Here is a 56,669-nt window from a genome sequence, read left to right as displayed (position 1 = left end):
CGTCGCGGTGGGTGGCGAGCGGGACCCAGCCTCCGCCCGGGCCGAGCGAGAAGACCTCCAGGGTCCGCTGGATGGGATCGACCAGCCACGCGTGCAGCACGCCCTCGCGCGCGTAGAGGGGCATCTTGTCCTCGCGGTCGTGCTGCTCTGTCGAGGGGCTCAGGACCTCGCAGATCCAGTCCGGAGCGAGCGAGAAATAGGGTGTGATGGGGAGCTCGGGCATGCGCTCCCGGCGCCAGCCGGCGATGTCCGGCACGACCGCGTCCACGTCGCCCGGCGATTCCGGATCGGGGAAGTGCAGCTCGGGCTCATCGAGGATCCACCATCCGCCTGGGCCGTTCCTGCCGTGGTCGAAGGGACCGCCGATCTCGATGCCCAGGCTCGACGCGGCGCGCGCATGCCGCGGCGCCGGCCGCGGGAAGACGTGCAGCACGCCGCGGATCAGCTCTGCCACCTTGTTCGGCGGCGCGGCCTCGAGATCGGCGTACGTGGCGCGGCGGGGCTTCTCGGCGGGCTGGCCCATGGGCTCAGCCTGCCCGCGGGGTCGCGGCCAGGCAAGCTGCGCCCGCTGCGACTCGGCGGCTCACGCCTCGCCGACCTCGTTCGCGAACCCCTTCGCGGGGTCGGCTTGCCGCGCCGGGTCCGCCGGGGCGGCGGGGTGGACGACGACCCGCTTCCAGCGCCCCGAGGCGTAGTAGGCCAGGCTCGCGGCGAGCGACACGACGAAGCTCGCCGCGATGGCGTACCAGACCCCCTTCACGCTGCGCATCTCGCGGGAGAGGAAGTACGCGAGCGGGGCGCGGACCACCCAGAGGCCGAGCAGCGAGATCGCGGTCGTGACCAGGGTGGCGCCGGCGCCGTTGATGATGCCGTTGCTCACGAAGGAGAGGCCGAAGAGCACGTACGACGCGCCCACGATGTGCAGGTACGAGACGCCGAGATCGATGACGACCGGATCGGCGATGAACACGCGGAGGAGCGCCTCGGGGAAGACGATGGCCGCCGCCGAGCACGCGAGCGTGATCGCGGCGCTGAAGGCGCAGCCCCACAGGAAGATCTCGCGCACGCGCCCGTGGTGCCCCGCGCCGAGGTTCTGCCCGGCGAGCGTCGATATCGCCATTCCCATGTTGATCGCGGGCAGGAACGCGATCTGGTCGATGCGCGAGGCCGCGCCGAACGCCGCGGTCGCGACCTCCCCGAACCCGTTCACGATCCCCGTCACCACCACCATGCCGAGCGAGACCACCGACTGCTGCACGGCCGCCGGCACGCCGATGCGGAGCGTCCGCCGGATCGTCGGGCCGAGCTGGCCGAAGCGGGGCCACCTCGGCGAGATCGGGGACCTCTTCACGTGGAGATATGCGTTGAGCGCGACGAGCGCGAGGACCTGAGAGACGATCGTGGCCCAGGCCGTCCCGTTCAGGCCGAGCGCCGGCAGCCCCAGCTTCCCGAAGATGAGGAGAGGATCGAGCACCGTCGTGAGCAGGACGGAGCCGAGCTGAAAATAGAGGGGAGTCTTCGAGTCCCCCGTCCCCTGCAGCATGCTCCGCAGCGCGAACATGCCGAAGCTGAACGGCAGCGAGAGCAGGTAGACGCGGAGGTAGTGCGCGGCCGGCTCGAGCACCTCGGCCGGCGTGTCCATCGCGCGGAGGATCGCGGGGGTGAAGATCTCGCCGATGACGGTCAAGAGGACGCCGAGGCCGTAGATGAGCACGGTGGAGCCGTCCACCACGCGCTTCAGCTCGTCGAACCGCCTGGCGCCGAAGCTCTGGGAGACGAGGATGTTCGTGGCCAGGGTCATCCCCATCCCGACGCCGAAGATCGTGAACACGACGGGGAAGCTCACGGTGACGGCCGCGAGGGCGACGGTGCCCAGGTACTGGCCGACCCAGATGGCGTTGATGAAGCTGTAGGTCGTCTGGAGGAAGCCCCCGAGGAGCATCGGGAGCGAGAACGTCACGATGTGTCTGGGGATGCTGCCGGTCGTCAGATCGGTGCCGAACGTCGGTTTCATCGGGCTCCTCGCCCGCGGGCGGGCGGAAAGAGGGATCGTGGGAGGGTCGGGCGCGGCGTAACTTAGCGGACGCGCGGCGACAGTCCACGCCCGCTGGCGCGCGGCTTGCAGTCCGCGCCGGCCGCTGAGCGCTTCGGTCCTTCCCCGGTTGCGCCAGCGAGAGGAGAACGACATGCCGAAAGCGAAGTCCGCCAGCGCCCCCAAGCAGCCGGGGGCGCGGGGCGCGGCCTCGGAGCCGTCCGAGGCGTCCTTGCCGCTGGTGCTCACCGCGGCCGAGCAAGATCTCCTGGGCCGCGCTCTCAGGCTCCTGGTCAACGTGCAGGCCGCGCCGTTCGTGGAGCGGGCCCGTCGCGAGGGCTACACGGCCGAGGAGCACCGCGAGGGGTGGCGGCTGCTCAAGCTCGCCTCGGGCGAGCAGCGCCCGCTGGAGCACCTGTTCGTGGAGGCCTCGAGCGGCGGGGTGGTGGAGGGGGCGGAGCGGATGCGGCTGCTCCAGGAGGTCGATACCTTCGAGAACACGTGGTTCCCGCGCGCGCGGGCGATCATCCGCCGCGCGGTGCCGCGCGAGCGGCGCGCCGGGTTCGAGGCCGCGTTCTTCAAGAACCTGGAGCAGCAGCCGCTCGGGCCGGCGGTGATCATGTCGGTCGGGACGTTCCTGCGCCGGGTGGAGGGGCTCGCCAGGAACAGCGACGGCGACGCGAAGAAGGTCCACAAGACGCTCACGGCGCGCGGGCTGACGGAGGCGAGGATGCAGCAGGTGCGCGACCAGCTCGCGCGGCTGGAGGCCGGCGCCGGCGCGCAGGGGCAGCCGCCCCGGGTGCCGGCGGCGGAGCTGGAGCGGGCCCGGAAGGAGCAGCGGGAGGCGCTCGAGGGCCTGCGCGACTGGTTCAACGACTGGGCGACGACGCTCCGGCAGGTCTTCTCGGTCAAGGCGCAGATCCAGCTCGGCCTCACGGTGATGAAGCGCGCGGCGGCCGCCGCCGGGGAGGTGATCGAGGAGGAGCCGCCGCTCGACGGGGACGACGACGGCGCGGAGGGCGAGGTCGCGGGCGCGGAGCCGCGGCTCGGCTGACGCGGCGCCGGGCGCCGCCGTGCCCGCCAGGCGCCGGGGAGGGCGGCGGGAAGGCGCGGTGCCAAGCGGAAAGCCGGTCCGGGGAGCCGGAGGAGGGGGTCTCGAGAACGGCCGAGGGGGTCTCGAGAATGGCCGAGGGGGTCTCGAGGGCGGCCGAGGGGGGCTCGAGAACGGCCGAGGGGGGTCTCGAGAACGGCCGAGGGGGGTCTCGAGAACGGCCGAGGGGGTCTCGAGAACGGCCGAGGGGGTCTCGAGATGTGCGCAGACCCGCTCCGCGCTCTCCGGACCGGCTGCGGCGGTGTACAGACCCCGTCGCCCCGGTTTCCAGACCGGCACCGACGCTCTTCAAGCCCATCCTGGAGGCGCTCGCTGTCCAGGGTGCGATCGCTCGCCTCCTCCGGGCGCGACCGAGCCGTCCGCTCTACCCGAGGCGGTCGGTCCATGTGGACACGAGCCCTTGCGAGGTGGCTCGGGATATCGCTCCGGCAGCGCAGGATCCCCTGATCGGGTGCACAGATACTCTGCGGACCATGGAACCCCTCGCGGCGTCAGTTGCAGAGGGGCTCCGCAACCGGTTGCTCCCTTCCGCAATGGTTTGCGTGATTGAACAAGGGTTCGCGGTCCCGGGATCCCGGCCGCACGTCCCGACGGCACGGGCGCAGCGCCGCGCAATGGGTCGCATCGCGAGAAGGATCCACCTCGGCCTCGCCAGCACGGGGCCCCGCGCCCGAGCGGAAGATGCGGTGTGACGGGGGACCACGAGGAGAGTTTAAAGTCCCAAGGCGCCGAGGACACCAAGAACACCAAGAGACAGAAGACGCACGTCTCTCTCTTCTATGAACGTCCTTGGTGTCTTATTTTATTCGTCTGAGTCGTTGTGTCCGACAGGGCTGGGCTCCGCCTCGGACTATACACATTGCGACGGCCATCGCCTGATGCGGGGATACTTGTTGCAGTTCTTCCATGTCGACCGGCGATCCCCGCCAGCACACCCGGACGGCCTCATGCGCGCTCAGAAATAACTCTCGAACGCGTCAGGGCGCCCAGAGCTCGACGTGGCGATGACGGGCGCACCCGTTCGGTTGCGAGGGATGACGCTTGCGCCGAGCGCGCTGGCCTAGCGACGCTTGCCTCCCGATGTGGCACGGCGTAGGGTAAACCATGGCCGTTCAAGCAGTGACCGTGAACCTGCCGGAGCCTCTTTACGAGCGGCTGGCGCGACGCGCGAGCAGGATGCATCGGACCGTCGAGGCTGAGCTCGTCGAGGCGGTGGCGGCGTTGCTCCCGGACGAGCCCGAAGAGCTGCCGGCCGACATGGCCGAGTCGATCGCCGCGCTGCACCTCCTGGACGACGAGGCATTATGGCGAGCCGCGAGGACCTCCCTGGCCGCTCAGAAGGCTGCCGACCTCGAGGCCCTCCACGTCAAGCGCCAGGGAGAAGGGCTCTCTGCATCGGAGTCCGATGCGCTGGCGATGCTCGTGAAGGAGTATACGCGGATCATGCTGGTTCGCTCCCGAGCGGCTGCGCTGCTCACGCAGCGTGGGCACGATGTCTCCGTGCTGCTCCAGAAGCATGAGCCGTAGTTACATCTCCAAGGCGCTGCGGGAGCAAGTCGCCCGAGAGGCGCGCCATCGGTGCGGTTTCTGCCTCACGTCGTCGAGCATCATCGGCTCGCCGATGGAGATCGATCACATCATCCCGGCGTCGCTGGGAGGCCTCACGGAGAGAGAGAACCTCTGGCTCGCGTGTTCCCTCTGTAACGAGCACAAGGGCAACCGGATCGCGGCCTCCGACCCTCACACCGGAGAGACCGTGCGCATCTTCGATCCACGCCGACAGGCATGGCCGGATCATTTATCTTGGAGCGCGGCGGGAGACCAGATCATCGGCAAGACCCCCACTGGCAGGGCCACCGTCGTTGCCGTTCGCTTGAACCGCGCCGAGCTCGTGGAAGCCCGGCGGGGCTGGGTGATCGCCGGCTGGCATCCACCCAAGGATTGACCCAGAAGCATCGATGTTCCCGCGCTCGCCGCGCAAGCCGGCGGCCAGGCGCCCTCAGGCGCACCGGGCTGCGCGCCCCGGACCTTTTCCCGACCTTGCTCAAACAACGCGGCTCGCCGCGGGGCGCGCCCGCGCACAGAGGCCCTCTCAGGCCGCCCGCAGCCGCCACACCGCGGGCCGCAGCAGCAGCAGCGGCGCGGCGAGGCCCGCGACGACGCCGCACCACACCGCCGACTCGACGCCGATCCGACCCGCGAGCCAGCCGGCCGCGAGCGTGCCCGCCGGCAAGAGCGCGCCGGTGAGCACGTGGAGCGTGGCGTTGACCCGGCCGAGCACGTGGAGCGGCAGCATCGATTGCCGGGCGCTCACCGCGTGGATCATGAACGCCACGAGGAAAGCGTCCCCGAGGAGCTGGTGCAGCACGAGGGCAGGGACCGCGAGCCGCCCGAGGTGCGCGGCGAGCGGGATGAGCACGGCGCCGGCCTGACCCACCGCGAGGCTGAGGATCATCGCCGGCCCACGGCCGAGGCGGCGGCCCAGCCACCCCGCGACGACGCTGCCGCCCAGCGCGCCGACGCCGCCCGCGCTGATGATCAGCCCGACCGCGGCGGGATCCAGCCGCAGGCCCTCCAGGAGATAGAGCATGTACAGCGCGGAGAAGACCCCGCCGCTGAAGAGCGCCTGCGCGCCCATGGCCAGGAACGTCGCGCCGACCACAGGGTGGCCGAGGCCGTGGCGCAGCCCCACCCGGAGATCCTCGAGCAGCGAGGCGCCCCCCTCGGCCGCGTCGCCCGCAGGGATGACCGGCGCCTCGACCGCCCGGATGCGCCCGAGAAGCGCCGCCGACCCGAGATACGAGAGCGCGTCCGCCACCATCGTCACCGGCGCGGTGAGCACCTGGATCAGGATGCCCGCGGCGCCAGGGCCGGCGATCTCCGCGGCGGCCTCGGTCCCCTCCAGCCGGGCGTTCGCCTCGACCAGGCGATCCTGCCCGACCAGCGCCGGCAAGTACGCGTTGTCGGCGATCTGGAACAGGGAGGTGGCCACGCCGACCAGCGCGGCCACCGCGGAGAGATGGACGAGGGTCAGCGCGCCGGCCCAGGCCGCGATCGGCACCGAGAGGATCAGCGCGGCGCGCGCGAGATCCGCGCCGATGAGCAGCGGCCGCTTGCGCGAGCGGTCGACGAGCCCGCCCGCGAAGAGCCCCACGAGCACGCCCGGGGCGGTCGACATCGCCGAGAGCGCCGCGACGCCGGCCGCGTCGGCGCCGAGGCTCACGATCGCGATCACCGGCAGCGCCGTCCGGCTGACGCGGCTGCCCAGCGCGCTCACCGCCTGCGCGGCCCAGAGGCGCAGGAAATCGGGGTGGCGAGAGAGGCCGGCGGGGGGAGCGGACATGGCGCGGGGGCGCGAGTAGAGCAGAAAAGAAGGAAGGACGGAGCGCCGCGGAATGAGGGTCGCCTCTGCGGGCAGGCGCGACTACGAAAGCAGCCCTGGAGCCACCCGCGCCCATGCCCCCGCTGCTGCGTTCACCAGCCACCAGGCTCGCCGCAGCGCTCGTCGCGATCGCGATGGCGCTCGTCGGCCTCCTGCCCCTCTTCGACGGCCCCGGCTACGAGAGCGCGCTCGCCGCAGGCGTGCTCGTGCCGAGCGCCGCCGCGATCACGACCGCCCTCGACGTCGCCGCCCACCGGCCCCTGCCGCTCGACGCCTTCCGCCGCGGCGTCGCGAACGGCGCCCTGCTCGCGGTCGTCGCGTACGCCACCACCCTGGCGCACGGCCTCCGCGCAGGCTTCTGCGACGTGCTCGGCGGCTCCGCGCACTTCGCCCTCGGGCCCGGCCTCGGCGCGGCCCTCGGCGGCGCCTGGGGCGCGGTCGCGGGCGAGCTCGCCGCCGGCATCCGGCGCGACGACGCCGCGCCCCTGCCGCCCGCGCCCCCCGCGTGGCGGCGCCGGCTCGTCGCCGTCCTCGCCGCGCTCGCCGCCCCGCTCGCCTCGATCGGCGTGAGCGCCGTCCGCTTCTACACGAGCCCGATCGTCTTCGCCTACGACCCCTTCGTCGGCTTCTTCAGCGGCACCCTCTACGACACCGTCGTCGACGCCTCCGGGCTGCTCACCTACCGCGCCGGGACGCTCGCCACCCTGGTCGCCGCGTCCGCGCTCGCCCACCACCTCGTCCACGACGCGGGCGGCCGGCTGTCGTTCCAGCTGCAAGGCCGCCCCGGGCTGCTCCTGCTCGGCGCGGCGTGCGCCGCCCTCAGCGCCGCGAACCTCCTCGAAGGCGCGCGCCTCGGCCACTTCCAGACCTCCGAGACCATCGCGGCCGAGCTCGGCGCGCTCTCGCAGGGCGAGCGCTGCGAGGTCGTCTACCCGCGCGGCATGCGCGAGGCCGACGTCCAGCGCTTCGTGCGCGAGTGCGACGCCCACATCGCGGCCGGCGAGCGCTGGCTCGGCGCGCCCGCCGAGCACGGCGGCGCGCCGCTCCGCGTCCGCGCCTACCTGTTCGAGAGCGCGGCGCAGAAGGGCGCGCTCATGGGCGCGTCGCGCACCTACGTGGCGAAGCCGTGGCGCCGCGAGGTGTACCTGCAGGCCGCCGGCTACCCGCACCCGACCCTCGGGCACGAGATCATGCACGTGCTCGCCGGCGCCTTCGCCCGCGGCCCGTTCGAGATCGCCGGGCGGCTCGGCGGGTGGCTCCCCGACCCGGGCCTCATCGAGGGGATCGCCGTCGCCGGCTCGCCCAGGGAGGGCGAGGACCTGAGCCCGCGCGAGTGGGCCAAGGCCATGAAAGATCTCGGGATCCTGCCGCCGCTGGCGCGCCTCTTCGCGCTCGGGTTCCTCGCCGAGAACTCGTCGACCGCCTACACCGTGAGCGGCGCCTTCGTCGGCCACGTGCGCGCGACGTACGGGCCCGCCGCGGTCCGCGCCTGGTACGGCGGCAAGCCGCTGCCCGAGCTCACCGGCGCCTCGTGGGCCGAGATGGAGCGCGCGTGGCACGCCGAGCTCGACGCGCTGTCGCTCCCGGACGCGGCCAGGGCGCAGGCGAAGGCCCGCTTCGATCGGCCCGCCGTGTTCGAGCGGCGCTGCCCGCACGTGGTCGACGCGTGCGCGCAGAAGGCGGAGCAGCTGCGCGCGCGCGGCGACAACGAGGGCGCCATCGCCGAGTACCGGCGCGTCCTCGCGCTCGACCAGAGCCCCGCGACGCGCGTCGCCGTCGCCGAGACGCGGCTCGCGAGCGACGCGCCCGGCAGCCGGGCCGAGGGGGTGCGCGAGCTGGAGATCATCGCCGGGGACGCGTCGGTGCCGCGCCACCTGCGCGACCGCGCGGCGGAGCGGCTCGGCGACGTGGCGCTCTCGGCCGGCGACCGCGAGCGCGCGGTCGCGTGGTACCAGGAGGTCGCCGGCCGCCTCGTCGACGAGGACCGGCTGCGGACGCTCGACGTCAAGATCGCCGCCGCCCACGACGAGCGGGCCCGCGCGGCCGTGGTCGAGCTCCTGGTCGGGACCCGCGGCGGCGCGCCGGACCGGTTCCGGGCGGCCGAGCTGCTCGGCGCCTGGGCCGCGCAGGCGCCCGGCGACGGCCTGCCGAGCTACCTCCTCGGCCGCCAGTACCTGAACGACGGCCGCTTCGACGAGGCGGCCGATCGGCTGGACCGGGCGCTCGGGGCCCACCTGCCCCTCCAGCGGGTCTGGATCGAGGCCGAGCGGCTGCGCCTCGTGGCGGCGTGCGGCGTCGGCGACGCCGAGACCGCGCGCCGGATGTTCGCCCAGTACGCCGCCCACGAGGGGGCGGCCGGCGCCGGGCCCGCCGTGAGCCAGGAGCGCCGGGACGCCGCCCTCCGGCTGCTCGAGCGGTGCGACCGCGCGGCGCCCCGGCCCGCGGCCCCGGCGACCCCATCCGACAGGCCGGACGGACAAAAGTGAAGAATGCCTCTCGTCCCCGCGCGCCGACGTGGTGAGATGTCGTGGCGATGCACGATGCGCCTGCGAGCGAGAGGTACCGCCGCCTCGTCGCGCTGAACGCTGTCCTCACCGTCGTGGCCCGCCACTCGAACCTCCTCCTGCCGAGGCCGTTCGAGGAGCTCGCCGACGCCGTCGGCCGGTTCGCCGCGTTCCAGCTCTTCGCGGTGCTGTTCCCGGAGCCCGAGGGCGCGCTCCGCGCGCACGCGGTCATCCGGGCCGACACGCTCGCCGCCGCGCCGTTCGGCGCGCTGCTCCCCGCGCCGGCGGCGCTCTTCCGGCGGGTGTTCGGCGAGGGCAAGGCGTTCTCCTGCGACGACACCCGCGCGGGGGACGCGCTCGACGGGCTGGGGCCGACCGAGGGGTGCCTCGCGTACGTCGCCTTCCCGGTGCGGGCCGCGCCGCCCGGCGCCGAGGGCGCGCCGCGCGCCAGCAGCTCCGGCGGCGGCGGCCCCGTGGTGGCGGCGCTCGTGCTCGGCTACGCGGACGCCGCGGCGGCGGCTGCCGCGCCGGCAGAGCTCCTGGAAGAGCTCGCCGGCGCGCTCGGCGCCGGCCTGGATCGCTCGCTGCGCGTCGTCGCCGGCGAGCGCGAGGCCGCCGAGCGGCTGCTCAGGATCCGCGAGCTCGAGGAGCAGCACCGGAACCTCCTCGACAACGCGCCGCTCATCATCTTCCGGCTCGATCCCGAGACCGGCGAGCTCTCGTTCCTGAACCGCCACGCCGAGCGGCTCCTCGGGGTGCCGGTGGCCGAGGCGCTGAGGACGCCGGGCTTCCTCGGCGAGGCCCACGCCGACCCGGAGGGCGTGATGTGCTTCGAGGACGCGGTGGCGCGGGCCAAGCTCGGCGCCCCCTCGTCGTCCTACGAGGCGCGCCTCAGGCGGCGGGGCGGCGACGCGATCACCGCGCGCGGCACGGTGTACCCGCTGGTCTCGGATCGCGGCCGCGTGGTGGCGATCGAGGGCGTGCTCGCGGACGTGAGCACCGAGCACGCGGCGCGCACCCGGCTCATCCAGGTCGATCGCCTGTCGACGCTCGGCACGCTGGCGGCCGGCGTGGCGCACGAGATCAACAACCCCGCGGCGTTCATCCTGCTCGGCCTGGACATGCTCGACCGCCTGCTGCGCGGCCCGAACGTGCGCATGGAGGGCGCGGCCGCCTCGAGCGCGTCGGAGCTCTTGCGGGAGCTGCGCGACTCGATCAAGCGCATCGTCGACATCGTCCGCGACCTCAAGCTGTTCGCGAGCCCGCCGCAGCCCGAGGGGTCGCGGCGCACGCTGACGGACGCGAACCGGACCGTGGAGTCGGCGCTGAGCCTGACGCGCGGCCAGATCATCGAGCGGGCGCAGATCGTGAAGAACCTGTCGGAGGTGCCGCCGATCCTGATGGAGGACGGCCGGCTCGGGCAGGTCATCGTGAACCTGCTCGTCAACGCGGCCCAGGCGATCCCGAAGCCGAGCTCGAAGACCGAGGCGCGCGATCAGACGGTGACGGTCGAGACGCGGAGCGACGGGGACACGGTCGAGATCGTGGTGACCGACACCGGCGGCGGCATCGCGGAGGAGAACCTGCCGCGCATCTGGACGCCGTTCTTCACGACCAAGGGGCCCGAGGTCGGCACGGGGCTCGGCCTGTCGATCAGCCGCGAGATCATCGAGCGCGCCGGCGGGCAGATCACGGCGGAGAGCCCGGTGCCGGGGAGCGATCCGCCGGGCGGGGCGCGCTTCATCATCTCGCTGCCGGCGGCGGGGCGCGCGGAGGAGGCGACGCCGAGCGTCGCGCCGGTGCCGCGGCTCGTGTCGAAGCGGGCGCGGGTGCTGGTGGTCGAGGACGAGGCGTCGCTGGCGCGCGCGCTGTCCGAGCAGCTCGGCCGGGTGCACCAGGTGGCGCTCGCGCCGAGCGCGGACGCGGCGATGGGGATGCTCGCCGGCGGCCAGCGGTTCGACGTGGTGCTCTGCGATCTGCGGATGCCCGGCATGTCGGGCGACGTCTTCTACACGCGGATCCGCGAGAGCGATCCGGCGCTCGCGCAGGGGTTCATCTTCATGACCGGCGTGGGCTTCGGCGCCGACGTGGAGCGGTTCCTCGCCTCGTCGGGCCGGCCGCTCCTGGAGAAGCCGTTCTCCGCCGAGGACGCGCTGAGCGCGATCGCCGAGGTCGTCACGGCGAACCGGGCCGAGGAGCGGGAGAGCACGAGGTCGCGGTCGAATCCATGAAGCTCGCCGACGTCATGCGGGACCTCGCCGCACTGGGCAACGAGAAGATGCGCGAGGTCAACGCCCGCGCCGGAGACGCCCACGGCGTGAACCTCACCCACCTCCGCGCGCTCGCGAAGCGGCTGAAGGCGGACAACGCCCTGGCCGGCGAGCTGTGGCGCACCGGGGATCCCGACGCCCGCCTGCTGGCGACGCTCGTGTTCAAGCCGAAGGCCCTCTCGGCGGACGAGCTGGACGCGATGGTCCGGGAGATCGGCTACCCCAAGCTGCTCGACTGGTTCATCGTCAACGTGGTGAAGGCGTCGCGCCACGTCGAGGCGCTGCGTGTCCGCTGGAAGGACTCCGCGAGCGCGCTGGTCGGGCGCGCCGGCTGGAGCCTGACGACGGACCGCGTCGTGAAGAGCCCTGCCGGGCTCGATCTCCCCGCGCTGCTCGACCAGATCGAGGCGGAGATGAAGACGGCGCCGGGCCCGAAGCAGTGGTCGATGAACCACTGCCTCGCCGAGATCGGCATCCGCAACCCCGGGCTGCGCGCCCGCGCGGTGGCCATCGGCGAGCGGCTCGAGGTGCTCAAGGACTACCCGGCGTCGCCGGGCTGCACGCCGCCGTTCGCGCCGGTCTGGATCGCGGAGATGGTGCGGCGGGAGAAGGCCGAGAAGACGCGGGGCGGGTGAGGGGGGCGGCGCGCCGACCGCGTGGGCGCTCCCAACAGCGATCTGCGCGCCGGCGGCGTTCTACAGGGGGGCCACGCACAGGCCGTCCGGGGCCACGAAGTAGACGTGGCTGTCGGACACCGAGACGATGCGCCCCGCCTCGATGAGCGCCGGGAGGGCGTCGCCGTCGCCCACACGAAGCGCGAAGATGCCCTCCTCTCCGCCGCGCCGGCCCGCGATCGCGAGCGTCGCGCTGCTCTCGCTGCGCAGCAGGGAACCGCTCTCGTCGACGAGGGGTTCGCCCTCCCCGCCGGCGCCGAGGTGGTATCGCATCGACGGCGTCCCTGGCACGATCACGATCCCTCTCTCGGGCTCCAGCACGAACGAATCGGCCGCTGGCCGGCCGAGCTTCAACGCGGCGAGCGTGTGGTCGGTGAGGTTCCAGGCGTAGACGCCGAGCAGATCGTCGAAGTCGACCGGGGTGAACACCAGGAACTTCCCGTCGCTCGTGAACTCCGCGGTCGTGCTCGAGGGGATGTCCTCCTGCGCGGCCACGAGGCTGCCGCCGTGCTCGGGCGACCACGCCTTGAGCCCTGCCGGCCAGTTCTCATAGGCGATCTCTCCGCGCGGTCCGAAGCGGAAGATCTCGTCGACCTCATCATCGAGGTCGAGCTCGCGAGCGGTCGCGAGCTCGCGCCAGCGGACGCCGGTCAGCTGCGGCCGCTCCGTGCACGTCGTGATGCTGCGCGGTACGAACAGCACTGCGGAGCCGTCGCTGGAGAAGCGCAGCGCGCGCACCGCCGACGGGGCGCCGGGTAGCTCGTGACGGAAACACCCCACGCCCGCCGCCAGCGTCTCGGCCTCTCCGCGCTCGAGATCGTGCAGGCGGAGCGCGCCCTCGCCGTCGACGAACCCGAGCTTCGTCCCGTCGCCGCTGAACGTGATTCCGGCGCGATCGGCGTCGAGCGCAGGGTCGTTGTAGGCGGTGTCGAGCTCCTCGTCGGTCCCGGCGGCGAGGTCGACGAGGACGACGCGGTCGTCGGCGTTGATGAACGCGGCGTGACGCCCGTCCGCAGACGCCCTGAGCTCGCGGCCCTCGCCGAGCACCCTGACCTCGCCCGTGGCCGCGTCGAACAGGGCGACCGGCTTGAGCTCGACGGGATCGTTCGTTGGTCCGAGGAGGATCTCGCTCGTCCTCAGCGAATGGAGGAGATACCGCCCGTCGGGGCCCCAGAAGACGCGCATGTCCAGCGAGTCCAGGGCGAGGTCCTCGCCGAGCGCGGCCGCGCTGCCCTCGGCGAAGCTGAAGACGTGCAGCTGGCGCAGCTCGCCGCCCGCGTCCGCGAAGTATGCCGCGCGGCCCCCGTCCGGCGAGAAGCGCACGAAGGCGGCGTGGCACGGCACCCTGGACGCGATCGCCTCCGCCTCCCCCGTCTGCACGTCGACCGCGACGAGCTCCGTGGACACGCACCCGTCCTGCCCGCGCAGGAACGCGGCCCGCCGCCCGTCCGCCGAGAACACGACCCCCGTGCGGTGCGGGGCCTGCATCTCCGCGGCCGCCATGCCCGGCCCGAGATCGAGCAGGCGCCCCGCCTCGCTGTCCCAGAGGTGGATCCCGCCCTCCGCGGCATACGCGAAGCGGCGCCCCGTCAGGTCGAAGCCGAGCGGATCGACGTGATCGATGTCGGCGTGGACGCGGCGCGCCCTGGAGCGGCGCAACACGCCGAGGGAGCCGTCCTGGCGCGTGGGGCACGTCCCGCCGTCGCGCACGTCGAACGCATCGCCGGTCCGGACGAGGTGCAGCCACAGCCGACACCCGTCGACCATGCCTTGCCCGAGGAGCAGCCATCCGTCCTCCGACCGCTCGATCTCCACGTCGTGCCGCGCGAGGTCCCACCACAGCGTGGCGTCGAACCGCTGCGCGGAGCCGTCGAGGCTCCCCTCGGCCGCCAACACGAACCAGCCGTCGGATCTGTCGTCGAGCGCGAGCTTCCCCCACCACCGCTCCGTGGGTCCGCTCTCGACCCCTCCGCCGCTGGAAGCGCCGCTCCCGGCACCATCGCCGCCACCGCCGCCCGTCGCCGCGCTGGACGGATCGCCCGGCGGCGAGCCGTTATCCGCACAGGCGACGAGGAGGGCCAGAAGCCCTATCGCGGATCGAAGACGCATGCGCCGGGATCTCACGCTCTGCGTCGGAGGTCAAGCGACGGGACTGTGCTCTATCCGCGCGCGAGCCTCGCTGTTATCATTGGCTCTCTCTCGCCTCGGGTGTCGCTCGTCAGCCCGACATCCCGCAGTAGATTGGGTTCACCACAATGAACCGCGAAGAGCGCCAAGAAGAGAACAAACCCCTAGGGTCCTCGGCGCCTCGGCGGCTCGAATTTCTGCTCTTTCGAGCGGTTTCAGCCCGTTTGTCGCTCTAGGAGCGGGGGAGCGCGAGATCGCGGCGGCGCGCGCGGCGTCCGGCGGCGCGCGCGGTCAGCCGAGGATCTGCGCGCAGATCTGCTGGAGCTCCCGCAGCAGGTCGGGGGTGGCCTGCAGGGTGATCCGGGAGCGCTGGTCGCCCTCCTGGTAGCTCAGCGTGAGCAGGACGACGGGCGCCGCGATCCTCGCCCCGCGGCTCGCGGCCGCGATCGAGTCGATGCGCCAGTCGACGCCGGTGAGCAGCTTGCCGTGGTCGAGCAGCGCGCCGCGCACGATCTCCCGCCGCACGACCGCCCGGGCCTGGTCGTAGCCGGCGAGCAGGATCGCCTGGATCTCCTCGGCGCCCTCGCCGGGCGCGAGCGCCGCGAGGTCGGCCGCGAGCGCGGCGCGGTCGAGGTCGCGCTTGCTCGCCTCGCGCACGAGGAAGCGGCACGCCTTGAGCACGCGCGCGAGCGCCTCGGAGCCGACCTCGTGCCGGCGGCAGAACCCGTCGAGGAGCCGCTCGACGGCGGCGGGCACCGGCTCGCCGAGGCTCGGCCCGAGCGCCTCCCAGAGGCGCTGCCGCGCGCCCTCGGGCAGGTCCAGGAGCCGGCGCAGGTCGGCGGCGAGCTCCGGGGGCGGCGGCGCGCCGCCGAGGCTCGCGAGCTCGGGGCGGGGGGAGGGCGCTTCGCGGGCGGGGGTGCTCATCGCGACCTCGCCAACGATTGCCGACCTCCGCGGCGATGTCCACCGCCGCGCGGCCGCCGCCGCGCGGGCGGGTTGAGACCGCGCGGGCGGGCCGAGACCGCCAGGACCGCGGCGCTCGGCCGGATCACTCGCTCAGCTGGATCGGGACGTAGAGCGCCCGCATCTTCGACATCGTGCCCTCGCGCGTGTACCCGGCGAGCCCGTACAGCAGGTTCCACCAGTGCCCGCCCGGCGTCTCGCCGTACGAGAACACGGGGAAGAAATGGAACTCCCACTCCATGCCCGTCCGCACCCGCCGCTCCCGGTAGAAGGTGTTGAGCGCGACCTGCGTCACCGAGTTCTGGTCCGCGAACCGGAAATAGACCGGCAGGGCGATCGTGGTGCGCGACGTCGGCGACGCGAAGTCCCAGAGGAACGGCGCGACCACGAGGTGCGTGGAGCTGCGGTTTCGACCCGAATAGAAGAACGGGTAGATGTCCGTCTCCCAGCCCGTGAGATCCCGCGTGTGGCGGACCAGCGGCGTGAGCCACGTGGTGTCGCTCAACCCGTGGCGCTTGAAGCGGCCATAGAACGGGAAGAGGACGAGATCGTCGCTGCGCGGCGAGGTGTTCCGGTAATAGAACGGGAGCAGGAACGTCCGCTCCAGATCGATGTCCGGATCCCGGTACTGCCAGAAGAGCGGCGTGATCATGTCGAGCTCCGTCCGCCCTCGATAGCGGGCGTAGCCCCAGGTCGCGAAGGTGCTCTCTCCCTCCTCGCCGCGCGCCTTCACGAAGAGCGGTGTGACGAGCAGGTTCGAGTTGCCCTCGTACCCGTAATGGAAGAACGGGAACAGCGTGGTGCGATCGTAGTTCTTGCCCCAGCTGTGCCAGTAGAAGGGCATGACGTTGAACACGTCGCCCTTGCGCGAGTGCTGCCACATCAGAGGACCCCAGACGTTCGTCGAGCGGTCTCCGATGTCGCTGTAATGGTAGTAGTGCAAGAGCGGCGGGATGACCTCGTATTCGCTGCTCTCGTCGCGACCGTAGAAGTAGAGCGGGGCCAGGCCGAGATCGATCTTGTCGGCCGAGCGCGCGTCGCACGCGGGGCCGCCCTTCCAGCTGCAGAAGAGGGGGCCGACCAGGTTGAAGCCGCTCCGCGCCGTGTGGTGCGTGAAGGTGAGCAGGGGAGGGATGTGGAAGTAGCCGCTCCCGTCGTCGCTCTTGCCCTCGAAGAAGAGGGGCGCGAGCCAGTTGTCGTGCCGGCCCGGCTCCGCCTTGCGCCCGGGGCCCGCGGGGCGCCCCTCGCGCTCGCGGTGCATGAACGGGCCGACGATGGTCGTGTACGTGTTCTGGTCCCGCAGCTTCCAGAAGAACGGGAAGAGCACGTCGGCGTCGACGTCCTTGCTCCGGCGGTTGTAGTAGAGCGGCGTCACCATCGTGGCGCGGTCGCCGGGCATCTTGCGCTCCGCCCACAGGGGGAAGAGCGTCCGGAACTGGTAGCTGCCGCTCTTCTCGCCGTAGTAGAGCCCGTACCAGTCCCGCTGGATCTCCGCGGCGCGCCCGACCTCCCACTCGCCGGGGTCGTTCGTGCCGATCTGCTTCTTGACCTGCGGCGGGATCGCCAGCGGGTCCTCCGGCAGGGTCGGCTCCTGGGTCTGGATCGGGCTCTCCTCCGAGGTCGGCGCCGCGTGCGTCTCCGGCGTGCCGGGCGGCGGCTTCTGCGGCGCGCTCGAGGGGGGCGGCCCCATGCCGGGCTGGCCGAAGCTGACCTGCGCCGCCGCGACCGACGGCGCCGCCAGCGCCGCCAGCGCCGCGGCGAGCGAGAACGCCGCGCCCGCGCGCCGCGCCCGGCCCCGCATCTCGTCCGCCGGAGCGCCGCGCGCCCCCCGCGAGCAGCCCTGCGCTCCCATCGCCTCGGAGGTCAACGCGCTCCCCGCTGGCCGCCGGGCGACGCCTCGAGGGCCCGATCCGCGAGCACGCGCGCCGCGCCCTCCAGCGGGATCTCCTCCTGCAGGTGCGCGACGAGATCCTTGATCTGGATGACGCCGCGCTCGACCTCCGAGTCGCCGAGGATCACGCAGAGCCGCGCGCCGAGCGCGTCCGCGCGCCGGAGCATCGATTTGAGCCGGCCGCCGCGCCCGTCGAGCTCGACCGAGGCGCCGAGCGCGCGCAGCTCCTTCGCGAGGAGGAGCGCGCGGTCCGCGCCGCTCTGGCCGAGCGGGGCGAGGAAGCAGCCGGGCCCCCGGCGCGCGGGGGCGTCGGGCATCATCGTGAGCAGCCGCTCCATCCCCATCGCGAAGCCGATCGCCGGCACGCTCGGCCCGCCGAGCCCCGCGACCATGTTGTCGTAGCGACCGCCGCCCGCGAGCGTGCTCTGGGCGCCGAGATCGCTCGAGGTCGCCTTCACCTCGAAGAGCGTGCGCGTGTAGTAGTCGAGCCCGCGCACGAGCGACCGGTCGACGACGTAGCTCACGCCGAGCACGTCGAGGCAGCGCAGCACGCCCTGCCAGTGGGCCCGGTCGGCGTCGTCGAGCAGGTCGAGCGTCGACGGCGCGTCGCGCGACACCTCGTGGTCGCGCGGGTCCTTCGAGTCGAGGATGCGCAGCGGGTTCTTCTCGAGGCGGCGCTGCGAGTCCTCGCTGAGCTCGCCCTTGCGCGGCGTGAAGTGGGCGAGCAGCGCCTCGCGGTAGCGCTCGCGCGTGCCCGCGCTGCCGAGCGAGTTCACGTGGACGACGAAGTCGCCGATGCCGATGCGCTGCAAGAACGTCGCGACGAGGTCGATCGTCTCGGCGTCGCAGAGCGGCCCGGGATCGCCGAAGAGCTCGCAGCCGGCCTGGTAGAACTGGCGGTAGCGCCCCTTCGCCGGCCGCTCGCCGCGGAACATCGGCCCGAGGTAGTACCAGCGGGTGACCGGCTCCTTGGCGTGGACCGCGTGCTCGACGTACGCGCGCGCGGCGCCGGCCGTGCCCTCCGGGCGCACCGTGAGCCGATCGCCGTGGCGCTCGAAGGAGTACATCTCCTTCTCGACCACGTCCGTCGTCTCGCCCATCTGGTGCTGGAAGAGCTCCGTCGGCTCGAGCAGCGGCGTGCGCACCTCGGCATAGCCGTGGAGCTCCGCGTGGAGGCGGAAGGCCCCCTCGAGCTTGTGCCAGCGCTCCACCTCTTCGGGGAGGATGTCGTTCATCCCCCGTACCGCGCGCAGTTCCATCGCGCGGCGCTTATGGTCGGAGCTGGCGAGCGGGTCAAGCCAGTCGGAGGCCTCCCGGTGCGCTCGGGTCTCGCCGGCTCACCGTCTTGGGGCTATGTGCTGTCTCCGAGAGGCATGGCGAAGGCAAAGACCCGCGCTGCGGCGATCGATCTTGGGAAGGCCCGCGTGGGCGTGGCGGTGACCGACGAGCTCGGGCTCTACGCGCACCCGCGGCCGCTGCTCGACGGGCGGAACCGGAAGGCGCTCCTCGAGGCCCTCGCGGCGCTCGCCCGGGACGAAGGGATCACGCGGTTTCTGGTGGGGCTGCCGCTGGAGATGAACGGGGACGAGGGGCCCGCCGCGCGGCGGGCCGCGGCCTTCGCGCAGGCGCTGGCCGACGCCGCCGGGGTCGAGGTGGAGCTCATCGACGAGCGGCTGACGACGGTCGAGGCGGCACGGCGGCTGCGCGACGGGGGCGTCTCGGGGCGGAAGAGCAAGGAGCGGGTCGACGGGGCGGCGGCGGCGCTGCTCCTCCAGGCCTGGCTGGACGGCCGGCGCGGCTAGGCGCGGGCCGCTCGCCGGCCGGGCTACCGGCTCTCGCTGCGGAGCAAGAGGTACGCCCCGGCGGCCCCGACCGCGCCGATCGCGAACAGCACGACGTCCCACATGGGCCAGGCGACGCCGGCCGCGCGCCGGAGGACGACGGCCTCGACGACCCGCACGAGCAGCGACGCGAAGCCGTAGGCGCACAGCCCGACGACGATCGGCCGGCGGATGTTGTCGGCCAGGTCGACCGACTTCATGCTGTTGTTCCACACGTTGCGGCGCACGTGGCGCGCGCCGATCAGCGCGGGGGTGATCAGCGCGAAGCCGATCCCGGACGCGAGCAGGACCGCCTCGAGGCCGGTCAGGTTGTCGGTCACGGTGCCGCCGCGCGAGAGGCGGATGATCGCGGTGACCAGCGTGATCAGGCCGCCGGCGACCCAGAAGAGGCCGAGCACCGAGAGCAGCAGGATGAGCGGCCTCGCCATGCTCACCTGCTGCGCCTGGCGGAGCTGCATCGTCGCGGCGCGCGGCGCCGACGGCAGCGACGTGCGCGGCCCGGGCTGCACGACGGGGGAGCTCAGCTCCCGCGGCTCGGGCTCGCTCGTGTCGTAGAGCGCGAGCTCCGCGTCGAGCTCTTCCATCGTCTGGTAGCGGTGGCTGGGCTCCTTCGCCATCGCCCGCTGGATGATCATCTCCAGCGGCTCGGGGATGCTCGGCTCGAGCGAGCGCGGGCGCGGCGGGTCCTCGGTGAGCACCGCGGTCAGGGTCGCGGTCGGGTCGTTGCGGTCGAACGGGCGGCTGCCGGTGAGGGCGCAGTAGAGGATGGCGCCGACGGCGTAGATGTCCGCCCGGTGATCGACCCGCTCGCCGCGGGCCTGCTCCGGGGCCATGTAGGACGGCGTGCCCATGATCATGCCGGTCTGCGTGAGCGCGGCGCCGGGCGCGTCGTCGACCTTGGAGATGCCGAAGTCGATCACCTTGGCCGTGGGCATGGTGAGGTCGCCGGTGAGGAACACGTTCTCCGGCTTCATGTCGCGGTGCACCACGCCCTTCGCGTGCGCGGCGGCGAGCGCCTTGCAAATCTGCCGGACGATGCGCACGGCGGGGCCGATCTTCATCTTGCCGACCTCCGTGAGGTAGTCGGCGAGCTCCTTGCCTTCGAGGAACTCGTTGACGAGGAACGGCCGCCCCTCGGCGGTGCGGTGGACGTCGAAGACGGTGACGACGTACGGGCTCTGCACCGCGGCCGCGGCCTCGGCCTCGCGCTGGAAGCGCGAGATCACCTGCGGCTGCCGGGCGTACTCCGGGTGCAGCATCTTGATGGCGAAGCGCTTGCTCGAGATCCGGGTGTGGCGCGCCTCGTAGACGCGCCCCATGCCGCCCTCGCCGACGACGCGCATGACCGTGTACGTCTCGTTGAGCGTCTTGCCGACGAGATCGTCGCGGAGCGCGTCGTCCACGGAGTCGTCGAGCGTCGCGGCGTCGCGCGGGCACACCCTGAACTCGGCCGGGTACCGCACCCCGCAGGTGGGGCAAACCTTGGGCGTCGCGTTGTCGCTCCCGGAGCTCGGGGGCGCGTTGGCGGAGGTCGAGAGGCTCGTCATCGCGTGCGCGATATGCAGGTCCGACTGCGAGCCGCGCGGGTCCGACTGCGGTCGGGAGCCGCGCGGGTCCGACTGCGGTCGGGAAGGGTCCGACTGCAGTCGGGGAGCGTCTTCGGGGGGCCGGAGGGTGCCGGGCATCGCTGACCGAGGGTAGCCAATCGGCCGTTCTGGGGGTGACAAATCGCGCGGGCCACGTCGACCGCGTTGACGGGCGCGTTGACGGACCGGCGCGCCTGCGTATACTCGCGCGCTCCTCTGCTCACTGGCCTGAATTTCGCGGGCTCCCGCCGCTCCGGGCGCGGGGCTCGCCTTCAGGCGTCGCTTGGCCAGTCGCCGGCGTCGTAAAGACGCGCCGGCCCGGGCGCTCGGCAGCGCACCGGAGAGGCCATGGAGAGCCAGCCATGCTGCACTCGATTCAGAAGACGGACATCATCCAGAAGTACGCGATCCACGAGGGCGACACCGGGTCGCCCGAGGTCCAGATCGCGCTCCTCAGCGAGCGGATCAACCAGCTGCAGGAGCACTTCCGCACCCACCAGAAGGACCACCACTCCCGCCGGGGCCTCCTGAAGCTGGTGAGCCAGCGCCGCCGTCAGCTCGACTACCTGAAGCGCATCGACATCGAGCGCTACCGCAGCCTCATCAACCGCCTCAACCTCCGCAAGTAGCGGATTTCAGGGCAGATTGCGCCGGCTTCGCCGGCGCGCTCCCGAGGCGCCGCGCGCCCGCGCGGCGTCCGTCTGCCCTCTGCCCGCGGTGTCGGGGCAGGTGCGAGCGCCGGCCTCGGCCGGTCCGGCCTGCCCGCTTGCCGCCGGCCTCGACCGGTCGGGCCTGCCCGCTTGCCGGCCGCAGCTCGTTGCCGTCCCATCCTCCACCCGCGCGTTCCACCCGGCACCGGCCGGCGTTCCGGCCCTTCCGTTCGGGAGGTTTTGCGGCACGCACCCCTGAACGCATGCGTTTTGCGCTGGCGAGGGCGGAGCGAACGCTTTAAGGAGCACATTCATTGACCACGGGACGGCGGGCCGCTCGGCCTCGCCGTTCCCGAGCGCGGGCTCCGCGCGTCTTCGTCTTCGCTTCGTGCGCAGCAGCGCGGCTCCTGCGCAGGAATCGAGGAAGAAGAGCAGCCCCTCGCGCTCGGCGTAGCGCCGCACGCAGCGGCCCTCGCGATCGCGCGAGAGAGAGCTGAAATCCTGATGTTCGTTCGTGAATCCGTCATGGTGGGCGGCCGCGCCCTCACCCTCGAGACCGGCCGCCTGGCGAAGCAGGCCCACGGGGCCGTGCTCGTCACCTACGGCGATACCATGGTGCTCGTGACCGCCGTCTCGCAGGACGAGCGGCCGGGCCTCGACTTCTTCCCCCTCACCTGCGAGTTCGTCGAGAAGACGTACGCCGCCGGCAAGATCCCCGGCGGGTTCTTCAAACGCGAGGCGCGCCAGCGCGAGGAGGAGATCCTCTCGAGCCGCCTCATGGACCGCCCGCTCCGCCCGCTCTTCCCCGAGGGCTTCAAGCGGGACACGCAGATCATCGCCACGGTCCTCTCCAGCGACAAGCAGAACAAGGCCGACGTCCTCGCGCTGACGGGCGCGAGCGCCGCGCTGCACATCTCGGACATCCCCTGGCAAGGGCCGGTCGTCGGCGTGCGCGTGGGCCGCCTCGAGGGCGAGTTCGTCGCGTACCCGACGGTGGCCGACATCGAGCGGTGCGACATCGACCTCGTCGTCGCCTGCTCGCGCGACGCGATCGTGATGGTCGAGGGCGGCGCCGCGGAGGCGACCGAGGCCGAGATCATCGACGCGCTGATGTTCGCGCACGAGACAGCGCAGCCGGTCATCGACCTCATCGAGAAGATGCGCGCCGCGGTGGGCAAGCCGAAGCGCGAGTTCGTCGCGCCGGCGCTGCCGGACGACGTCAAGCAGCGCGTCGCCCAGATCGTCGACGGGGACCTGAAGGCGGCGACGCGGGTGACCGACAAGAAGGCGCGCTACGACGGCTACAGCACGCTCAAGAAGAAGCTGACCGAGACCCTCGGGGCCGAGCTCGGCGCCGAGAAGTTCCTGCCCCTCCAGGGGCTCGTGAAGGCCGAGTTCGAGGAGCGCAAGGCGCACGTCGTCCGCACGTACGTCATCGAGGAGGGCCGGCGCATCGACGGCCGCGACGGCAAGAGCATCCGGCCGATCATGTGCGAGGTGGGCCTGCTCCCGCGCGTGCACGGCAGCGCCCTGTTCCAGCGCGGCGAGACGCAGGCGATCGTCACGACGACGCTCGGCACCTCGACCGACGAGCAGAAGATCGACGGCCTGATGGGCGAGACGTGGAAGCGCTTCTACCTCCACTACAACTTCCCGCCCTTCTCGACCGGCGAGACGAAGCCGCTGCGCGGCCCCGGCCGTCGCGAGATCGGCCACGGCGCGCTCGCCGAGCGCGCGCTCTCCCGGATGATCCCGCCGCCGGATCAGTTCCCCTACACGATCCGGATCGTGTCGGAGACGCTCGAGTCGAACGGCTCGTCGTCGATGGCGGCGGTCTGCGGCGGGTGCCTCTCGCTCATGGACGCGGGCGTGCCGATCAAGTCGCCCGTCGCCGGCATCGCGATGGGGCTCATCATGGAGGGCCAGCGCTACGCGGTGCTCTCGGACATCCTCGGCGACGAGGATCACCTCGGCGACATGGACTTCAAGGTCTGCGGCACGGCGCGCGGCGTGACCGCGATCCAGATGGACATCAAGATCGCCGGCCTGAGCCGGCAGATCCTGATGCAGGCGCTGGATCAGGCGCGCGAGGGGCGGCTCCACATCCTGAACAAGATGCTGGAGACGCTGCCGACCACGCGGCCCGAGCTCAGCCAGTACGCGCCGCGGATCACCACGGTGCGCGTGAAGCCCGACCAGATCCGGCTCATCATCGGCCCCGGCGGCAAGACCATCAAGGGCATCGTCGACCAGACCGGCGTCGCGATCGACGTCGAGGACGACGGCACGGTGAACGTCGCGTCGTCGGACTCCGACGCGGTGAAGCGGGCGCTCGACATCATCAAGGGGCTCACCGCCGAGCCCGAGGTCGGCGCGACCTACAAGGGGACGGTCAAGCGCATCACCGACTTCGGCGCGTTCATCGAGATCCTCCCGAACACCGACGGCCTGCTGCACATCTCGGAGATGGCCCACACGCGCGTCGAGCGCGTCGAGGACGTCCTCAAGGAGGGCGACTCGGTCGACGTGAAGGTGCTGAGCGTCGATCGCGACGGGAAGATCCGGCTGAGCCGGCGCGAGCTGCTCCCGCTGCCGGAGGGCGAGGAGGGCGATCGGGCGCGCGAGCGGATGGCGCAGGCGCGCGACGCCGGCCCGCCGCCGCGGCGCGACGGCCCGGGCGGCGGGCGCGGCGGCGACCGCGACCGCGGCCCGCGGCCCGGCATGGAGCGCGATCGCGGCGGGCCGCCGCCGCGCGAGCGCCGCGAGCGCCGCTCCTAGCCACGAGATCCCGGGGGGAGGTCATGCCGCGCTGCGGCGCGCGCCGACCTCCCCGTCGCTCACGCCCCTCACAGAGATCGCCTGATTTTCAGCGTTCCGCGGCCTCGCGCGGCGCCCGCGGCGTGGAGCGCGCTGCCCGCGGCGGGCCTGCGCGCTCGGCCGCTGCGCCGACGCGCGCGCCGCGTCCGGGCTCGTCCACCCAGCGGCTTTGTTGGAATCCGGTGAAGTCCGCATGGCTCCTTCACAATCAGGGTAGTGTCGCGACCCCTGCTCGTGGCATGCTCCGCCCGTGCTCGTACGCAGAGCGAAAATCGTCTGTACCATTGGCCCTTCGTGTGACTCTCAAACGACGCTGGAGCAGCTCATCCGCGCCGGTATGGATGTCGCTCGACTCAACTTCTCTCACGGCTCGCATGAGGATCATGGCAAGGCAATCGCCACGGTCCGCGCGGCTGCGGAGGCCTGCGGAAAGCCTGTGGCGATCCTGCAGGATCTCTGCGGCCCGAAGATCCGAGCCGGTCGCTTCCCCGGCAACACCTTCGAGGTCGCTGACGGGGCTTCCGTTACCTTGGTCGAGGCGAACCGGGACAGCCCCGTCGCCACGCCCGGCGAGATCCCGATCCTCTACGAGGGCCTCGCCTCCGACCTGCAGCCGGGCGACGTCGTCCTCATCGACGACGGCCGCGTGGTGGTCACCGTCACCAAGGTCGAGGGCGATCGCGTCCACGCCGGCGTGACGCAGGGCGGACGCCTGCGCGATCGCGTGGGCGTGCACCTGCCGGCCAGGCGCGTGCGCATCTCCGCCCTCACCGAGAAGGACAAGGCGGACCTGAGCTTCGGCCTCGCGCAGGGGGTCGACTACGTCGCCCTCTCGTTCGTGCGCAACGCGGACGAGGTCCGGCACGTCCGCGACATCTGCGAGGCCTGGGGCCGCCCGACGCCGATCGTCTCCAAGATCGAGACGCCAGGCGCCATCGACAACCTCGAGTCGATCATCCTCGCCTCGGACGGGGTCATGGTCGCGCGCGGCGATCTCGGCGTGGAGTTCAACCCGGAGCGGGTGCCGATCATCCAGCGCGAGATCCTCGGCCTCGCCCGCGTGCACCAGAAGCCGGTGATCGTCGCGACCGAGATGCTCCAGTCGATGGTGACCGCGACGCGCCCGACGCGCGCCGAGGCGAGCGACGTGGCGACCGCCGTCTTCGACGGCACCGACGCGGTCATGCTCTCGCAGGAGACCGCGACCGGCGCGCACCCGCCGCTCGTCGTGCGGATGATGGCCCGCATCGTCACCGAGGCCGAGCAGAGCTCGTTCTACCGCTACCTCTCGAGCGAGCAGCCCGGCCAGCGCGCGAACGTCGCCGAGGCGACCGCGCGCGCCGCGTGCGACATCGCGAAGGACATCGGCGCGAAGCTCATCATCGCGTTCACCGAGAGCGGCCTCACCGCGCGGTACGCATCGAAGGCGCGCCCCGTGGTGCCGATCGTCGCCTTCTCGCCGAACGACACGACGCGCCGGCGGCTCGCGCTGCTCTGGGGCGTGGTGCCGTTCCCCGTCGACGCGCTCCGCAACTCGGACGAGATGATCGAGCGCGCCACCGGGCAGCTGCTCGCGAACGGCCTCGTCTCGCCCGGCGACAAGCTCGTCACCATCTACGGCGCTCCGGTCGGCGTCTCGGGGTCGACCAACGCGATTCGGGTGAAGGTCGTTGAATGAGCCTGCTCGCCCGCGATAGGGGCTCGACGGGCGAGCAGGAATCCCTCTCCAGACACGCGGGCGCAGAAGGCCTCCCGAAGCTCGAGAAATACGAGCTGATCGAGGAGCTCGGCCACGGCGGGATGGCCACGGTCTACCGCGCCCGCGACCCGCGGCTCCGCCGCGAGGTCGCCGTCAAGATCATCCACAAGCACCTCCGCGAGAACGCCGAGGTCGGCGCCCGCTTCGTCGCCGAGGCGCGCGCGGCGGCGAAGCTGCGCCACCCCGGCATCGTCGAGGTGTACGACGTCTCCAGCGAGCAGGATCGCGAGCGCTACCTCGTGGTCGAGCTGCTCCGCGGCTCCACGCTGCGCAAGATCCTGAACGCCCACCGCGACATGCCGGCCGAGATCGGCGCCGCCGTGGTGCTCGAGCTGTGCGACGCCCTGGAGCACGCGCACGCGTCGGGGATCATCCACCGCGACGTGAAGCCGGAGAACGTGCTCGTCGAGCTGCCGTCCGACCGCCCGGACGGCAGCTGGGACGGCGCGAGCGTGGTCATCAAGCTGACCGACTTCGGCATCGCCAAGATCCTCGACGCCCAGGGCGTCACGTCGACCGGGCAGGTGCTCGGCTCGCCGGCGCACATGGCGCCGGAGCAGATCGAGGGGGGCGAGGTCGACGCGCGCACCGACGTCTTCGCGCTCGGCGTGCTCTTCTACGAGTGCCTCGTCGGGCACCTGCCGTTCGAGGGCAAGAACCCGGCGCAGGTGCTCCGCAGGGTGATCGAGGGGGTCTACCCGGAGGCCGAGCGCGAGCGGCCCGCCGTGGGCGCGCGCTGGAGCCGGATCATCGCGGGCGCCCTCTCGCACGACATCGCGGGCCGCACGGCGAGCCCCCGCGCGCTCGCCGAGCTGATCCGGGCCGAGCTCGGCGAGCTCGGCGTCGCGGAGCCGCGCGCCGAGCTCGCCGCCTACTTCGCCGACCCCGCGGGCTACGCCGAGCGGCACGCCGCGCGGCTCGTCCCGCGCCTCGTGGCGCGCGCGGAGGCCGGCCGCAAGCGCGGCGACGTGCCGGGCGCGGCCGCCGATTACAACCGGGCCCTCGCCCTCGCGCCGAACGACCTCACCATCCTCAAGCGGATCGCGAAGCTGAACGCGAGCCGCAGCCGGAGGCAGCTCGCGCGGCGCGCGCTGCTCGTGGCGCTCGCGTCGGTGGGGCTCGGCGTCGCCGCGTTCGGCGTGGCGCGCGCGCTGCGCGATGCTCCACCTCCGGAGGGGGACGCGCCCCTCGCGGGCGATCCTCCGCGGCCGGCGCCGATCGACGCCCTGGTCCCGCCGCCGAACCTGCGCGCGGTCGCGGCGCGCGCCGCGGAGGGCGCGCCGCGCGCCGCGGAGGTCTCGCCGGGCGCCGCGGAGGGCGCGATCGCGCCGCGGCCCCGCCCGCGGTTTCACCCGCCGCCCGTCGCGTCGGCGGCCGCATCCCCGGCCGAGGCGCCGGCGGTCCGCGACGTCGTCTTCCAGATCGTCCCGAGCGGCGCCAAGCTGGTGCTCGACGGGGTCGAGATCAACTGGTTCGGCGCGAACAAGGTCACGCCGCTCAAGATCGGCGCGCACAGCGTCGACATCAGCGTGCCCAACTCGCGGTGCTGCAAGCCGTACTCGGGCGTCATCTCGGTCGTCGCGCCCAAGCCCGGGGTCACCGCGCCGCAGCGGATCGTCCACAAGCTGGAGATCCTGCCCAGCACGGTCGTCCTGAGCGGCGCGCCGCCGAGCGCGCAGTACCAGTGCCCGCAGATCGGCCTGATCGGCTTCGCGGGCGCCCCGCAGACCGTGACCCTGAACGACGTGTTCTGGAGCGGGCGCTGCATCTTCACGCCCCCGACGCCCGACGCGGCGCCGCTCGTCGGCAACGTCACGCTCGTGGCCGGCGAGTCGAACACCGTTTCCTGGCCGTCCGGCTGACGGCGACGCCTTCATTGCGGCGTCGGCGCCGGAAATCTCAGCATCCCCGCCCAAACTCCGCTACATCACGGCGCACCCCTCCGCATGGCTGCGCGAACTCCAGGCGGGAAATCTCCCGGCGCTCGCTTCCCATCGGTCGGGAGCGGCCGCGTTCTGCTCGCGCCGCGGCGCCTCGCCGCGGCCGCGGCGGGCGCCCTCGCGCTCCTCTGCGCGGGCCCGGCGGCCGCCGACGACATGCAGCAGTTCGAGCTCGCCAAGACGCGCTTCGACGCCGGGCACTACGAGGAGGCCGTGAGCCGCTTCGCGGCGATGCTCGACCCCGCGAGCCCGCCCTGCGAGCGCGGCGCGACCGACGTCGAAGGCAAGCCGTGCCGGATCTCGGATCCCGCGCTGGTCGAGCGGGCGCGCGGCCTCGCCGCCGCGGCGCTCGTGGCGCTGCGGCGCACGAGCGAGGCCGACGCCTACATCGAGCAGATCCTCCTCGACAACCCGGTGTACGCGCCGAACCCGGCGGTGTTCCAGCCCGAGGTCATCGACCGGTTCACGGCGGTCCGGGCGCGCAGCCGGGCGCGCATCGAGGAGATGACCCGGCAGAAGGCGGAGGCGCAGCGCGCGGAGCGGCTGCGGATCGAGCGGGGCCGCGACGACGAGCGCCGCTGGATCGCCGAGCTCCACCGGCTCGCCGGGAGCGAGCGGGTCGTGGAGCGGAACTCCCGCTGGATCGCGATGTTGCCGTTCGGGGTGGGGCAGTTCCAGAACGGCGACGAAGGGCTCGGCTGGTTCTTCCTGGTCGGCCAGGCGGTCGCCGGCGGCACGTCGATCGTGTCGGCCCTGGCGCTGTCGAGCTACACGAACGTCGACGTCACGCCGCGGCCCAGGGCGCCGGGCACCCCCGCGCAGGCCGTCGACATCGACGCGCTGAACAGCCGGATCGAGACCGCGGCCGCGGTCAACCGCGTGGCCTTCGGGACGTTCGCGACGCTCGTCGCGGCGGGGATCGCCCACGCGCAGATCACGTTCATCCCGGAGCGGGTCTCCTTCCGCACGCGCCGCGTGCCGCCCCCGCCCCCGGGCTTCTCCGCGGCGCCGACGATCTCCGCGCTCCCCGGCGGCCTCTACGCGGGGCTCCTCGGCCGGTTCTGACCGGGGCCGGCGGCGCGGCTCACGCCTTCTGCGCGGCGGCGATCCAGAACCCGCCGAGCTCCGCGAGCCTCGTGTCGCACAGCGCCCACTCCGCCCGGCGCAGGAGCCGGCCGAGGCCCGGCACGCGCATCGCGGCCGCGAACGGGGTCACGATGCGCACGCCCCGCGAGGCGACGACGCGCACGCCCTCCGGCATCAGGGCGGCGGCGGCGCGCGGCGCGTCGAAGCGCGTGTAGACGGCGCTCTCGCGGGTCTGATCGCTGATGGCGCCCGCCGGGCCGAGCTTCTTCACGAGCCCGCGCAGGCTGTAGGGGTTGTAGAACTCCGCGATCACGTGCCCGCCGGGCCGCACCACGCGCGCCATCTCCGACAGCGCGCGGCGCACGTCCTCGACGTGGGCGAGCACCTTGAACGAGCAGGCGACGTCGAAGCTCTCGTCGGCGAAGGGCAGGGCGGTCGCGCTCCCCTCGACGACGTCGAGGCCGCGCTCGCGGGCGCGCTCGAGCATGCCGGGCGAGAGGTCGACCCCGCGCGCGGAGCGCGCGAACGCGCCGATCCGCGCGAGCAGGAGCCCGGTGCCGCACCCGACCTCGAGCACGTCGCGGCCCTCGCCGAAGCGCCGCACGAAGTCGACCTCGAGCGCGTCGACGAGGTCGTGGTAGCCGCCGACGTCGCGGCCCCCGCGCCGGTCCTCGTAGCGCGCGGAGAACTCGTCGTAGTACGCCCGCGTCGCGCGCAGGTGCTCGTCGGCCGTGGCCTCGTCCGTCTGGGATCGCATGGGCTCGCTATAGTACTCCCCGGCGCGCGCGGCTTGCGCGGCGCCGCGTCGGGCCGCATCTCTCCTGCGAGGTGACCCATGAAGCCCGGCGACCATCCTGATTTCTTCCGGTTCGCGCCGCCCCCAGGGACGTCCCGCGAGAGCTCGATCCGGCTCGACCGCGAGGGCCGCTTCTGGCACGACGGCGCCCGCGTCGACCACCCCGCGCTCGAGCGCGGGCTCAGGGCGTGGATCGCGCGGCACCCGGACGACGGCCGTCCGATCCTCTCGAACGGCTACGACTGGTGCTACTTCCAGGCCGACGACGCCCCGCTCTTCGTCGACGCGCTCCGGATCGGCGACGGCGGCGCAGTCACGCTGGTCCTGTTCGACGGGACCGAGGAGCCGCTCGATCCGGGGACGCTCTCCCTCGGCGAGGACGGCGTCGTGTACGCGCGCGCCCGCGGCGGCGCGCTCGAGGCGCGCTTCTCGCGCCACGCGCAGTCGCAGCTCGCCCCGCTGCTCGTCGAGGCCGAGCCGCCCACGCTCCGCGTCGCCGGGCGCGAGATCCGGCTGCCCGCGCGGGCCGCGGGGTAGCGCGGCGCGCTGACGCCCCCGCGGCGCGGAGGCGCCCCGCGCGCCGCTCAGTACCGGTAGTGCCAGAGCAGGTCGAGCACGCCCGAGGTCGTCTGGCGCTCGTCGACGCCCACGGTGCCGCGGAGCGTCCAGTGCTCGTCGAAGCGCCAGTCGATGGTGACCTCGGTCCGCGTGCCGCGCTCGCTCGCCGTGCCCCCCGTGGTCGGCCCGCTCTCGCTGGTCGTGCCCCGCACCGCGCCCTCCTGGAAGGTGGCCTGCGCGGTCAGATCGTCGTTCAGGCGGTAGACGAGGCTCGTCCGCAGCGTGCCGTCCGCCGTGGTCCCGAACCGCGTCGACAGCCCGCGCAGCGGCGCGATGCCGCTCAGCAGCGCGTTGAACTGCGCCGTCGCGAGCTCGCTCCCGACCGACGCGGCCACGCGGCCCACGGCCACCCCCCCGGGCGTCTCGGCGCCCGCCGCCTGCGCGCCCTCGGAGAAATCGGCGCCGAACAGGAGCCGCGCGAGGATGTCCTGCTGCGAGCTCGGCGGGCTCGACGTGAAGCGCAGCGACCGCTCGGTGATGGGCCGGAGGTTGCCATTGAAGGCGACGTGGATCCGCGTGCCGTCCGGGGCGTCCCAGTGCGCCGTGGCGTTCAGGTGCGGGTTCGACGCGTCCTCCTCGCGCAGGCGCACGCGCCCGCCCTCGATCTCGAACGCCTTGCCGTAGATCTCGAGCGCGCCGCGCGTGATCACGATGCCGCCCGACACCCGCACGTCCTCGCCGATCTCCACCCGCGGCGGCGCGTCCTCGTCGCTCCGGAGCGAGAGCCGCAGCCCCGCGCCGCTGACCGCCGCGTCGCGCACGTCGAACGTCATCGCGTAGCGGAGCGCGTCCGCGGCGCGCTTCTGCTTCTCCGGCCCGAGCGGGTGGGAGACGGAGATGTCGGGGTTGTCGCCGAGCGGCTGCACGTCGCGGCTGCTCGTCGCCGGCAGCGTGAGGCGGAGCCTCGGGACCGTCGCGTAGAGCGCGAGCTCGCCGGGCTTCTTCTCCGCGATGAACGACAGCATCCCCGAGGCGGTCCCGAGCGGCACCCCCTCGAGCGTGAGCGGGAGCGCCTGGTCGTCGGCGATGGTCAGCGCCCCGGCCCCGTCGCGCAGCGCGAGCCCGTTGAGCCGGAGGAGCGCCCATCCCTGTGCCATCCCGGTGGTGCCCGCCGCGCGCAGGCCCTCGATCCGGACGACGCCGCCGTCGGCCGTGACGCGGGCGGCGACGTCGCGCAGCTCCTGCCCGAGCTCGGGGATGTGCACGACCCCGTCGCGGACCTCCAGCTGGGCGCGGACGCTGCCCCCCTCGTCCCCGGACGCGCCGCCGAGCTCGACGCGCAGGTCGCCGTCCAGGGTGCCGTCGATCTTGCTCAGCAGCCCGCCGACCAGGGGCTGCAGCGCCGCGAGCCGGAAGCGCTCCGCCGAGAGGGCGAGGTCGGTGTGCTCGCCGTCGGGGATCGGGAGGAACCCATGGCGGAAGCGCACGCTGGCGAACGCGTTCGCCCGGAGCTTGCCGCCGCGCGGGCCCTCGAGCGCGAGCTCCGTGACGCGGAGCTCCCCGCGGTCCGTCCCGCGCTTGGGATCGATCCGCACCGAGAGCACGCCGCGCTCGAAGGCGAGATCGCTCCCGATCGTGACCCCCGGCAGCGTGAGGTGCGCGGTGAGCGCGGGCGCGACGTTGAGGTCGCGCATCTCGATCTCGCCGCTCACGCGCCCGCCGATGCCGCTGTCGCCGAGCAGCGGGATCTCGCCGAGCGGGACGTCGCGCAGCGTCGCGCGGAAGCGGCCGGTCCACGCCGGGGGCGGGGGCGCGCCGCGCAGCGCGCGCGGCGAGGGGGCCGCGAGGAGGCGGTCGAGGGGCGCGATCACCTCGGCGCGCGCGGTCGCGATCTCGTCCGGGCCGCGCGTGACGTGCGCGTCCAGCGTGGCCTTCTCGCTGTCGTACGTGAGCCACGCGTCGAGATCGGTGGGGAACATGAGATCCGTCGCGCCCGTCGCGCCCGGCGGCGCGTACGTGAGGCCCCACCAGAGGGTGCGCGCGGTCAGGGACGGGCGCGCGAGGGTGCCGCCCGCGTAGGCGTCGATCCGCAGCTCGCCGGCGAGGGGCGGGAGCGCGTCGCGCACGAACGAGGGGAGGGTGGTGAGCTCGTCCACGGCGCGCCGCGGGAAGGAGACCTGCGCGGCGATGGGCGAGCGCAGGAGCGACGTCCACCGGCCCGCGGGCGGACCGGCGAGCGCCGCGAGGTCGAGGTCGATCGAGCCGGAGGCGTCGGCGAGCAGCCCGCCGTCGTACAGGGTCAGCGCGGCCTCGGCCCTGCCGGTCGTCCCGTCGAGCGAGCCCTTGAGCTGCGCGTCGATGAAGCGCGAGTCCCAGGCGGGGCGCTCGGCGCCCAGGCGGTGAGGCCCCGCGAGCGCGAGGCCCTGCGTCCGCACGAGCACGTCGTGCAGCGAGGGGAACGCCTCGCCGGGCGCGCGCGACACCCGGAAGCGGGTCGTGAGCTTGCCGCGGACCTCGCTCACGACGTGCGCGATCGGCATGAGCCGCGCGAGGCACCCGAGGTCCCAGTCGTCCGCGGCGACCTCGGCCTGCCCCACGAGGCCGGCCCACGTCTCCGCGCGCAGGAGAGGCCCCTTCAGCGTGCCCTCGGCGCCGGACACCCGCACGCTCGCGAGGGTGCCGGCGCACCGCGGCAGCGCGTCGTTCGCCCTATCGCTCGGCGCGCCGTTCGCCGCGCGCCCTCCGGCCGGCTGCGGCGCCGCCGCGTCGATGCGCACGAGCCCGTCGGCCTTGAGCTGGTCGCGCTCGAAGGTCGCCGTGAGGCGCGCCGAGACGCCGGACAGGAACGCGATCTCGCCGCCCGCGAGGTCGAGCCGCACGTGGCCCGAGCGCCCGGCCTTGCGGTCGTGGTCGAGCGCGACGTCGACGTCCGCGCGCCCGCGCACGCGCAGCGGGATCCCGAGCATCCGCGCGAGGCGGCCGACGTCGATGTCGTCGCCCTGGAGCCGCCCGGTCACGTCGTCGCCGCGCACCGCGAGCCGGCCCTTGAGCGAGCCGAGCTCGGGGGAGGCGAGCTCGAGCCCCTCGACGGCGAGCCCTCCGGCCGACGGGTCGATGGCCGCGATCTTCCCGGCGACCACGGCGCCGTCGCGCTTCAGCTGGAGCTCGATGTCGCGCAGGGCCCCGGTGGCGGAGCTCAGCCGGGCCGAGGCGTCCAGGGCGTCGTCCCCGTCGGTGACCGTCGCGCGGAGCTTCGGCGCGGCGAGCGGGCCGGAGATCTGCGCCGTGACCTCGTCGAACGTGCGGCCGCCGGCGAGCGCCTCCTGGCCGGAGAGCGAGCCGCTCACCGCGAGCGCGTCGAGCGGCCCGGTGACCCGCCCCGCGAAGCGCGCGCTGGCGAGCGCGACGTCGGGGCCGACCCGGAGCCTGGCGAACGCGCCCTCGACCTGCGCGTCGAGCGCTCCGTCGCGGAGGCTCCCCTCGACGCGCACGCGGCCGGCGCCGTCGACGGGCCCGGCGAGGCGCGGGGCCGCGGCGATCGCCGGGATGTCGGCGGTGGCCGCGAAGCGGATGCCCTGGCCGCCCGGCAGGAGCGAGACGGCGGCGTCGATCGGCGCGCCCGGCTCGTGGAGGTGCGTGCGCACGTGGAGCTCGCCGCGGTCGAGCACGAGGTGGACGTCCGCGGCCGGCACCCGCTCTCCGAGCAGCTCGGTCGGCTCCGTCCGCGCCTCGACGGCGAGCCGGAGCTCGTCGCCGAGCTCGACGCGCACCCGGCCCTCGGCGGTGATCGAGGTCGCCGCTTCCTCCGGCGCGGCCTTGGCCGCGGCGCCTGTCCGTGCGGATGCGGCGCTTGTCCGTGCGGGCGCGGCGCCTGTCCGTGCGGGCGCGGCGCCTGTCCGTGCGGGCGCGGCGCCTGTCCGTGCGGGCGCGGCGCCTGTCCGTGCGGGCGCGGCGCCTGTCCGTGCGGGCGCGGCGCCTGTCCGTGCGGGCGCGGCGCCTGTCCGTGCGGGCGCGGCGCCTGTCCGTGCGGGCGCGGCGCCTGGCTCGCCGCCCGTCGTATCGGACGAGAAGCGCACGCCGAAGAGCCGCAGATCCACGTCGTGCGCCTGCACGTCGGCGTCGAGCCGGACGGGCCCCGTCACGTCGAGCCGCCCCGCGAGGGCGACGCTGCCCCCCGCCGGGCCGGCCGGATCCGCCGAGAACGAGGCCGCCACGTCGAGCTGGGGGAGGTCGCCGTTCACGGCGACGCGCGCGGCGACCGGCTCGGTGAGGGGGTGATCCGGCAGGAGGCTCCGGAGCTGCTCCGGCGTGGCGCGCGGGACGCTCGCCTGCGCCTCGAGGTGATCCTCGTCGAGCACGGCCCGCGCGGTGATCTCGACGTCGGCGAGCCGGCCGGCGAAGCTGCTCCACATCCGGACCTTCTCGCCCGCGCGGAGGTGGTAGTTCGCCGTGCCCGAGGTCCGGGCGGGCAGGAGCGCGCGGTCCACGAGGCCGGTCTGGTCCACGTCGACCGCCACGCCGTCCGGGCCGACGTGCACCGACCCGACGAGCCGGTTGATGTCGGCGTCCAGCGCGCGCGGCGGCGCGAGCTGCCCGTGGACCCACCCGCGCCCGATCTCGATGCGCGAGAGCGCGACGACGACCTCGCGCGGCGGCGCCTCGGGCGCCGACGACGGCGGGCGGCTCGGCGGCAGCGGCGCGAACGTGTCGCCGAGGGTGACCCCGTCGGCGCCGTTGTCCTGGACCAGCACCTCGATCTGCTCGACCCGGATGGACGGGACCTCGACGCGGAGCGCGCCCGTCCCGAGGAGCGCGCCGCGGACGATCGCGAGCACGTCGGCGCGCGCCGCGATGCCGCTCGCGCGGATCACCTTGTTCCCCCGCGGGTCGATCGCGACCGCGGAGCGGATCCGCACGCCGTTCAGGCCGAGCCTGTCGATCTCGTCGGCGACGATCCGCCCGTAGAAGAGAGAGCCGAGCAGCCGGTTCGTGGCGTCGCGGGCGACGCGGCGCGCGGCGGGCGTGTCGAGGTGGAGCGCGACGCCGACCGCCGCGGCGCCGGTGAACACCAGGGCCAGCCCGAGCGCCGCCGCCGCGGCGGACGCGGCGCGGCGCATGCGTCCCGGCGCGCGCGGCGAGGGGCGCCGCGGCTCTTCTGCGGGGGCGGGCGTCACGGGGGGTTAGCTTAGTACGCGCGAGGCGCGGCGACCGTGCTGGCGCGCGGCGCAATGCCGGGCGACGGGGGCCTGCTGCGGCGTCGGCGCGATCCCGGCGTCGGCGCGTCCACGCCGGATCGGCGCGCTGCGCCGGGGGATCCGCCCGCCGCCGTCGGCGCGCCGGACCGGAGCGCTCAGCCGGCGAGCCGCTCGAGCTCCACGAAGAGCGTGCCGAGCTCCGGCTTGGACCGGAGCGGCGCGCAGAAGCGGCTGGCCAGGTGGAGCAGCTCCGCGTCGAGCTGATCGGCCCTGCGCCCGATCTCGGCGATGCGTTCCTGGGACTCCCGGCGCCGCGCCTCGAGCTGCCGATCGAGCTCCTCGAGGCGCTCGCGCAGCTTCTTGATCTGCGCGTCCACCTCGGCCACCTCGTGCTCGCGGGCGATCGCCTCGCTCTCCGCCTCGTAGTCCGCCTTCCGCGACGCGTACCAGCCCTCGACGAGCTCCGCCAGCCGGCGGTAGCTGGCGGCGAGCTCGAGGTAGGGCTCGGCGAACCCGCACCGGCCCTCCCAGCGCACGGCCTCCTTGTGCGCGCTCAGCACCGCGGGGACGAACGCCTGCGTCGCCGCGTTGAGCGGCGCCACCCTGGCGCGGAACGTGCGGGCCTCCTCGCGCGTGAGCGAGGCGTCGACGGTGAGCGCGTCCATCGCCCGCCCGATCTGCAGCCGGCCGTCGCGCCACTCCTCGGCGACGCCCTCGAGGCGCCGCTGCTCGTCGAGCGCCCTCGAGCGGAGATCGACGTGCTCCCGCACGAGGCCCCGCAGCCCCTCGAGCTGCCGCTGGATCTCCGCCGGCGCGGACGCGCCGAAGGCGCGGGCCGTCATCTTCTCGAACAGATCGAGCCGGCTCACCCAGGGATCGCGCCCGGCGCCGCGCGATCGCACCGCCGAGTCGCGCGGCATCGCCTCGGGCGGCGGGGGGAGGGCGATCCCGCTCGCGGCCGCGATCTCCTCGAGCTCCGCGAGCACGCGGTACGCGTCGACGGGGCGCGCCGAGGGGTCCTTCGCCATGAGGGCGTTGACCAGGCGGTCGAGCGCGTCGGGCATCTCCGGCGCGAGCTCCTGGAGGTGCGGCGGCTGCTCGTTGAGGTGCTTCAGGATCCAGCTCGCCGGATCGGGCGCGTCGAACGGCAGCCGCTGCGTGATCATCTCGAACATGATGACCCCGAGCGAGTAGAGGTCGGCCGGGGGGCCCGCGTCGATGGTCGTGCTGCGCTCGGGCGCCATGTACTGCGGCGTGCCGAAGATCTCGCCGAGGTTCGTGAGCCGTGCGTCCTGCGCGCACCGGGCGATGCCGAAGTCGAGGAGCTTCACCCAGTCGCCCTTCAGCAGGAACACGTTCTCGGGCTTGAGGTCGCGGTGCACGACGTCGAAGTCGTGCGCGCGGCCGAGGGCGCGCGCCATCTGCACCCAGATGGGCAGCGCCCGCGCGAGCGGCACCCGGCTGCGCTCCACCACGTCGGCGAGGCTCGTCCCCTGGAGCAGCTCCATCACGAGGAAGGGCAGCCCGTCGTCGGTGTCGCCCTGATCGAAGATCTCGATGATGTTCGGGTGCGCGAGCCGCTGCGCGTGCCGCGCCTCGCGCCGGAAGCGCTCGCGCGTCGTCGTGTCCTGCGCGAACTCGCGGTTCAGGATCTTGATGGCGCACGGCGTGCCGATGAGCTTGTTGTAGGCTCGGTAAACCGTGGCCATCCCGCCGATCCCGAGCGCCTGCTCGATGACGTAGCGGCCCGCGATCGACATCCCGATGCGGGGGTCCTTCTCGGAGACGAGCGACGAGCCGTCGATGAAGCAGAAGGTGCTCTCGGCCGGATAGCGCTGGTGGCACTGCGGGCAGGTCTTCATGGCGGGCACGTCGGCTGCAAGGCTACACTCTACGGGCGGCTGCTCTCGAGGGTCAACGCTCGCCGCGCGCCTCGCGGTGGTCGTGCGCCTCGCGGCGGTGGTCGTGCGCCTCGCGGCGGGCGTCGCGCGCCTCCCGGCGGTCGCGCGCCTCGCGAGATGCCGCGCGACGCCGGACGGTGCTGCGCGATACGCCGCGCGCGGGCTCGCCGCGTTATGTTCTCGCGACGTCATGGACGACGAGGTCCCCTTGCGCGCGGTGGTGATCGGCTCGGGCGTCGGCGGCGCGGCCGCGGCGCTCCTCCTGTCGCACGCCGGCATCCCGACCCTCCTCGCCGAGAAGGAGCGCCGCCTGGGCGGCTCCGCCGCGGCGGTCGAGAGGGACGGCTTCCGTGTCGATACAGGCACGCACATGCTCTGCCGCGGCGAGGACGGCCCGCTCGGCGACGTGCTCCGCCGCGTGGGGCAGGGCGACGCGATCGCCTTCCGCCAGAGCGGCGAGCCCGCCGCGCTCTGCTTCGCCGGCGCCGCGCGCGGGGGCAGCGCCGGGGCTCAGCGCGGCGGCCGCGTCGCCCTCCCGGCGGATCTCCGGCGGCTGGCCGCGTCCGCGCTGGATCTCGCGCGCGCCCTCGAGCTCACGCCCCTGGAGGCCGCGCGCGCCGCGCGCCTCCTCGCGCACGCGACGGCGATGCGCGACGTGGACCTGGCCGCGTGCGACGACGTGACGGCCGAGGCCTACGCGGCCCGCTTCCTCCCGCGCGCCGCGGCCGCGGCCCGGCTCGGCGGGCTGCTCGGCCTGCCGCTGCTGCTGCCCGGATCCGAGGCGTCGGCCGGCGAGGCGCTCCTCGCCCTGCGCCAGCTCGCCCGCTCCGGGCGGCAGAGCTACCCCGAGGGCGGCGCGGCCCGGATCCCCGACGTCTTCTGCCGCCTGGCCCGCGAGCTCGGCGCCGCCGTGCGGACGGGCACGGCCGTGCGCCGCGTGCTCGTGCGCGATCGGCGCGTGTGCGGCGTGGAGCTCGAGGACGGGACGACCCTGTCGGCGCGCATCGTGGTGAGCACGGCCGGCCTCGCGTCCACCGTCGCGGAGCTCGTGGGCGAGCCGCACTTCCCGGAGGCGTACGTGGCGCGCGTCCGCGCGCTGACGCCGTCGCCGAGGCAGGCCCAGGTGAAGATCGGGCTGCGCCGGCGGCTCGCCGCGGCGGGCGCGCTCGCCGGCCTCGGCGGCGGCGCCGGCGCGCCGGCCCTGCCGTTCTACTGCGTCGCGCCGACGCGCTTCGATCCGTCGCTCGCGCCGCCCGGGCATGAGCTCCTCTGCGCGTGCGCCGTGTCCGGCGCGAGCGGCGGCGCCTCGCCTGGTGCGCCCCCCGCGACGGTCGACGAGCTCCTGCGCGCGCTCGCCGGGGCGGTGCCCGGCCTGCTCTCCGAGGCGCTCTTCGTCGACGGCTCGCCCGGGGACGAGCGCGGGCCGGGCGCCGAGCTCGCGGCCGGGACCGCGCAGACGCCCGGCCAGGTCGGCCGCGCGCGGCCGGCGGTGTACACGCCCGTGCGGGGGCTCTACCTCGCGGGGCGCGCCGCCGGCGGGCGCGGCGCCGGCATGGAGCTCGCCGCCTCGAGCGCGATGGAGTGCGTCGACCGCATCCTCGTCGATCTGGGCCGCGATCTCGGCGCCCCCGCGCCCCCCGCGCTCATCGACATCGCCGGCGATCTGCTCGGGCGCGTCGCGGCCTCCACCGTGTCGTGGGTCGCGCGCCCGCGCGGGTAGGCGGATAGGGTAAGGGAGGCAGGTCGGCGCCGTCCGGCGAGCTTCTGCGCTCGCCGGGGAGCGCCGCCCCGGCGCTTCAGCGCGTCGAGCTGCCCCGATTGCCGCGCGCGAGCGCGTCGAGCGGCAGCTTCTGATCCTCGAACACGGCGTCGAGCTCCTCGCTGCCCCGCTCCCGCACGCCCGAGCGCGGCGACAGCTCGGGGCGCACCGAGGAAGGCGGGGCCAGGCGGGCCGACAGCGGCCCCATCGTCCGGATCGACGGCGGGGGCTCGGTGCCAGGGAGCCGGCCGGGCGAGCTCGAACGGACCGAGGCGGGCGAGCTCGACATGCCACGCACGGACGGCGGGCTCGGCAGCGTCCGCGTGGAGGAAGGCGGCCCGGCCGGCGAGCTCGCCGGCATCGGCGTCGGCCGCCGCGCGACCGGACCCCCCGGCGCGCGCGACGATGGCGGCGGCGCGTTCGGCAGCGCGCGGGTCGACGGGGGCGGGCTCGACCGCAGCTCGGCGCGCACCGAGGCGGCCGCCGCGCGGGTCGACGGGGGCGGGACCGACAGCGGGGCGCTCGCGACGGTCGGATGCGCCGGCGGCAGGCTCGAGAGCGGGCGCGAGGCGGGCGGCGGGACCGAGCGAGGCACGCCCGTGGCGTACGCGGGCCCTTGCGCGCGCGACGACGGCGGCGCCGAGCGCACCGAGGGGGGCGAACGGAACGACGGGGGCACGCTGGACGGGGGCACCGGGGTGACCGGGTGGCTGCTCGGCAGCGGCAGCCGGACCGAGGGTGGGGCGCCGGCGCGCGACGACGGCGGCGGCATCGTGCTCGGCCCCGGCGACGAATCGCGGTGCCGCGGCGCGAGCCGGGGATCGGCGCTCGCGCCCGGCCGCGACGCCGCGCGCGCGTCCGCGGCGCTCATCGCGCCGACGGTCTCGCGGCGTTGCGCGCCGATCACCGTGTAGCGCCCGCTGCCCTCGTCGCGCCGCGCCGCCTCGCGCTGCGCGTTCATCTCGCGCGTCTCGCGCAGCGCGCCGCTCAGCATCGCCTCCAGCTCCCGCTCGCTGACCTCCTCGTCGAGCCGCAGCAGCGTCGAGTGGACGTCCCGGGCGAGCGCGTCGAACTCGGCCGGATCCATCGCGTAGACGCCGTTCGACAGGACGATCGCGAGCGGCCGCCGCTCGGCGGCGATCGTCGCGGCCGTGGCCGCGTCGCAGCGGTGCAGGAGCACCCCGCAGCCCGGCGCCACCGCGAGGCACAGGCTGAAGAGCGCCGGCCACGCCGGATCAAGGACCACAAGAATGCTGGGTACATGAAGCGGGGTTGCGGTGATCTGCGCGCGACGGTCCATGGCAGACTGAGGATAACTGAAGCTACCGGCTTGATCGTAGTTCTCTTTCACGGAATCGGTCATTTTCGCTCTGCTTGTGCGTGCTGCGATGTGGCCAGAGGCGTAGATCTCCTACAGCTGATTGCCTGTGCGGCGTCGTCGGGCCGCGACGCTGCAGGTTTCTGCTGCTGCGGCGTGACGGCGCCGCGGCGTCGCTGCGACGCCGCATGGCGGCATCGCAGCGACCGCCCGCCACACCGTCCGCCGCGCGGGCCGCCTGCGCGGGACCCTGCGCTGGGCGGGCGGGAGCGCCGCGCGCCCTCCGCCGGGATGAGCGGCGGAGGGCGCGGCGACGCCGGCGGCGCGGTGGGCGCCCCGGGCCCGGTGGACGCCGGGAGATGACGTGGTGCGACGCGCGCCGCCCGCGCGCCGGTCACAGCCCCGTGTAGATGGTGGCGAAGGAGGCCGCCTCGCCGCGGAGCAGCAGGTTGAGCCGCGGGTTCGGCACCTTGAAGGTGTGAATCTTGGCGTTCCGCACGTCGAGCACCGCGAAGGCGCCGCCCGGCGTGCTCTCGGCGAGGCCGTTCATCAAGAGGTTCAGCACGACCGACACGCGCTTCGACGACAGGGGCTCGCCGCGGAAATACATCTTGATCACGTGCGGCGTCCCGTCGATGACGAGCCCGAGCTCCGGATTGACGTTGATCTCGAGATCGCCGAGGCGGTACGTCGACGTCGGCGGCTCGAACCACGTCATCTTCGCCGAGGCGAGGAACTTGCGGTATCCATTCACCACCGACGGGTAGATGCGGCGACGCCGCTCGTCGTGCTGGGCGGCGAGGAAGCCGTCGAGCACGCTGGTGGGCTTTCCGCTCCTGTGCATGTCGACGATCGCCTCTCGCACCTGCCTGTAAAAGTCCGTGTGGAGCTCGTCCTTCCGCTCCTTGAACTCCCTGACGCCGGTCAGCTTGGGCGTCCCGGCCTTGAGAACGAAGTCGACAAAGTACGTGAGCGAGATCTTTTCCATGAAGTCTCCTCCAAAACGAAGCGTTCCGGCGCGCCATTTACACGCGTCGTGCGAGAGACACGCCGTCGCGCCGCGTTTTTGATGTCTACCATGGATAGCCATCTTCGACCCGTCCGAAAAGGGATCGATCGGACGGACATTGTCCCAACCTGTCAGGGTCGGACGGCCGGGATCCTGGCGCGTAAAAATCAAGTAAATACGCGTACTTGTGCGCACGCTTCGGACGCCGGCTCGCCCTTCCGCGCGAGGTTCGGCCAGGCTCCGCGAGGGCCATGACGAGAGGGGGCGCGCGCTGCGATGGTAATCGACAGAATCCAACTGTTGTCCCTGGGCTCTTCCTGTGGAGAAAGCCTGTGGAGAACTGGAGTCCTCGGGGCGCGCTCTCCACGTGGACGGGGTCGGACGTGGTCTGTCACAGCCGGGGGCGACTTGGCGCTTGACGCTGACCGCGGGCGAGGGGTGGCGCCGGGCGCCGCCGGCGGCGGGGTGGGGCGCGGCGGCCCGCCGCGGGCCCCCTGCTCAGCCCGGGCGGCGGGCGGGCTTGCAAACATACATCCGTGAATGTATAACCTCCGGGTGCGACGGACGAAGGAGGAGGCGGCGGCGACCCGCGAGCAGATCCTCGACGCGGCGCTGCTCGTCTTCGGCCGCAAGGGGTACTCGGCGGCGACGCTCCAGGACGTCGCCGCGGAGGCCGGGCTCACGCGGGGCGCGGTGTACTGGCACTTCAAGGGCAAGGTGGAGCTCTACGCGGCGCTCGTCGGCGAGCGCTTCGCCAGGGCGAACGAGGTCTTCGCCGAGGCGCTCTCCCCGAGCTACTCGCCGCTCGAGTCGATCGAGCGCCTGCTCACGCGATCGCTCGAGGTCCTGGACGAAGATCCGGAGTACCGCGCGGTCCTCTCGATCACGCTGTTCAAGACCGAGCTCCTGCCCGAGCTCGAGCCGGCGTTCCAGCAGAAGGTCGCGAGCGTGCGCCGCCTCGTCGACACGATCGCCGACCTCGTGCGCAAGGGGATCGCGGCCGGCCAGATCGACCGCGCCGCCGACCCGAAGGCGGCCGCGCTCGCGGCCGTCAGCCTCGTCAACGGCGCGACCGCGCTGCACCTCATGGACCCGAAGGCGCTGGCGTCGAAGGCCGCCGTGCGCCGCATGGTCGCGACCTTCGTCCGCGGGCTCCGGCGCTGAGACAGGCGCTCTTTTTTTTGGCGATTTACATACATCCGTGAATGTTTGCTGGAGGTGAGATCATGTTCCTCAGGGAGTACTGGTATGTTGCCTGCCCCTCATCGCAGCTCGGGGACGCCCCCCGCGCCGTCCGGGTGCTCGATCGGGACATCGTCGTGTTCCGCGGAGACGGCCGCCGCCCCCGCGCGCTCGCCGATCGCTGCTGCCACCGCGGCGTGAGGCTGTCGCTCGGGCGCGTGACCCGGGGCGAGCTCGCGTGCGGATACCACGGCTGGAGGTACGGCGGCGGCGGGGCGTGCGTGCATATCCCGTCGCTCGCGGGCGGGAGGCGCGTCCCGGAGAGGTGCGGTGTCCCCGCGTTCCCCTGCGCGGAGCAGGACGGGTATGTGTGGGTCTGGCTCGGCGGCGACGGCGGCGCGCCGCCGCCCGTGCCCGGCATCGAGGGCTTCGCGGCGCACCGCTGGGACCAGGGCTCGGTGGAGCTCGGGTGCGCCTCGGCCAAGGGCCTGGAGAACAACCTCGACTGGTGTCATCCGGCGTTCGCGCACCCGTGGACGCACTGGCAGTTCTACACGGCGCTGCTCCGCGGCCTGCGCGAGGAGCTCCTCGAGGTGCGGCCGACGCCCGACGGGATGACGCTGCGCGGGCCGATCCGCGAGGACGGCGGCGCGGCCGGGCGGCGGTCGCCGGAGACGCTTTTGTCGTTCAAGCTCCCCGACCGCGTCGAGGTCCGCTCGCTGGGCGGGCCCGCGCGCCGGATCGTCCTGCACTTCGTCCCGACCGCGGCCGACCGGTGCCGCCTGGAGTGGATGATTGCGAGGGCGCTGCCCTTCGGGGCGCGCGCGCGCTTTCGCCGGGAAGAGCCGGCGATCCTCCGGCAGGACCGGCTCCTCCTGGAGAGCGCGGAGGCGGCCTCCGCGGGGCAGGGCGAGCTCCGCGAGCACCACGTCGAGGCGGACGCGCCCGCGCTGCTCCTGCGCCGCATCCTCGAGTGGGCGGCGCGCGGCGAGTGGGAGCAGCGGCGCGCGAGCCTGCCGGAGCGGCGGGTCCTCCGGGTGATGGCGTAGCTCGGTGTGGCCCAAACGCAAACGGCAAACGGGGCGCCCTGCGCCGCCGCTTCCGGGCATCCTGCACCCGCCCGCGCCCCGGCCCGGGCATCGCGATATCAGACATGCTGTACAACGCCGCCGCGACGGTCCAGCGCGGTTGTTCGTGAAGCTTCACCGCAAGGGAGGAATGTGGCTGTACGCTGCATGGCAAAACGGCCGTGAGGACGAAAAGAGTCTTGCCTTTCAACGCGCGTCTGCGTAGATGGCCTAATCGCCCCTTGGCGACCTGGACCGTTCTCGGCCGGGCGCTCAGGGGTTGACTCGGGGTGATGGTGCTGCCGGGAGGACTCGCTTCGTGCGGCTGCGCGTCCGAGCTTCTCTTGCTTCCTCCGATGTCCGGCCTCATCTCGCAGGGCGACCGCGATGTGAGGTTCGCTCCGACAAACGTCATGCATGCCAGGCATGGGGTCGGCACATGCCCGCGGGTGCAACCGTGATCAAAAGCGCGCTGGCCGGGAATCTTGATTCCTAACCGATGGATCGGGAGAGCTCGCAGGCGTCTCTACTGGCGCACATCCCCTTCTCGAGAGGATGACCGCGGCTCGAGAGGATGACCGCGGCTCGAGCGGTCCGAACATGGAGAACCTGAATGCGCATCACTCGCTTGCTTGGCTATATCTCTGCTTCGCTCGCCTGCGGCCTGACGTCGTGCGGCGGTGAGCACCTCGAGGACGAGGACATCGAGCTGCTGGACTCCGGGCTGAAGAGCCCGGACGGTGCGATAACGGCGGATCTGGCGCTTCAGTCGCAGTGGGGTACTGGCTACTGCGCGAACGTCACCGTGACCAACACGAGCGGCAGCCAGACCACCGCCTGGGGGATGGTGGTCGCGCTCAACGGGTCCACGGTGAGCAACGCCTGGGGCGCGCGCGGCACGCCGTCGGGCGGGCAGCTCAGCGTGGTCAATGAGACCTACAACGGCACGCTGAAGGCGGCAGGGTCGACGAGCTGGGGCTTCTGCGCGAACGGCACCGGGAGGCCTTCGCTCGTGTCGGTCAGCGGCAGCGGCGGATCGAGCACGTCGAGCAGCTCCAGCAGCAGCGCGTCGAGCAGCTCCAGCAGCAGCGCGTCGAGCAGCTCCAGCAGCAGCGCGTCGAGCAGCTCAGGCACCGGAGGCGGCGCTGGCGGCGCGGGCGGCGCGGGCGGTTCCGGCGGCGCAGGCGGCGGTGGCGGCGCGGGCGGTTCCGGCGGCGGTGGCGGCTCGGGCGGGGGCGTCGTGGAGGATGAGGGGACCGATTGTGCAGTCTCCAGCCTGCCGGACGCAGGGTCTCTCCCCGCCATCGCCAAGCTGCCCGACCCGTTCAAGAAGCTCGACGGATCGCGCATCTCCACCAAGGCCGACTGGCGCTGCCGAAGGCAAGAGATCAAGAAGCAAGCCGAGAAGTACATCTACGGCACGAAGCCGCCGAAGCCTGAGAGCGTCACGGGGACCGTCTCCAGGACCAGCATCACCGTCAACGTGTCTCATCAAGGCAAGAGGACCAGCTTCACCGCCAGCGTCGAGCTGCCGAGCACCGGCTCGGGGCCCTACCCGGCGATCGTCGGCCTGGGGGGAGGCTTCCTCGGGTTCCCCTTGAACACCAGCCTCGTCAAGGGCGAAGGCGTCGCCATCATCAACTACGATCCCTACGCGGTCGGGAGCGAATCCGGGTCGCGGAGCGCCAAGCGAGGGGCGTTCTACGATATCTACGGCTCGAACAGCACCACGGGCCTCCTCGCCGCGTGGTCCTGGGGCGTCAGCCGGATCCTCGATGTCATCGAGCAGTCGGGCGGCGCCATCCTCAAAGCAGACGCTGTCGGGGTCTCAGGGTGCTCCCGCTTCGGCAAGGGGGCATTCACGATCGGCGCCTTCGACCAGCGCATCGCCTTGACCCTGCCGATCGAGTCTGGCAGCGGCGGCGTCCCGATCTGGCGCGGGATCCCCGGGGAAGGAGCGCAGAGCCCGAGCAGCGCCTACGGGGAGACCTACTGGCTGGGCGACGCGTTCGGATCGTTCACCAGCAGGGTCACGTCTCTGCCCTTGGACACGCACGAAGTGGTGGCCATGGTCGCGCCGCGCGGCCTCTTCATCATGGATAATCCGCACATCGCGAACCTCGGCCCCAAGTCTGCGCACGTGGCCGCGCTGGCCGGCGCAGAGGTGTACAAGGCGCTGGGCGCACAGGGCAACATCTCCTACATCTCGGCGGTGTCGGACGGCTCTCATTGCGCGCAGCGCACCGAGTGGAACGAGCCCCTGCGGCAGAACATCCGTAAATTCTTGACGAAGACCGGGAGCAGCTCTGGCGTCATCTCGGCGGCAAGCAAGGCGACTGGCAACCTGTCGGAGTGGAGAGACTGGACGACTCCGACGCTGCCTTAGTCGTCGTCGAGCTCTGAGCCCGGTGCCGGGCGCCGGGCTCTGTCAGGCGCGGCGCCTCACCCTGCGCGCCACGCGGCGGCCGCGTCGATGCCGTGCTCGCCGAAGCGGGGCACGTAGTCCCGCTCGATGGCGCGCTCGAGGATGTCGCCGTACCGGGCGACCGGCATCAGGCCCCAGGCGCGGTCGTCGTCCGAGATGGTCGCGCGCTTCGCGCCGCCAGGGGGCATGTAGCTCCTGCGCAGCCGCGCGAACATGGCGCGGAGCTCGCGCTCGACCAGCTGCCGCACGGCCGGCGCGCACGGCAGCTCGAGCAGGTAGCGGAGCAGCGTCCAGCCGAAGTCGCGGTGCCGCACCTCGTCGCGGAGGATGCGGTCGAGCGCCCGGCGCGCGACCGGGACGGTGCACCCCTCGCGGAGCACCTTGAAGAGCGGGACCGCGACCGTCTCCCCGAGGCAGAACACCTCCACGCCCGCCCGGGCGACCGCCATCTCGAGCGGCTCGTCGCCGCCCTTGAGGCCGAGGGTCTCGCGGCGCAGCGCCGGCAAGGCACCGCCGCCCGCGCGGGCGTGGACGCGATGGCTGAGGCGCGCGTGCGCGAGCTCGTCCTTGACGATACGCAGGCCGTCGTCGATGAGATCCGGCGACGCGCCCATCTGGATGAGCCAGAGCGTGAGGTGCTGCGTGATCGCCGCCGAGCGATACTCGGCCTCGATGCGCCGCCCCCACTCGGCGCGCACGGCGTCGCTCGCGGGCGGAAGCGGAAGGGGAGCGCCAGCGACGGGCGATGGCTGCTCGCGCGGCGCCTGCTCCGCGGCCGCGGTGCTGTCGTGCTTTGCGTCGGGGGCGTCCGTCATGGGGTCACGCTATGCGCGGGGTCCGGGAGCGGCAAGACGAGAGGCGGGGCGCGCCGGCCGCGGAGGAGCGCCCTTGGCCGGGCGCGCCGGCCGCGGAGGAGCGCCCTTGGCGGGGCGCGCCGGCCGCGGAGGAGCGCCCTTGGCGGAGCGCGCCGGCCGCGGAGGAGCGCCCTTGGCGGAGCGCGCCGGCCGCGGAGGAGCTCACTTCCCCGCGGCGGTCGCCGCGGAGGGCGGCACGCAGACGTTCTTGGTCAACCCGCACGCGGCGCAGGTCGCCCCGTCGCCAGACGCGGCACCGCAGGGGTTGACGACGACCTCCTGGCAGAGCGTCCCGGCCGGACACGCAGCGTCGGTCTCGCACGGCAGGCTCGGGAAGCAGCCCGCCGCCGGCAGCGCCGGCGCTCCGTCGCCATCGGCACAGCCTGGCACAAGCCACTGACAGGTCGGCCCCAGGCCCGCGCACGCCTCCCCGGTGGCGGCCGTGAGGCAGTGCTCCGGCGGCGGCGGGTTGCAGAAGACCTCGTGCACCTGCCAGCGCCAGGCGTCGCCCTCCAGGACGCACGCCGCGTCGATCGGCATCGGGCCGCAGCCGGTGGGCATCATGTAGCCGCAGGTCCCGAGCCCTCCCGCGCAGGGAGCCCCGTCCTCCGGCGTCGCCTCGGGGCACGCCGGCGGCGGCGGGTTGCAGGACATCTCCGGCCCCATCTGCCACGCCCCGCCCACGCACGTGTAGTCGATGGGGTTGTCGCAGTCGTCGAGGTACGAGCAGGCCAGGCCGCCCGCGGTACAGCTCGACCCGGCTTCCGGCCTCTCGTCGGGGCACGCCGGCGGCGGCGGGTTGCACGTCGGGTCGATCCCCATCTGCCACGCCCCATCCACGCACGTGAACCTGAAGCTGTCGTCGCCGCATACGCCCGAGTAGGTGCAGGACACGTCGTCCGCGTCGCAGCTCGACCCTTCTTCCGGCCTCTCCACCGGACAGCTGCCGTCGTGCACCGTGGGGTCGCACCCCGGCAGGGCCACGGCGCCCGCGAACGAGGCTGCCGCGGCGACGGTCACGACGAAGGGGGTCCGGAGCACCTTGCGCTTCTTCTGGATGGCCATGGCCTGCGATGTCCTTTCTGTGGCACAACCCGGCGCAAGCTCTGTCCTTGCGCGCTTTCCGTGCTGGGTCGAGCAAGCGAGATGCCAGGACGACCGGAAGGCGAGCGTCGCAGGCGCCGCCCGGCGCGAGCTCGGATGAGAGTGGAAATAGTTGATGGTAGTCGATCTCTTCTGCCGCGCTCCCGAGCTCCGCGAGAAACCGCGGTCGGCTAGCGGCACGCGCTGATCTGCACGTCGTCGATGTTCCACCCGGACGTGGGCGCGCCGCCGAAGGCGAGCACGGCGCTGTAGCCGAACCGCACCCGGAGACTCCGGTTCTTGTAGGGCGTGAGATCGTACGTGACGTTCGTCCATGCGGACTCGGCGACGTCCTCGTGAGGAGACTCGTAGAGGATCCTCCAGCGCGCGCCGTCGAAGACCTCGACACGGGCCTTGTTGCGGTAGGTCGTGTTCAGCCAGCGCCAGAACGACAGCGTGACTCGCCCGCTCACGGCCGCGTCGACGGCCGGGCTCGTCAGGTAACGCTGCGGGTGCGAGGCGTTGACGCTCGGGCCGCCGCCGAGGAGCACGCCGGCGACCCCGTTGTCGCCGGACGTCGTGTGATCGCTCGCCGGATCGGGGAACCCCGCGCGCTGGCCGCTGGACGCCCGCGCCGGGCCGATCTCCCAGCCCGCCGCGAGGCTCCACCGGGCCGCGTTGTCGGCGAAGCCCTCCGCGAGGAGGACCCGCGCGGCGCACGGCGCTGCCGGACCGTCGTTCCCGGGAGCGCCGCGGAGCGCCGCCGGGGCGCGCGCCGCCCAGTCCAGCACCAGAGACCCGTCGCCCTCCGCGACCCACGGCGCGTCCGCCGGGCCGGCGGTGCACGCCGCCGCGGCGAGACCGCACGAGACCGCGGCCCGTCCAACCCACCTCTTCATGGTCGCTCCTGCCGAACGTGCAATGCCCCTGGCGCAGGCGCCATTCCGCATGGCCGCCGCGCAGCGCCGAGAGCACGTGTTTGTAGGACCGAACCGGAGCGGTGGATAGCCCGCGCGAACGGCGGCCGATGCGGTGAGATCGGCATCGCGCGAGCGGCGGCCGACGCGGTGAGATCGGCGTCGCGCGAGCGGCGGCCGACGCCGCTAGATCGGCGTCGTGCGCCCCCCGACGGGGCGACCCCGCATCACCGGGGCGGGGCCGTGACCTCGGGCAGCGGCGCCGGCGGGACCGGGCCGCGCGAGATCGTCTCGCGCCTCGACACGTCGGTGAGCATCAGCGTGAGCAGCAGGCCGAGGAGGAGGGCCGCCACGATCATGGGCAGGGCGTTCACGAAGCGCTGCTCGATGAGGTGCATGAAGAAGAGGAGCACGAGCACCGTCTTCGCCGTGGCGATGAGCAGCGCCGCGACGACGTCGGCCCCGCCGAGGTGGGCCAGCGAGAGGAGGTACGAGGCCAGCGTGAGCGCCATCAGGACGAGCCAGACGACCACGTAGGTCCGCGAGGAGAGGTGCTTTACGATCATGAGCGCTGCCTGCCCTTAGCGGTGCATCAGGTAGAGCATCGGCCAGAGGAAGATCCAGATCACGTCGACGAGGTGCCAGTAGAGCCCGCCGAGCTCGACGTGCGTCTCGTTGCCCGCGCCGTACCGGCGCCGGAAACACCCCCACGCCAGCCAGCCGAGGACCACGAGCCCCGCCGTGACGTGGATGGCGTGGAGACCGGTCGTCAGGAAGTAGAGCGTGAAGAACACCTTCGCGCCCGCCTGCGGGAGCTCCTCGAAGCGGTAGCCGGCGCCGGGGAAGATCCCCTCGCGGAAGTGCGCGGCGTACTCGACGCTCTTCAGCGCGAGGAAGGCGAGGCCGAGCGCAATGGCGCCGAGCAGGAATCGGCCGGCCCTCGCGGGCTGGTCGAGGCGCACGGCGTAGACGCTCATCGCCACGAGGAGGCTGCTCGTCAGGAGGATCGCCGTGTTGGCCGTCCCGATGACGGCGTTGTTGTGGGCGATCGCCGCCATGAAATCGGCGCCGAAGACCACGCGGTAGGCGGCGTACAGGCCGAAGAGGCCGCCGAAGAGGAGGACCTCGCTGGCGAGGAAGATCCACATCCCGAAGTGCGCGGCGTGGGTCTGCTTCTCGAGATCCTCGAACTGCATGGCGAGCCGCGCCGGGGCGAGCGGCTGCGGCTCAACGGGCGTCGGCTGAGATTCGGGCATGGGCCTCCTCGTCGGTCAGGTGGTAGTCGTACGGGCCGCGCTCGACGATCGGCGTCGCGGGGAAGTTGTGCGCCGGCGGGAGGGGCGGCGTCGCCCACTCGTAGCTCCGGGACCTCCATGGATTGGCCGGGGCGCGCTTGCCCCAGCGCAGGGCGATGAGGAGGTTCAGGAGCGCGAGCAGGAGCGCGCCCGAGAGCAGGTAAGCGCCGCCGGTCGAGAGGACGTTCAGCCACTGGTACTGCTCCGGGTAGCTGTAATAGCGGCGCGGCATCCCGGCGTTGCCCAGCAGGAACTGCGGGAGGAACGTCAGGATGAACCCCAGGAACACCCCGAACGAGGTGAGCAGCCCCATCGACTCGGAGTACATGCGGCCGAACATCTTGGGGAACCAGTAGTGCGCGGCCGCGAGGAACGCGGTGAGCGTGCCGCCCACCATGATGAAATGGAAGTGGGCGACGACGAAGTAGGTGTCGTGCCAGTGCACGTCGAGCGACTGCGTCGCCGTCGCGACGCCCGTCATGCCGCCGAAGACGAAGAGGAACAGGAACCAGAAGAAATAGAGCATCGGGGTGCCGAGCTGGATGGACCCCTTCTGCAGCGTCGCCACCCAGGTGAAGACCTTGATGGCGGAGAAGATCGCGACGAACATCGAGAGCGCGCCGAAGATCCCGGCGTCGAGCTCGCTCATCCCGGCCACGAACATGTGGTGACCCCAGCCGGTGAACCCGATGAAGGCGATCCCGAGCGACGAGAGGGCGATCGCCCAGTAGGACGCCGGCTGCCGCTGCGCGAAGGTGCAGACCACCTCGCTGACGACCCCGAGCGCGGGGAGCACCATGATGTAGACGGCAGGGTGGGAGTAGAACCAGAACAGGTGCTGGAACAGCACGGGATCTCCGCCCAGCGTCGGGTCGAAGATGCCGAAATGGTAGATGTGGTCCAGCCCGACGAGCAGGATCGTCAGGCCGAGGACGGGCGTCGCGAGCAGGATGATGATGCTCGTGCTGTAGATCGCCCACGCGAAGAGGGGCAGGCGGCCCCAGTCGATCCCGCTGGCGCGCATGGTGTGCGTCGTGGCGATGAAGTTCACCGCCGTCATGATCGACGAGATGCCGAGGATGAAGATGCCGATGACGACCGGCATGACGCCGGCGGGCGTGGTCGTGCTGTACGGCGGGTAGAACGTCCACCCGGTGTCCGCGCCCCCGGCGATCGCCGCGGCCAGCGTGACCACGGCGCCGATCGCGTAGACGTAGAGGCTCGCCAGGTTGAGGCGCGGGAAGGCGAGGTCCTTGGCGCCGATCATGAGCGGGAGGGCGAAGTTCCCGAAGATGTTCGGGATCGACGGGATCATGAAGAGCCACACCATGACCACGCCGTGGAGCGTGAACATGCGGTTGTAGGTCGACGCGTCGATCACCGTCGGCCCGGGGGTCAAGAGCTCCGTCCGGAGGACGAGCGCGAAGGCGCCGCCGAGCAGGAGCATCGGGATGATCAGCGCGTAGAACATGATCCCGATGCGCTTGTGATCGGTCGTGAGCAGCCACGAGCGCACGCCGGAGCCGGCGCGGAGATAATCGAGCTCGTGCGAGCCGTGAACGGGCGCCGTCCCGTCGACTTCATGGGCGATCATGGCGCCACCCCCTCCGGCGTGGCGCTCCCGGGGACGCCGCCGTCCCACGGCACCACGAGGCCGCGCGGCACGTCGCGGAGCGATTTGATGAGCTCGATGATCGCGGCGATGTCGGGCGGCGGGATCTGTCCCAGGTACGACGGCATGACCCGCGGGAAGCCGCGGTGCACGAGGGCGAGCGGATCCATGATCGACTCCGTGATGTAGGCCTCGTCGGCGATGCGCTCGCCGCCGCCCTCGAGCGGCACGACGGAGCGGTAGAGCCCGGCCCAGGTGGGGCCGACGTGCGGCGTGCCGTCGAGGGTGTGGCAGCGGAGGCAGCCGTGCCGGGTGGCGGCGCGCTCGCCGCGGCTCGGCATCGTGGGCTCGGCCCCGGCGCCCTCCTGCTCCGCCTGAGAGGCGGCCTCCTGCGCGAACGCCGGGGTGCTCGCCGCGCCGCCGGCGAGCCAGCGCTCGTAGTCGGCCGGGTCGAGCGCGATCACCTGGCCGCGCATCTCGGAGTGGCTCGTGCCGCAGTACTCGGTGCAGAGGATGGGGTAGGCGCCGGGCTCGCTCGCCTCGAACCAGACGGTGGTATACCGGCCCGGAAGGACGTCTTGCTTGATGCGGAACGCGGGCACGAAGAAGCTGTGGATGACGTCGCGCGACGTCATGACGAGCCTCACCGGCCTGCGCGCGGGGACGTAGAGCACGGAGATCATGCTCTCTCCCGCCGGATAGCTGAACTTCCACATCCACTGCTTGGCCGTGACATAGACGTCGAGCGCGTCCTCCGGCGGCGTGCGCAGGTCGACGAACTGGCGCGTGCCGATGTTCCAGAACGTGAGGAACACGAAGCCGAGGCTGAAGAGCCCCACCGTCTCGAGGAAGAGCGCCGGCCGCGCGAAGACCCCGGGGTGAGGCCGCGTGGTGCTCTCGCCTCGCCGGCGATAACGGACGAGGAAATACCCGCCGATCAGCGTGATCAGGAAGGCGCCCCCCATCGTCACCACGATGACGAAGTAGTGCAGCCAGTCGATCTCGCCGGCCAGCGAGGAGCGCTGCTCGGGCAAGAAGAGCAGCTGGCGCAGGAGCTCGTTCATCGCGCGCCCCCCCGCCGCCTGCGCCGCCGCCCTTGCCAGGCGAAGAACGCGAGCAGCGCGACGACCCAGGTCAGGATGGAAGCCGCGCCGATCCGCAGGAAGCCGGCCACATAAGGGCCGTAGCGGCGGCTCGCGGGGTCGTAGCGATAACACGTCATGAGGACGCGATCGAACGAGGTGCCCACCTGCCCGCGGCTGGCCTCGAGGAGGGCGAGCCGGAGGTCGAGGGCGGAGAACTCGATGCCATAGAGGTAGCGGGAGACGCGGCCGTCCGGCGTGAGCACGAAGACCGCCGCGGGGTGCGCGTACTGCTCGGTCCGCGCGTCGTACGCGAACCGGAAGCCGAGATCGCCGGCGAGCGCGCGGATCTCCGGGAGCTCGCCGGTGAGGAACGGCCAGGCCCCGCGATCGGGTGCGCCCGCCATGCCGAGCGCCGACAGGGCGGCTCCGCGCTTCCGCGCCGCGGACTCGGGGGTATCCCGCGGATCGAAGCTCACCGTGAGCGCGCGGTACTGCTCGCCCAGCCGGTAATCGAGCTTCGCCATGCCGGCGACGAGGCCGCGCAGCACGAGGCCGCAGAGCATCGGGCAGCGGTAATAGGCGAGGACGAGGAGGACCGGCCGCCGCCCGTCGAAGTGCTCCGCGAGCGGCGCGCGCCGCCCGTCCATGTCCGTGAACTGGAGGGCCTTGTCCACGGCGCCCCCGAGGCGCTCGTCGATGTCGGCCTCGCGCGCGGCGGGCGGGAGCGACGGCGGATCCACGGCGGCGGCGAGCGGCGCGCGCGAGAACACGAGGGCGAAGAGCGCGGCGGCGGACACGAGGTGCATCCTCATCAGCGGCTCTCCTCCACGACGAGGTTCATCGCGTCCTCGATCGGGATCTGCACGATCCCGCGGCCCCGGTCGGCCCAGCCGAAGCGGCCGAGCTCCTCGCGCTTCCTGCGGTTCAGCATCTTGCCGAACCCCTCCTCGCCGACGGCCTCGCGCTGGAAGACGCGCTGATCCACCCCGGCCACCACGCCGCGCGGCTCGAAGCCCTCCCTGGCGCGGGCGAGGCTCCTGCCCGCGGGGCGGAGCTCGGCCTCGCGGCCGCGCAGGATCACCCACGACCAGACGCCCAGGATGAAGAAGATCACGACGACGGCGAACGCGACGGCGAGGATCCTCCGCCAGGGGAGGAGATTCTCTTCCTGGCGAACGTCGGGACGGCGGTAATGGGTCGTCATACGCTCTCGTAACGGAAGGCGGCCGGCAGCGCCGGGTCGTTGATGGGGGCGAGCGGCTTGCCGCGCAGGCGCAGCGCCGCGAACGCGACGCACGGGCCGACCACGGCGAGGAGCGCCGCGAGATCGAGCCAGTGCAGCGGCGCGCCGCCGGGCGCCTCGGGCACGACGAGCCAGTGCATGTCGAGGTAATGCGCGGCGAGGACCCAGGCGGCGACGGCCGACAGCCAGGCCGGCCGCCGCTTGATCCGGTAATTGAGCAGGATCGCGAAGGGGATCACGAACCGCGCGAGCACGAGGACGAGCGTCGCGGTCCGCCACGGGCCGTGGGAGCGGCGCAGGTAGAACTCGACCTCTTCGGGCTTGTTCGCGATCCACATCAGCATGAACTGGAAGAAGGCGGCGTATGCCCAGAAGATCGTGAACGCGAGGAGCAGCCGGCCGAGGGCGTAGTAGTGCGACGCGCGGAGCCCGGGCAGGAGCCCGCCGCGCTCGGCGGCGAACGCGAGCACCGTGAGCAGCGCTATCGCCGCGACGAAGCCGCCGGCGAAGACGTAGACGGGGAACATCGTCGACACCCACGTCGGCGCGAGGGACATGAGCCAGTCGAACGAGGCGAACGAGAGCGTGAGCGCGACGGGCGGGAGGCCGACGACGCTGATCAGGCGGAGGCGGCCGCCGGCCGCGAGCGCCGGGGTCACGTCGCCCCGGAGCGAGCCGCGCCGGAGCAGGGCGCCGAAGGCGAGCCACACGGCGAAGTAGATCGCGGTCCTGACGAGGAAGAAGGGGAGGTTCAGGTAGGGCTGCTTGTGGAGCACCACCTCCCTCACGTGCTCTTCGCCGATGGTCTCGGGGTGGAGCCACTCGCCGTAGAGCGCGTTCAGCCCGAACAGGAGCGGGAGGAACAGCACGGCGAGGAGCGGCAGCGCGCCGACGATCGCCTCCGCGAGGCGGCGGACGGCCACCGGCCACGTCGCGCCCATGGCGTGGCAGATCATGAGGAAGATGAGCGCGCCGACCGCGGTGGTCACGGCGTAGGCGTAGGCCGCGAGGTAGGCGTAGAAGAGCCGCTCGCGGTCCACGAACGCGCCTGCCACGAGCAGCGCGGCGCCGACGAGGGCGAGGCCGAGCGACCGCGTCACGATCGCGCGGCCGCCCCGGAAGACGGGGATGCGGAGGTTCACGGGAGCTCCTTCCGAGCGCGCTCGCGGAGGGGTTCGGGGAGCGCGTCGAGCGCGGCGGCGCGGCTCCTCCCGAGCGCCTTGACATAGGCCACGATCGCCCAGCGCTCGCCGAGCGGGATGTTCGGCTCGTACGAGCGCATGAGCCCGTAGCCTTGGACGATGACCTGGTAGATGCGGCCGGGCGGGAACGCCTGCACGCGCGCGTCGACGAGCGACGGCGGGCGGCGCTGGGTCATGTTGCGCGCGACCTCCGACGCGCCGTCTCCCGCGATCCCGTGGCAGGTGGCGCAGAAGATCTCGAAGCGTTCCTTGCCGTGCCGGAGCAGATCGAGCGTCACCGGGACCGGGATGCGCGTGACGTACGCGCCGCCGGCGATCCCGCGGGTCAGCCCGGGATCGCCGGTCACGCGGTCGTTCGGCACGGTGCCCTCGGGCGGGCGGCGCATGACCGCGCCGTCGAGGAAGAGCTCCGATGGCCGGTAGGGGGCGTAGCGCGCCTGGCGGAGCATGCGCTCGAGGTCCAGCGCGTCGGCGTCCCCGGGCTCGGGATCGGCCGGGGTCGACGGGGTGCACGAGAGGCAGAGCGCCGCGGCCAGGCAGGCGAGCGGGAGGAGGCGGCCGCGCTTCATGTGCGCTCCTTCCCGGCCCAGGCGACGGCGAGCGCGCCGAGATCGGTGAGATCGCGCTCGGAGAGGGGGCTGATGAGCGCCGGGTCGCGGGCGTCGATGCCTATCCAGAATCGATCGATGGTGGCGCGCTCGAACCCCGGGACGTCGAAGATCGGGCTCCAGAGCTCGGGGAGCCGCGTGAGGACGAGCATCACGACGAACCCCGACAGGGCGGCGGCGAGCACCGTCATCTCGAAGGTGATCGGCACGAACGCCGGGGGTGCGTGCCCCGGCCGCCCGCCCACGTTGAGGGGATAGTCGTACGCGTTGTTGTGCCACTGGACGAGGTAGCCCCCCGCGGCGCCCGCCAGCGCGAACGGCAGGACGATCCAGTTGAGCGGCGAGCGGCGCAGGCCGAGCGCCTCGTCGAGGCCGTGCACCGGGTACGGCGTGAACGCGTCGAGGCGCCGGTACCCGCGGCTCCTGAGCTCCGCGATCGCCCGGAGCATCGCCTCCGGCGTCTCGAACTCGGCGAGCAGACCTCTCCGCATCAGTGCTCCTCCTTGCCGAGCTCGCGGTTCAGCTCCTTGACCTCGGCCACCGGGATGAACGGCAACAGGCGCAGGAAGATGAGGAAGAGGAACAGGAAGAAGCAGAACGTCCCCGCGAACATCGAGATATCGACCCACGTCGGGCCGTAGGCGTGCCACCCGGACGGGATGAACTCGCGCTGGAGCCCCATGACGATGATCACGAACCGCTCCGACCACATCCCGACGTTCACGAGAATCGAGATGATCCAGAGCAGGATCAGGTTGCTGCGGACGCGCGTGGACCAGAGCAGCTGCGGGACGACGACGTTGCAGAACATCTGCGCCCAGAAGACGGCGGCGTTCGGCCCGCTGGGGCGCGCGACGAAGAACTGATACATCTCGTACTCCGAGCCGCTGTACCAGGCCGCGAAGAGCTCGATGATGTACGAGTAGA

Annotated in this window: 43 protein-coding genes (2 of these 43 cut by a window edge); 17 read left to right on the top strand and 26 right to left on the bottom strand. The window is 72.9% G+C overall.

From position 1 onward, the window contains the following. Positions 1-523, bottom strand: partial view of a Uma2 family endonuclease gene (locus tag WMF33_RS27535; RefSeq protein ID WP_437331411.1) — the 5' portion only. Its footprint begins 68 nt before the window's first position; only the first 523 of its 591 coding nucleotides appear in the window; the start codon lies at positions 521-523; the stop codon falls past the left edge of the window. A gap of 60 nt (positions 524-583) precedes the next feature. Then, on the bottom strand, positions 584-2,014 hold the full coding sequence (locus WMF33_RS27530) for an MATE family efflux transporter (protein ID WP_437331410.1): 1,431 nt from the start codon (positions 2,012-2,014) through the stop codon (positions 584-586). Between the two features lie 172 nt (positions 2,015-2,186). Here WMF33_RS27530 and WMF33_RS27525 point away from each other — a divergent pair, with 172 nt between their 5' ends. The 3 genes from WMF33_RS27525 to WMF33_RS27515 all read left to right on the top strand — a co-directional run bounded on the left by WMF33_RS27525 (position 2,187) and on the right by WMF33_RS27515 (position 5,088). Next, positions 2,187-3,086 (top strand): hypothetical protein, encoded by a 900-nt coding sequence (locus WMF33_RS27525; RefSeq protein ID WP_437331409.1) that lies wholly within the window; start codon positions 2,187-2,189, stop codon positions 3,084-3,086. A gap of 1,161 nt (positions 3,087-4,247) precedes the next feature. After that, complete coding sequence (locus WMF33_RS27520) at positions 4,248-4,670, top strand: hypothetical protein (protein WP_437331408.1); 423 nt, start codon at positions 4,248-4,250, stop codon at positions 4,668-4,670. Next, positions 4,660-5,088: an HNH endonuclease gene (locus WMF33_RS27515; RefSeq protein WP_437331407.1), complete on the top strand. Its 429-nt coding sequence runs from the start codon at positions 4,660-4,662 to the stop codon at positions 5,086-5,088. Before WMF33_RS27520 ends, WMF33_RS27515 begins: the two co-directional genes overlap by 11 nt. 147 nt (positions 5,089-5,235) lie before the next feature. Here the strand turns inward: WMF33_RS27515 and WMF33_RS27510 are convergent, their stop codons facing one another. After that, complete coding sequence (locus WMF33_RS27510) at positions 5,236-6,486, bottom strand: MFS transporter (protein WP_437331406.1); 1,251 nt, start codon at positions 6,484-6,486, stop codon at positions 5,236-5,238. A 113-nt stretch (positions 6,487-6,599) separates the two neighbouring features. On the opposite strand from WMF33_RS27510, the gene WMF33_RS27505 reads away from it, so the two are divergent. The 3 genes from WMF33_RS27505 to WMF33_RS27495 are packed head-to-tail and all read left to right on the top strand — an operon-like array spanning position 6,600 to position 11,934. Next, a complete protein-coding gene (locus WMF33_RS27505; protein ID WP_437331405.1) occupies positions 6,600-9,011 on the top strand; it encodes a hypothetical protein in 2,412 nt (803 codons plus the stop codon). Between the two features lie 47 nt (positions 9,012-9,058). Next, a complete protein-coding gene (locus tag WMF33_RS27500) occupies positions 9,059-11,260 on the top strand; it encodes a hybrid sensor histidine kinase/response regulator (RefSeq protein ID WP_437331404.1) in 2,202 nt (733 codons plus the stop codon). Beyond that, on the top strand, positions 11,257-11,934 hold the full coding sequence (locus WMF33_RS27495) for a DNA alkylation repair protein (protein ID WP_437331403.1): 678 nt from the start codon (positions 11,257-11,259) through the stop codon (positions 11,932-11,934). The genes WMF33_RS27500 and WMF33_RS27495 overlap by 4 nt, the downstream gene beginning before the upstream one ends. Positions 11,935-11,994: 60 nt before the next feature. On the opposite strand, the gene WMF33_RS27490 is transcribed toward WMF33_RS27495, so the two are convergent. From WMF33_RS27490 to hisS, 4 genes are all read right to left on the bottom strand, one after another. Continuing rightward, a complete protein-coding gene (locus tag WMF33_RS27490) occupies positions 11,995-14,082 on the bottom strand; it encodes a WD40 repeat domain-containing protein (RefSeq protein WP_437331402.1) in 2,088 nt (695 codons plus the stop codon). A gap of 309 nt (positions 14,083-14,391) precedes the next feature. Continuing rightward, entirely contained in the window at positions 14,392-15,024 is a 633-nt protein-coding gene (locus tag WMF33_RS27485; RefSeq protein WP_437331401.1) for a COMM domain-containing protein, read from the bottom strand. A 124-nt stretch (positions 15,025-15,148) separates the two neighbouring features. After that, on the bottom strand, positions 15,149-16,915 hold the full coding sequence (locus tag WMF33_RS27480; RefSeq protein ID WP_437331400.1) for a hypothetical protein: 1,767 nt from the start codon (positions 16,913-16,915) through the stop codon (positions 15,149-15,151). A gap of 11 nt (positions 16,916-16,926) precedes the next feature. Continuing rightward, a complete protein-coding gene (hisS, locus tag WMF33_RS27475) occupies positions 16,927-18,213 on the bottom strand; it encodes a histidine--tRNA ligase (RefSeq protein ID WP_437331399.1) in 1,287 nt (428 codons plus the stop codon). A 114-nt stretch (positions 18,214-18,327) separates the two neighbouring features. Here hisS and ruvX point away from each other — a divergent pair, with 114 nt between their 5' ends. Next, positions 18,328-18,756 carry a Holliday junction resolvase RuvX gene (gene ruvX / locus WMF33_RS27470; protein ID WP_437331398.1) on the top strand — a complete coding sequence of 143 codons (429 nt, stop codon included), beginning with the start codon at positions 18,328-18,330 and terminating at the stop codon, positions 18,754-18,756. A gap of 23 nt (positions 18,757-18,779) precedes the next feature. Here the strand turns inward: ruvX and WMF33_RS27465 are convergent, their stop codons facing one another. Further along, the gene (locus WMF33_RS27465) at positions 18,780-20,342 is read right to left on the bottom strand and encodes a serine/threonine-protein kinase (RefSeq protein ID WP_437331397.1); all 1,563 of its coding nucleotides are present in this window, start codon (positions 20,340-20,342) and stop codon (positions 18,780-18,782) included. 401 nt (positions 20,343-20,743) lie between these two features. Here WMF33_RS27465 and rpsO point away from each other — a divergent pair, with 401 nt between their 5' ends. From rpsO to WMF33_RS27440, 5 genes are all read left to right on the top strand, one after another. After that, positions 20,744-21,010 carry a 30S ribosomal protein S15 gene (gene rpsO / locus WMF33_RS27460; RefSeq protein ID WP_437331396.1) on the top strand — a complete coding sequence of 89 codons (267 nt, stop codon included), beginning with the start codon at positions 20,744-20,746 and terminating at the stop codon, positions 21,008-21,010. Positions 21,011-21,535: 525 nt separating this feature from the next. Next, on the top strand, positions 21,536-23,809 hold the full coding sequence (gene pnp, locus WMF33_RS27455; protein WP_437331395.1) for a polyribonucleotide nucleotidyltransferase: 2,274 nt from the start codon (positions 21,536-21,538) through the stop codon (positions 23,807-23,809). A 289-nt stretch (positions 23,810-24,098) separates the two neighbouring features. Then, positions 24,099-25,526, top strand: coding sequence for a pyruvate kinase (gene pyk, locus WMF33_RS27450; RefSeq protein ID WP_063823676.1), 1,428 nt, complete (start codon positions 24,099-24,101; stop codon positions 25,524-25,526). After that, on the top strand, positions 25,523-27,469 hold the full coding sequence (locus tag WMF33_RS27445; RefSeq protein ID WP_437331394.1) for a protein kinase domain-containing protein: 1,947 nt from the start codon (positions 25,523-25,525) through the stop codon (positions 27,467-27,469). Before pyk ends, WMF33_RS27445 begins: the two co-directional genes overlap by 4 nt. Before the next feature lie 84 nt (positions 27,470-27,553). Next, positions 27,554-28,612 (top strand): hypothetical protein, encoded by a 1,059-nt coding sequence (locus WMF33_RS27440; RefSeq protein WP_437331393.1) that lies wholly within the window; start codon positions 27,554-27,556, stop codon positions 28,610-28,612. A 19-nt stretch (positions 28,613-28,631) separates the two neighbouring features. Here the strand turns inward: WMF33_RS27440 and WMF33_RS27435 are convergent, their stop codons facing one another. Continuing rightward, entirely contained in the window at positions 28,632-29,390 is a 759-nt protein-coding gene (locus tag WMF33_RS27435; RefSeq protein ID WP_437331392.1) for a class I SAM-dependent methyltransferase, read from the bottom strand. A 78-nt stretch (positions 29,391-29,468) separates the two neighbouring features. On the opposite strand from WMF33_RS27435, the gene WMF33_RS27430 reads away from it, so the two are divergent. Continuing rightward, positions 29,469-29,966: a hypothetical protein gene (locus tag WMF33_RS27430; RefSeq protein WP_061621555.1), complete on the top strand. Its 498-nt coding sequence runs from the start codon at positions 29,469-29,471 to the stop codon at positions 29,964-29,966. A gap of 47 nt (positions 29,967-30,013) precedes the next feature. Here WMF33_RS27430 and WMF33_RS27425 read toward each other — a convergent pair whose 3' ends face one another. After that, entirely contained in the window at positions 30,014-35,161 is a 5,148-nt protein-coding gene (locus WMF33_RS27425; protein ID WP_437331391.1) for a translocation/assembly module TamB domain-containing protein, read from the bottom strand. A gap of 176 nt (positions 35,162-35,337) precedes the next feature. Beyond that, positions 35,338-37,044 (bottom strand): protein kinase domain-containing protein, encoded by a 1,707-nt coding sequence (locus WMF33_RS27420; RefSeq protein WP_437331390.1) that lies wholly within the window; start codon positions 37,042-37,044, stop codon positions 35,338-35,340. 229 nt (positions 37,045-37,273) lie between these two features. Between WMF33_RS27420 and WMF33_RS27415 the strand changes: the two genes are divergently transcribed. After that, on the top strand, positions 37,274-38,803 hold the full coding sequence (locus tag WMF33_RS27415) for a phytoene desaturase family protein (protein ID WP_437331389.1): 1,530 nt from the start codon (positions 37,274-37,276) through the stop codon (positions 38,801-38,803). Between the two features lie 76 nt (positions 38,804-38,879). Here the strand turns inward: WMF33_RS27415 and WMF33_RS27410 are convergent, their stop codons facing one another. Next, positions 38,880-40,088, bottom strand: coding sequence for a hypothetical protein (locus WMF33_RS27410; RefSeq protein WP_437331388.1), 1,209 nt, complete (start codon positions 40,086-40,088; stop codon positions 38,880-38,882). Between the two features lie 466 nt (positions 40,089-40,554). Continuing rightward, entirely contained in the window at positions 40,555-41,148 is a 594-nt protein-coding gene (locus WMF33_RS27405) for a hypothetical protein (protein ID WP_061621211.1), read from the bottom strand. A gap of 576 nt (positions 41,149-41,724) precedes the next feature. On the opposite strand from WMF33_RS27405, the gene WMF33_RS27400 reads away from it, so the two are divergent. The 3 genes from WMF33_RS27400 (at position 41,725) to WMF33_RS27390 (ending at position 45,804) form a co-directional block, all read left to right on the top strand. Further along, the gene (locus WMF33_RS27400) at positions 41,725-42,333 is read left to right on the top strand and encodes a TetR family transcriptional regulator (RefSeq protein ID WP_061624898.1); all 609 of its coding nucleotides are present in this window, start codon (positions 41,725-41,727) and stop codon (positions 42,331-42,333) included. Between the two features lie 62 nt (positions 42,334-42,395). Further along, entirely contained in the window at positions 42,396-43,400 is a 1,005-nt protein-coding gene (locus tag WMF33_RS27395; protein ID WP_437331387.1) for a Rieske 2Fe-2S domain-containing protein, read from the top strand. Between the two features lie 631 nt (positions 43,401-44,031). Further along, positions 44,032-45,804 (top strand): glucuronyl esterase domain-containing protein, encoded by a 1,773-nt coding sequence (locus tag WMF33_RS27390; RefSeq protein WP_437331386.1) that lies wholly within the window; start codon positions 44,032-44,034, stop codon positions 45,802-45,804. A gap of 56 nt (positions 45,805-45,860) precedes the next feature. On the opposite strand, the gene WMF33_RS27385 is transcribed toward WMF33_RS27390, so the two are convergent. The 13 genes from WMF33_RS27385 to nrfD all read right to left on the bottom strand — a co-directional run. Beyond that, positions 45,861-46,658: a ferritin-like domain-containing protein gene (locus WMF33_RS27385; RefSeq protein WP_437331385.1), complete on the bottom strand. Its 798-nt coding sequence runs from the start codon at positions 46,656-46,658 to the stop codon at positions 45,861-45,863. Positions 46,659-46,859: 201 nt separating this feature from the next. Beyond that, complete coding sequence (locus WMF33_RS27380) at positions 46,860-47,762, bottom strand: hypothetical protein (protein ID WP_437331384.1); 903 nt, start codon at positions 47,760-47,762, stop codon at positions 46,860-46,862. 209 nt (positions 47,763-47,971) lie between these two features. Beyond that, positions 47,972-48,679 carry a hypothetical protein gene (locus WMF33_RS27375; RefSeq protein WP_437331383.1) on the bottom strand — a complete coding sequence of 236 codons (708 nt, stop codon included), beginning with the start codon at positions 48,677-48,679 and terminating at the stop codon, positions 47,972-47,974. A gap of 245 nt (positions 48,680-48,924) precedes the next feature. Next, a complete protein-coding gene (locus WMF33_RS27370) occupies positions 48,925-49,263 on the bottom strand; it encodes a cytochrome C oxidase subunit IV family protein (RefSeq protein ID WP_437331382.1) in 339 nt (112 codons plus the stop codon). Between the two features lie 15 nt (positions 49,264-49,278). Beyond that, on the bottom strand, positions 49,279-49,953 hold the full coding sequence (locus tag WMF33_RS27365) for a cytochrome c oxidase subunit 3 family protein (RefSeq protein ID WP_437331381.1): 675 nt from the start codon (positions 49,951-49,953) through the stop codon (positions 49,279-49,281). Continuing rightward, positions 49,925-51,586 (bottom strand): cytochrome c oxidase subunit I, encoded by a 1,662-nt coding sequence (locus tag WMF33_RS27360; RefSeq protein ID WP_437331380.1) that lies wholly within the window; start codon positions 51,584-51,586, stop codon positions 49,925-49,927. The genes WMF33_RS27365 and WMF33_RS27360 overlap by 29 nt, the downstream gene beginning before the upstream one ends. Then, positions 51,583-52,668, bottom strand: coding sequence for a cytochrome c oxidase subunit II (gene coxB / locus WMF33_RS27355; RefSeq protein WP_437331379.1), 1,086 nt, complete (start codon positions 52,666-52,668; stop codon positions 51,583-51,585). Before coxB ends, WMF33_RS27360 begins: the two co-directional genes overlap by 4 nt. Then, positions 52,665-53,501, bottom strand: coding sequence for an SCO family protein (locus WMF33_RS27350; RefSeq protein ID WP_437331378.1), 837 nt, complete (start codon positions 53,499-53,501; stop codon positions 52,665-52,667). The genes coxB and WMF33_RS27350 overlap by 4 nt, the downstream gene beginning before the upstream one ends. Continuing rightward, positions 53,501-53,893: a hypothetical protein gene (locus WMF33_RS27345; protein ID WP_061623450.1), complete on the bottom strand. Its 393-nt coding sequence runs from the start codon at positions 53,891-53,893 to the stop codon at positions 53,501-53,503. The genes WMF33_RS27350 and WMF33_RS27345 overlap by 1 nt, the downstream gene beginning before the upstream one ends. Next, on the bottom strand, positions 53,890-55,074 hold the full coding sequence (locus WMF33_RS27340; protein ID WP_437331377.1) for a hypothetical protein: 1,185 nt from the start codon (positions 55,072-55,074) through the stop codon (positions 53,890-53,892). Before WMF33_RS27340 ends, WMF33_RS27345 begins: the two co-directional genes overlap by 4 nt. Further along, positions 55,071-55,703: a c-type cytochrome gene (locus tag WMF33_RS27335; protein ID WP_061623448.1), complete on the bottom strand. Its 633-nt coding sequence runs from the start codon at positions 55,701-55,703 to the stop codon at positions 55,071-55,073. Before WMF33_RS27335 ends, WMF33_RS27340 begins: the two co-directional genes overlap by 4 nt. Next, positions 55,700-56,233 carry a DUF3341 domain-containing protein gene (locus tag WMF33_RS27330; RefSeq protein WP_437331376.1) on the bottom strand — a complete coding sequence of 178 codons (534 nt, stop codon included), beginning with the start codon at positions 56,231-56,233 and terminating at the stop codon, positions 55,700-55,702. The genes WMF33_RS27335 and WMF33_RS27330 overlap by 4 nt, the downstream gene beginning before the upstream one ends. Continuing rightward, positions 56,233-56,669: the 3' portion of an NrfD/PsrC family molybdoenzyme membrane anchor subunit gene (gene nrfD, locus WMF33_RS27325; RefSeq protein ID WP_437331375.1), read on the bottom strand. The gene runs 907 nt beyond the window's last position; 437 of the gene's 1,344 nt are visible here — the last part of the coding sequence; its start codon lies off the right edge, out of view — the gene reads right to left on this strand; its stop codon occupies positions 56,233-56,235. Before nrfD ends, WMF33_RS27330 begins: the two co-directional genes overlap by 1 nt.

This window comes from Sorangium sp. So ce394 (assembly GCF_051474665.1).
In the GTDB taxonomy this organism is placed as follows: Bacteria; Myxococcota_A; Polyangia; order Polyangiales; family Polyangiaceae; genus Sorangium; species Sorangium cellulosum_D.
The sequence above is the reverse complement of the archived record's forward strand: the minus strand, read 5'-3'. Positions and strand labels throughout refer to the sequence as shown.

What these genes read in the sequence shown, in the direction of transcription:
- WMF33_RS27530 (WP_437331410.1), bottom strand. Translation starts at nt 2,014, where the DNA reads ATGAAACCGACGTTCGGCACCGATCTGACGACCGGCAGCATCCCCAGA.
- WMF33_RS27525 (WP_437331409.1), top strand. Translation starts at nt 2,187, where the DNA reads ATGCCGAAAGCGAAGTCCGCCAGCGCCCCCAAGCAGCCGGGGGCGCGG.
- WMF33_RS27520 (WP_437331408.1), top strand. Translation starts at nt 4,248, where the DNA reads ATGGCCGTTCAAGCAGTGACCGTGAACCTGCCGGAGCCTCTTTACGAG.
- WMF33_RS27515 (WP_437331407.1), top strand. Translation starts at nt 4,660, where the DNA reads ATGAGCCGTAGTTACATCTCCAAGGCGCTGCGGGAGCAAGTCGCCCGA.
- WMF33_RS27510 (WP_437331406.1), bottom strand. Translation starts at nt 6,486, where the DNA reads ATGTCCGCTCCCCCCGCCGGCCTCTCTCGCCACCCCGATTTCCTGCGC.
- WMF33_RS27505 (WP_437331405.1), top strand. Translation starts at nt 6,600, where the DNA reads ATGCCCCCGCTGCTGCGTTCACCAGCCACCAGGCTCGCCGCAGCGCTC.
- WMF33_RS27500 (WP_437331404.1), top strand. Translation starts at nt 9,059, where the DNA reads ATGCACGATGCGCCTGCGAGCGAGAGGTACCGCCGCCTCGTCGCGCTG.
- WMF33_RS27495 (WP_437331403.1), top strand. Translation starts at nt 11,257, where the DNA reads ATGAAGCTCGCCGACGTCATGCGGGACCTCGCCGCACTGGGCAACGAG.
- WMF33_RS27490 (WP_437331402.1), bottom strand. Translation starts at nt 14,082, where the DNA reads ATGCGTCTTCGATCCGCGATAGGGCTTCTGGCCCTCCTCGTCGCCTGT.
- WMF33_RS27485 (WP_437331401.1), bottom strand. Translation starts at nt 15,024, where the DNA reads ATGAGCACCCCCGCCCGCGAAGCGCCCTCCCCCCGCCCCGAGCTCGCG.
- WMF33_RS27480 (WP_437331400.1), bottom strand. Translation starts at nt 16,915, where the DNA reads ATGGGAGCGCAGGGCTGCTCGCGGGGGGCGCGCGGCGCTCCGGCGGAC.
- hisS (WP_437331399.1), bottom strand. Translation starts at nt 18,213, where the DNA reads ATGGAACTGCGCGCGGTACGGGGGATGAACGACATCCTCCCCGAAGAG.
- ruvX (WP_437331398.1), top strand. Translation starts at nt 18,328, where the DNA reads ATGGCGAAGGCAAAGACCCGCGCTGCGGCGATCGATCTTGGGAAGGCC.
- WMF33_RS27465 (WP_437331397.1), bottom strand. Translation starts at nt 20,342, where the DNA reads ATGACGAGCCTCTCGACCTCCGCCAACGCGCCCCCGAGCTCCGGGAGC.
- rpsO (WP_437331396.1), top strand. Translation starts at nt 20,744, where the DNA reads ATGCTGCACTCGATTCAGAAGACGGACATCATCCAGAAGTACGCGATC.
- pnp (WP_437331395.1), top strand. Translation starts at nt 21,536, where the DNA reads ATGTTCGTTCGTGAATCCGTCATGGTGGGCGGCCGCGCCCTCACCCTC.
- WMF33_RS27445 (WP_437331394.1), top strand. Translation starts at nt 25,523, where the DNA reads ATGAGCCTGCTCGCCCGCGATAGGGGCTCGACGGGCGAGCAGGAATCC.
- WMF33_RS27440 (WP_437331393.1), top strand. Translation starts at nt 27,554, where the DNA reads ATGGCTGCGCGAACTCCAGGCGGGAAATCTCCCGGCGCTCGCTTCCCA.
- WMF33_RS27435 (WP_437331392.1), bottom strand. Translation starts at nt 29,390, where the DNA reads ATGCGATCCCAGACGGACGAGGCCACGGCCGACGAGCACCTGCGCGCG.
- WMF33_RS27430 (WP_061621555.1), top strand. Translation starts at nt 29,469, where the DNA reads ATGAAGCCCGGCGACCATCCTGATTTCTTCCGGTTCGCGCCGCCCCCA.
- WMF33_RS27420 (WP_437331390.1), bottom strand. Translation starts at nt 37,044, where the DNA reads ATGAAGACCTGCCCGCAGTGCCACCAGCGCTATCCGGCCGAGAGCACC.
- WMF33_RS27415 (WP_437331389.1), top strand. Translation starts at nt 37,274, where the DNA reads ATGGACGACGAGGTCCCCTTGCGCGCGGTGGTGATCGGCTCGGGCGTC.
- WMF33_RS27405 (WP_061621211.1), bottom strand. Translation starts at nt 41,148, where the DNA reads ATGGAAAAGATCTCGCTCACGTACTTTGTCGACTTCGTTCTCAAGGCC.
- WMF33_RS27395 (WP_437331387.1), top strand. Translation starts at nt 42,396, where the DNA reads ATGTTCCTCAGGGAGTACTGGTATGTTGCCTGCCCCTCATCGCAGCTC.
- WMF33_RS27390 (WP_437331386.1), top strand. Translation starts at nt 44,032, where the DNA reads ATGCGCATCACTCGCTTGCTTGGCTATATCTCTGCTTCGCTCGCCTGC.
- WMF33_RS27385 (WP_437331385.1), bottom strand. Translation starts at nt 46,658, where the DNA reads ATGACGGACGCCCCCGACGCAAAGCACGACAGCACCGCGGCCGCGGAG.
- WMF33_RS27380 (WP_437331384.1), bottom strand. Translation starts at nt 47,762, where the DNA reads ATGGCCATCCAGAAGAAGCGCAAGGTGCTCCGGACCCCCTTCGTCGTG.
- WMF33_RS27375 (WP_437331383.1), bottom strand. Translation starts at nt 48,679, where the DNA reads ATGAAGAGGTGGGTTGGACGGGCCGCGGTCTCGTGCGGTCTCGCCGCG.
- WMF33_RS27370 (WP_437331382.1), bottom strand. Translation starts at nt 49,263, where the DNA reads ATGATCGTAAAGCACCTCTCCTCGCGGACCTACGTGGTCGTCTGGCTC.
- WMF33_RS27365 (WP_437331381.1), bottom strand. Translation starts at nt 49,953, where the DNA reads ATGCCCGAATCTCAGCCGACGCCCGTTGAGCCGCAGCCGCTCGCCCCG.
- WMF33_RS27360 (WP_437331380.1), bottom strand. Translation starts at nt 51,586, where the DNA reads ATGATCGCCCATGAAGTCGACGGGACGGCGCCCGTTCACGGCTCGCAC.
- coxB (WP_437331379.1), bottom strand. Translation starts at nt 52,668, where the DNA reads ATGAACGAGCTCCTGCGCCAGCTGCTCTTCTTGCCCGAGCAGCGCTCC.
- WMF33_RS27350 (WP_437331378.1), bottom strand. Translation starts at nt 53,501, where the DNA reads ATGAGGATGCACCTCGTGTCCGCCGCCGCGCTCTTCGCCCTCGTGTTC.
- WMF33_RS27345 (WP_061623450.1), bottom strand. Translation starts at nt 53,893, where the DNA reads ATGACGACCCATTACCGCCGTCCCGACGTTCGCCAGGAAGAGAATCTC.
- WMF33_RS27335 (WP_061623448.1), bottom strand. Translation starts at nt 55,703, where the DNA reads ATGAAGCGCGGCCGCCTCCTCCCGCTCGCCTGCCTGGCCGCGGCGCTC.
- WMF33_RS27330 (WP_437331376.1), bottom strand. Translation starts at nt 56,233, where the DNA reads ATGCGGAGAGGTCTGCTCGCCGAGTTCGAGACGCCGGAGGCGATGCTC.